The organism is Plebeiibacterium marinum (assembly GCF_026013615.1).
GTDB lineage: Bacteria > Bacteroidota > Bacteroidia > Bacteroidales > Marinilabiliaceae > Saccharicrinis > Saccharicrinis marinus_A.
This window is the reverse complement of the sequence record NZ_JAPDPI010000032.1, coordinates 1-57,671: the sequence shown is the minus strand read 5'-3', so window position 1 is coordinate 57,671 and position 57,671 is coordinate 1. Positions and strand designations below refer to the sequence as shown.

Genomic DNA, 57,671 nt, shown 5'->3' with positions numbered 1-57,671 from the left:
AAAGATATTACCGATATTGATTTTTATAGCTTTTTACGCAAACAATATAGGTGCACAAAATTTTGTTGAAAAAACAATTGATAAAGCAGATTCTATTGTCTTAAGTCAAAGGCACCAAAGAGCAAATAAAAAGTTTGAAAACATGGCCTATATGCAGGCTATTGAAAAATACGAAAAGCTTTTAGCCAAAGAGGTTGGGGGAGATACTTTAAAAAGTAAACTGGCAACAGCCTACCTAAAGGTGGGAAATACCCAAATGGCAGAACCTTTGTTTAAAGAGGTTGTGATGGGGGATTATGCCACACCAGGTGATTTTTATTGTTATTCACAAACTCTTAAATACAATAAAAAATACCGGGAGGCTGATGTATGGATGGACAAATTCCATCAGGTTAAAAGTGAAGACTCGCGTTCTGAGATTCAATATAAATCAGCTCCCAAAATATTTGCCATTGTTGAAAAGGAAAGATATGAAGTGGAAGAAGTAAATTTCAACTCTTCAAAATCAGATTTTGGTGCAGTTGTTATGGGTGATGATATTGTTTTTACAACTGCCCGCAATGATGAAAAGATTATTCGCAGGGAATATGCCTGGGACGAAACTCCTTATCTGGATCTTTTTAGAATTAAGAAGGATGCCGGTGTTTTAGCTTCGGCAAAACTATTATCCGGCAAATTGTCTTCAGCTTATCACGATGGTCCGGCTTGTTTTAATAACGATGGTTCAGAAGTGTTTTTTACACGTAATAATTACAACAAGTTTGTGCCAAAAACTGAAACAAAAGTAATAGAGCATATTGGTGTAATAAATAAAGCAGTGCCTAAAAAGAGTAAGTCTGGCGTAAATAACCTGATGATTATGTATGCCACAAAAAGCATAGGTGGAGAATGGAATTACCCAGAAGCACTTCCTTTTAACAGCTACGAATATTCATGTGGCCATCCTTGCTTATCTCCTGATAATAATACCTTGTATTTTGTGTCCGATATGCCGGGAGGTTATGGAGGTTCAGATATATATAAAGTAACCCGTACAGAAGAAGGATGGGGAGAGCCTGAAAATTTAGGTGCGGAAATAAATACCGAAGGAGAGGAAATGTTCCCATTTATCCATGAAAATGGACAGCTGTATTTCTGTTCAAACGGACAGTTAACCTTGGGTGGCTTAGATGTTTTTGTAGCTGCTGTTAAAGGCGGAAAGTATAAAGTTAAAAACATGGGTGCTCCCCTTAATTCCTCAAAGGATGATTTTAGCTTCTTTTTGGAGAAGGATGGTGTTCATGGTTATTTTGCTTCAAACAGGGAAGGCGGAACCGGCGACGATGATATTTATAAGTTTAAAATACTGGATGAGATTACTTTTAGCAAACCCTTAAAAGGAAAACTTATTGACCGGAACACCGGTAATATCATAAAAAATACGCCGGTTGAATTAATGGATGCCAAGGGTGCTGTTGTTGCCAAACTAACAACCAATGCTGAAGGTATGATTCAAACAGAATTAGAAGAAGTAACTTCGTTAACGGCCGTAGTTAATAAAGAAGATTATTTCCCTTATAAGGAAGAGTTTGAAATCAATGAGGAGACTTCTGAAATTTTAATGAAGCTGACTCCGGAACCTTTTTGGGGAATATATGGAAATGTATTTCTATTGCCTGAAATGACTCCAATACCTGAGGTTATCTTGCGTGCTGAAACTGGCAATGGAGACCTGCTTACCGTAAAGAGCGGAAATAATGGCACATTCCGGACAAAACTTGATGAGGATACTGATTATGATTTAGTGTTTACCAAAAAAGGTTTCTTTACAAAGCGTGTTAAATATACAACAGTAGGAAAAGATACCGGATACATAAATGTAAACGAGTTTTTAGAATTGGAGCTTGAAAAAGCAGAGGTTGGTAAAAGTATCGAAATCATGATCCTTTACGATTTGGACAAGTGGGATATTCGTGAGGATGCTGCCGTTGAACTGGATGACATGATACAGTTCCTTGAAGATAATCCTGAAATAAAAATTGAGCTGGGATCCCACACCGATTCCAGAGGATCGGCTCGTTACAATCAGGTTTTATCTCAAAAAAGAGCAGAATCTGCTGTAAAATACATGGTTGATCGCGGTATTTCTGCAGATAGAATTACGGCTAAAGGTTACGGTGAAACCAAGCTTAAAAACCAGTGTGCCGATGGAGTACGATGTTCAGAGGAAGATCATCAGGCAAACCGTCGTAGTGAGGTTACTATTACTGATATGTAATATAGCTATATAATACAAACCATAAGAAAGGTCTGGGATATAATTATAAGGATAGGATCTGTTTAAGCGAGATGCAAATCAGATCCTTTCCTTACACCAAACAATAATAATCAAACTATTATTTTAGATTATAAAATGCCCAAAACATGTATGGCAAAAAAAAATCATCATCGGTAAATGCCGAAACAGCGTCTTATTAAAAAAATATCCCATCGGCATATGCCAAAACCCATCTTTTTCGAAAAATGGCTCATCGGCACTTACCGAAAGCCAACTTTCTAAGAAAATAGCCTTTCGGCGTATGCCGAAAGGCAAATTGTTGAAATAGTGGTTTCGGCGCGTACCGATGAGATTTAAAAAATAAGACCTATATCAAAATATAATTGATACAGGCCTTGGCTAATCTGAAAGTACTTAAATTTAATTACCTATTTTTCATACACAGTTCCGTCCTCATTAAATAAGCACTTGGTAAGTTTACCTTCAGCATCTTTTAAAACAACCTGGTAAACTGCTACATCATCTTTTGTTTTTGCTACAGCTGCACTGTCAACTGTATTTCCCTCATACTTTTTTGTAATTACATCTACAATAGCTTCCGGCAGTTGATCTATATCAATACTGCTGAACTGTAAGTCTTCTTCAGCATTAATGGCTGTTTGGTTTAAGTTAGAATTTGCATTTAGGTATAAAGCAGGGGTGCTTACCAATGCAACAAATAGCGTAAAAATTAAAATGTTCTTTTTCATCAGTGTTGATTTTTTTTGATTGTTAATAATACACTTTGTATTATATAATTATGATGCCAGGAAAACACATACGTACAGATAACGTTTGCAATTAGCAACATACCAAGCTATTAAACAACTTTCAACTTGATACGAAAAAGAATTACTGATTAACCAATGTGGATATGATTCTACAAAATGTAGGTAGTAATGTGGAATATACAGGGCAAAAAATAAAAAGGCTATCCTTATCTGATACCAAAAGATCAGAACAGATAGCCTTGAATACGTTTTGTTACTGATTAGATCTATACTTCTATATTACGTGTTTTAAATTCTTTTATAATTAAAAACATGCTTATTGCAGAAATAATAATGCCCCCTCCTACTACAAAGAGCACATTAGTGGCACTTCCATATACATCAACCAGCGACTGCCCTATCTCTTCTTCTGCATTAAAAAACAGCCCCATTAAAAATGCCGTGCTGTTATTAATAAAGTGTATAATAATGCAGAGCAATAAGTTATGGGTTTTATAATATATATACCCTGCAAAACTACCAATAACCATAGCAGCAATAAACTGCCAGGGATTTAAGTGCAAAAACGCAAATAAAAAGCTAGAAAACAATATGGCCTTTTGAGGTGTTTTGGTCTTTAACAACCCATCCAGAATAACTCCCCTAAAAATCAGTTCTTCAAGAACCGGGGCTGCAATGGCAATAGTCATAAAAGCAAATATTCCTTTTTCACCCATCATTTCGGCAAAGGCCTTTATAAAAAAATCAGGCATTGGTATAAGACTGGTAACAGGATCTGTAACCCCTACCCCTACAGCAAGAGTGAAGACCGAGATTAAAACAATCAGTTTTACAGAGTCTCCCTTAATGGGATAGCTATCCAATCCCGTATCTCTTTTACGGATATAGTGAGCAAAGGCAAACGCACCACCTATGGTTAGTATGTAATAAAAAAGCATGGCAAGCTCCTTTCCCATTGGGTTGATCACCCCCATGTATACAGGAGCCAATACAATTTGTGCAAGGATGGCTATGCCCACTATCCCCCAGCTTTGAGATATACCGGGATAATGATTTTTGTTTAATTCTTCCATTGTTTCTATAAAATTTGGACTAAAGATAGAAAAAGGGTTGAAAAAATGAGAATATGTAGTGTGATCCAGCAAGGAAAATACGCTTAGAATTTAAAGAGGTTTTCAGGTCGAGTAACCGACATCAACAACGTAGCTTGGGACCCACTTTTCTTTGATTTTGAAAAGACAGAATTGCAGCGAAGCGGAAATCATGAACTCCTTTAAAATAAGCTTTAGTGAACTAAAGCTGTTTGACCGCAGGGAGTTCTTTCTGTCTCAAAATAAAGAAAATAGTGGGTAAGTGAGTGTTGCAGTCGGCGGACTTTTTTGTTTACTTTTTTTGACTGTAGAATTATTGCCATAAGAGAGAGCAAAGCCAAGTTTACTTGAGCTATGCCGAACGATGCAATAATCTTGAAAGAAAAAAAAGTAAAAGCCTTTGCGGCTTGAGCAAATGAAAATTACTCCGAAAAAAAGAGGTTTTCTCTTAAAAGCAATTGCTCTGCCTATCGTTATATACAATTATTATGTATTTGGTTTTCAGAAAAAAAGATTCTTTTTTATCTTCGCCAACTAATTTAAACGTAACAAACATTGAGAACCAAATTTATTCTATTACCTGCCATGCTCCTGATATCCATGATTTCAAAAGGGCAAGTGGTTGATAACATAAACAAAGAATTTAAGCATCCCTATTTAACAACGCGCATCCACGGAGGATTAGTGGCTCCCCATCATTCATCCATGTTATATTTCGTTGAAGAGTTTGTTGGGGGAATCGAAGTAAATTATGGAAGAAGCCTGTTTTCAAAGGATTCGTGGGAAAGTTATTTTAATTATCCTGAAATTGGGGTAGGCTTATATTACGGAAGTTTTGGCAATAAAGATATTTATGGATCCGGCATCGCTGTTTTTCCTTATATAAACCATGTAATGAAACGTACGCCTCGCTTTACCTTGCAGAACAAGGTGGCGTTAGGACTGGGATATGCCACCAAACCGTATGACCGAAAAAGTAACCCATACAATTCTGTAGTGAGCACACACTTTAATGCCTATATCGGTTTAGCATTTGTCGCAGATTATCGAATCCAGGAAAGGTTTTCGTTAAACTTCACAACTTCGTTAACACACTTTTCAAATGGGGCAACAAAAAAACCCAATCACGGAATCAATACATTAACCTCCAGCATTGGAGCCAAATATCATTTCAACCCCAACCCTACACCACAGTATCATAAAATAAAAGCTCCCAAAAGCAACCAGCAGGAAATGATGATTATTGGCAGTCTCGGAAGGAGTCAGAGCGCCAATTACAACAATAATAAATACTGGAATGCAGGAATTAACATTAACTACCTGTGGCATCTGACAGAAAAAAAAGCAATAGGGATTGGATATGACCAAATCTATTCAGAGAGCATTCCTTTTACCTGGATCGATTTTAACCAGGATCAGTCACAAACAACATTTAGTACTTCAGATTATTTAGTGAGCAGTGTATTTGCCTCATACAATGTATTTTTGGGCAAAACCATCATATTTTTAAACCTGGGGGCCTATATACATACCGGTATAAAACCAAGCCAGCCAATCTATCCCCGCCTGGGAATACGCCAGATGCTAACCAATAACCTGTTGGCAAGTTTCGGGGTTAAAGCCAGTTTCTTTTCGTCTGAATTTTTAGAATTTGGATTAGGTTATCGTTTTAATACTAAAAACTAACATTATGAGAAAAAGTAACATCGCCATTATTTTCATATCTATCATATTATTTGTGTCGTGTGACTACATTGAAATATTAACAGCCAAAGGCAACATAGAACAAAAACAGATCAATACAGGTTCGATAAAGCAAGTTGTTGTTGATGCATCCTGTAAGCTGATATTAACAAATGAGCAGGATGAAACCATAAATATTGAAGGGGTTGATTATTTAGTGGAGGGGTTTTCATTTACAAACAACGATGGGGTGTTAAAAATTGATCATGAGCACCACCTGTTACAAAAAAGCAAGCTGGTTCAAGTGAGGATTCCTGCGCAATTACTAAATAGGATCACAGTAAATACCCCTGCCCAGGTATTAAGCGAGGAAACTATTCATTTACAAAACCTGTCATTGGTTTTTAACGGCAGGGCACAATATTCTGAAGCCTGGCTCAAAATAGATTGCAACAAACTGCATTTGGCAGCTTATGGTTACGACAATATGGGTACATTTGAGTTTTCGGGCAAAGCAGCTGAAGCCTCTTTTGTGCTGGAGGGCACCATCCTTGTAGAGGCATTAAAACTTGAGTGCAACAAAGTAAATGTTACCCATAAATCAATTGACGACTGTATGGTGAACGTTAAAGACAGGTTAGATGTAAAAAGCTATTCTGCAGGAAACACGTACTACTATGGAAGCCCGGAAATATTGTTTGAGCATTTCGACTTACCTGATATGGAAAGTTCAGGAGGGGTAATAAAACTTGAAGAATAGTATTGTTTTATAAAATAATATCCGGCAACACAAACCATACAATCCCAAGGACAGCAAGGGGTTGCCACAAACCACAACTTACGTTTCAGCACAAACAATAAAAATAATCCTATTTTTGTTTGGTAAAAGAAAAATAAGGTCATATATTTGCAACCGCAAAAAAGAAAACTAATACAGTTTAAGATATATTGCGGGATGGAGCAGTTGGTAGCTCGTTGGGCTCATAACCCAAAGGTCGTCAGTTCGAGTCTGGCTCCCGCTACTACACCGAAAGAAAAGTCTTTCGGTTTTTTCTGAAACAAGTTTGTGCAAATGCGCAGTTAAAAATATACTGCGGGGTGGAGCAGTTGGTAGCTCGTTGGGCTCATAACCCAAAGGTCGTCAGTTCGAGTCTGGCCCCCGCTACAAAGAGAAAGGTTGGTAATTGAGATTATCAACCTTTTTTAGTTGATGTAAATAATAACACCAACCTTAAGCAAAAAATAAAAATGAGAAGAAAAAAACAATTCATGGCAAAAAATTTTTTATTTGCCATTACAATTTCGGCTTTATTAAGTAGTTTTTCTGCCGGAAATAGTCAAATAATCAAAGACGAAAAAAAGATTACCACTGAAATTAAACCGGGTAAGAAAAAAGCCACATTAATTTTATCTGATGGGAGAAGAATTGAGCTTGAGGCAAACCGCGACACCATCTTGCAATCTAACGTTTCAGGGATAAACATTAAAATTGACTCAACCGGAATCAACTATATAGAATGTACCCAAAAGCCCGAGAATAAAAAAACATTATCCCCTTCCTCTCCCTTATCGAAAAAGAAGAGGGTGAACCTCAATTAATATAAAACTATGGGCGATATTTGGCACGCAGTCCGAAAATAAATTTCCTAAGTATTTGATCCTTACAAACCCTATAATGGTTATGACCCGGCTTACGGAAAAAGGCACTCAGCTCATGTTTACTAATCTTAAAATCAATCAGGGATAATATTTCAATCAAATCTTCATCTTTAAGCTGAAGGGCAATCTTTAGCTTTCGCATGATCTGGTTATTGTTTAACCTTTTCTCATTTACAGCCGGAGATCCATCCTGAGCCCCCCTGTTTAAAACAATCAACCCATTTAAAAACGCCGATAAATTTTCATCCACAATGGTTTTATACGATTCATGATCCTCTTTCTTCAACCAGTCGCTTATCTGGGCTCTGGTAACCGCCTTATTCCCCAATGAAAACAACTTCATCATTTTATTGTCGTCAAAATCGAATATATACCTTAGGTTCCTGAATACATCGTTGTTATTCATAATTGATCAGTTTTTAAATCTCAAAATATAAGTATCAGACTATTTTTGGCATTTAGCTATTGAAGCAGTCCTCCTGTTGAAACCACATAATATACCAGCGGAATCAAGACCAAAACACCCACAAGCAAAGGCACCCATACATTCCTGTTTCTGAACTTCATATTGACAGGCACCTGTTTATTCCAGATAAAGAACTCCAATACATTCATCCCAATCAGGCTAACAATAAGGGTAAGCCCTGTTACCTGAATATTGAATTTGTAGAAAATAGTCCCCTGAACAATTGAATAAGCCAAACCCGCTAAAACAGTTTGCCTTGCCATTTTTTCTTTATGCAGTCGCGACAGGTTCATGGCCATTAAAATTGAACCGGCAAACACTGAGAAAAGCACTCCGAATATCCTGATAAACCTGGGGTGGTAAATTACTGGAATATTATTTTCATTTACATCAGGCTCCGCATCCTCAACGTCAACTATACCTTTCTGTTCCAGAAAAAACACCTCCATCTCATATATTACATCACTCAAGTCTTCCCGAGTCTCCCCCCTCTTAAGCAATTCCCTTGCCGCTGCCAAAACAGCTCCTTCCTGAAACCTGTCTTTCTCATCAACATATTTATAAAGTTCGGCAACGGTTTTACTCAACATCTTATCTGAGTATTCATATTCCAGTATCATAAATCCAAAATTTTCACAAGAATACAACTATTTTTCTGGACTAAAAAGCAAGTACATAACAATTGCACCCCACTCTCATTGTTAACATCCACGAACCATTAATTAATCCATACATTACTATTCCAACACTCCAAGTTCTTTCATTGTCAATACCAATTCCTCAGCTATTGGCTCTTCAAACATACTGTGCCCGGCACCTTCAACAATTGTTAATTTTGAACCAGGCATACTTTTATGCAATTTATATGCTATCAGGGGAGGACAAATCATATCGTAACGCCCATGAACAATGAAAATCGGAACATCTGGTATATTACCAATATTCTTTAACAACTGACCTTCTTCAAGAAAACAACCATTTGCATAATAATAAAATGAGACCAGTTGCATGGTATAAATCTGCCGGAAGTTAGCTTCAGAATCATTGTAAGTATCAATTACATTCTCATTGACATATATTCCTGAGGCCATAGCACCAATCTTATTAAATTGTTTCATATACAAACTCCTCTGCTCTTCATCTTCATATTGAAACAGTTTAAAAATATCTGAGTCATTCAACCCATAAGTGGAATCAGGAAATGATTCAATAAATTGCTGCACCAACTCAGGAAAATGATTCGAGAGCGTTGAGTAAAAATATTGCTCTTCTGCCCGTGTTACCAGAAAAATACCACGCAATACCATTGCTTTGATATTCTCGGGATAATTCTCTGCATATGCCAGGCTAAGTGTGGATCCCCATGACCCTCCAAATAAAATTATTTTATCAAGACCTAGCTTTACCCTTAACCTTTCTATATCCTCAACCAGAGCCTGCGTATTGTTGTCTTTCAACTCTGCATTGGGCATAGATTTTCCACAACCGCGCTGATCGTGCAAAACAATCAAATACTTTTGCGGATTAAAAAACTGTCGCATTTTTGGGGAACATGCCCCACCTGGCCCTCCATGAATAACAAACACAGGTATTCCATCCGGGTTGCCACTCAACTCATAATATATTTCATGCATGTCAGATACTTTAATGTATCCCGTTTGAAAAGGTTCAATTTCCGGCCAAAGCAATGTTTCATTAATTACATTATCTCTTTTTGAACATTCAAAAACTAAAGAAACGGATATAATGGCCAACAAAACTCTTATATAAAAACGCTTTGGGTTACTACAATAATTATTTCGTTTCAGTTTCATTTCCATAAGTATTAAGATTGAATTAAACATTTATGTAATTTCCACATTTTTAATAAGAATATCCAGTTGCCTGTTTTTAGCAATAAAATACTTATGGCTTTTTAAACGCGATATTGTTATATTTAACTAAAACAGAAAATAATGGAGAACCTGGAACGTTTTACTACACTAATTTACGGCTTACTATCTGCAATGGCCATACTGCCTCCCTTATTTAAAACAAAACCTTTTACATATTATCTCACACAAAAAAAATACCCGTCACCTATTACATCAGGACAACAGTTTTTACGGATCAACAACATCATGTCCTTTATATGGGGCGGATTGTTCTTGCTGGCCATAGGGTTACAATCATTAACCTATCACAGTAACGAAATAACCAATGCCATTTTTTCAGCGGCTGTACCTATACTTCTTTTTATCATAGTCGGGATACCGTTAACCAAACACCTGCCATCACGGTTAACCCAAATTATTGGAGGTTCAAGCATTAGGTTTAACTCGCTCCAGGAGATGTTTACCTGTATGCCTTATGGATTAAATAAAAAAGCTGCCGGAAACACCAATGCTGTCATTCAGTTTTTCTTAACCGGAAAAGAGCCCATCACAGGTTATCTTACAATAAAAAATAAAACCTGTACATACACCCATGGAGAATATGCAAACCCAACATCTACCATAAAAAGCGATTCGGAGTTATGGTTGAAAATATCGAACCAGGAAACTGACAGGTCTAAAGAGTTTTTAAACAATAATTTTGAAATAGAAGGTAACGCAGGCATTTTATTAAAACTCCACGACATGTTTTCTCCTCCCCAAAAAACAGAACCGGACGAATGGGTGTTTCTCGACTATGAATACAAAAGCATGACAAACAAAAAGATTGAGAATATTGTTGTTTTTGATGGCGGAGCAAGGAGTTCGGGCTATAGCAAAACATCTTTTATGGTAAGCAACTTTTTAAAAGGAGCCCAAAGTGCCGGAGCAAAAACAGAGTACTTTAAACTGAACCAATACAAAATAGAAAAATGTGTTGGTTGCTACCATTGCTGGACCAAAAGCCCTGGCAAATGCATATTTAATGATGACATGACCTTGCTTAGAGAAAAATACAGAAATGCCGATTTGTTGATATTTGCCTCTCCCCTATACGTCTACAGTGTTACTGGAATCATGAAATCGTTTATGGATAGGTTATTACCGGAACTGATGCCATATATGAAGAAAGCACACAATGGGCTAACCTTTCACCCCCGACGTTTCACCAATAACAAAAAGCAGGGTTTTGTTATTTTTAGTGCTGCTGGTTTTCCTGAAACAGCCCAAAATTTTGAGGGATTAACCAGTCTGTTTCGATGCATGGATTCACATCATGAAAACTCTTGCCTGATGGGCGAATTTTTACTTCCTGCCGCAGAACTAATAACACACTCCGTTTATGCCGAAAGAAAAAACACAGTAGCTGAGATATGCTATCAGGCAGGAATTCAGATTATAAAAGAAGGATATATTAATAAAAAAAGTATGCTTGAAATACAAAAACCAATGGTATCAAAAGAAACTTTCCATCACCAGGCAAATGTTTTTTGGGAGATTATGGAAAATAAACAAACCTACTTTAACGGGACTCCTAAATTATAAGTTTAAGATCATAACTAAAACATCAGTAAACTCAGCAATCTGCACAGCGATACGAGACAATACACGAGCTCGAAGCTTATATCTTGCTTTTTTAAAAACTGGCGCTCCATCGTAAAATGGGATTCCGCATTTTTTAATGTTGTAATACGTTTTCTCCATTGACAATTAAATTACAAAAACAGGGTGTTTCAAAAGAGTTTCAGTCACAAGATCACTTTAGTATTACCCCAGAGACAATAAGATACAAATATTCACCGTCTCTATATTTTATTTGCAACTCTTTGCCTCTGTGGTAAAACTATTCTATAAATAATGCTCCAGCTTGCCTAAGCCTACATTTAAATAATTACATTATCCTTCAGCAGCGGCCAACTCTTTTAGTGTTTTCTCCAGTTTCGATTCTGCATTCTCCACTACACGCCACGGCCTGTCGGCATTAAAATCCACCAATTGCCCTTGTTTATCAAATATCATATAGCAAGGCACCCAGGCTATCTCCATAAATTTCAGCATCCTGGATGTTCCCCACTGGTAGTTAACCATCCTGTATTGGTTTTCTGTAGTAAAGGTTTTTTCAAATATATTCTGCCAAAGCTCTTTACCAGGCCTGTCCTGAGATATATAAACAAATTCAATTGGCAGGTCTGATAGTTTTTCTTTCAGCTTTTTTGAATTTGGCATGGCAGCAATACATGGGCCACAGCCTAAACTCCAGATGTCAAGATAAACCACTTTCCCTTTGTATTTCTCCATCATTTCACCAAATGTCAATGCCACTTCACCAGTATCTTTCAATTGGGTTAACGAGAACTCAGTATGTAATGGCTGTCCTATTAAGGCTCGTTTTTCTCTATACTTATTCAGGCCTGCATCAAACGCTTCCTGTGCCAACAAATCCTTTTCTATCTCGTTGAATTTTTTAATGGCAACCGAATCGTACCTGTCTTGAGAAAATCCAGAGATGATATAACTGGTTAAAACATACTCCCTTGTTTTTCCCGACAAAGAATCAAACAATATGGTATAAATAGCATTATCCCAATTTTTTGTTGAATCAATCTTAGCTAATTCCCTGGCCTTTGAATAAATACCATTTCTTAGATTGCTCACATAGTCTGTACATATCACTTTTGAGTCATCCACATAAGTAGAAAAATAATTTGCCAACTCATATTCTTTAGGCAGTTCCAGCGAATCCTTGTTCAGCTTGTTTTTATAGGCATACCTCCTGGGGTATCCTTGAATCAGGTTATTATAAATTACCTGTGTTTCTATTTTATAAAGCTCAACAAACTGCGCATCAAGCTCTACCGTATCCGTATAGCCCTCCAGATATGCAAGCCTTCTTTGTTTAAAATCTGTCATCTCCTTTACAAAATCCTTGGGATGGAGTTTGCCATTATTCGATTCTCTATAATAGGATCGATCCCAGAGTCCTGCCCTTTCGTTTTTGTATAAAAAGTTGTTTTTGGCAGCCCCCTTTCCCTGGTAGCTGATGGTGTCTCCATCAACCTTTATAAAAAGGTCATCTCCGGGAAGCAAGCAAATATCATGATAAAACCTTCCTACAGTTATTCGTCCTGAAGTAATTCGCTGTATAGGAATGGTTATGGCAAAATTAGAATTACTGTCAATATCGGCAGCATAATATTCGCCCTTCCTGGTAATCGGGTTATCCACCAGCCAGTCAAACTTCACCTGTTTGGCATCGCCTGATAAAACTTTTCCTTTTATGGTTACGGTATGGGTTTCTTGTTTGGGAGTACAAGAAGCAACAAACAAAAGGGTTAGCAACATTAAAGCTAAAATGTGATTTTTCATTTGGTAATTTTTAATAGGTTAATATATTGATTAATGGTTATCGGTATTTACATTTCTGTCGGCAATCATCTATTATTATTACCGGTTGGCATAGATTTAGATCTTACAAATACTTTCTAATAACAAACACATTTTTATTTTACCAATACCCTTTTACTAACACCACCTTTAGCTGTTACAACCTTAATCAAATAAAGGCCTTTGCTGAGCATTGACAAATCAACTGAGCATTGATTTAATGAGTCGTAACTAATTTTTGATTTTAATAATTGCCCGGCTGTATTATAGACACTAACTGAATTAACCAGGGTATTTTCCACTTTTATAAAAACAACATCACTAACTGGATTAGGAAATATTTTTACACTACCACTTAAGTTCTCCTCTATAGTTGAAGCTTCAATATCTTCAACTATAATTGATGTTTTAGGATCCCCTATTAATACACTGATCCATGACAAATGCATAACTGCCTTATAATAACTTTCTGCCAAATTATATTGATTATCAGACCCCAAATAACTTTTGAAAAATTCTTTATTTAAGAAAGACGTTTGAATATATGGAATATAGACATACCCTATTCCTGCACCAACCCCTTCGTTAATTAAATCAGCAACCAAGAAAACGTTATTATCATTACTGCCCTTTTCAAATGTACAAGCTGAAAACATTCCTAATATCTCAGCAACAGATCCATCGCTCCAAGCATTATTAACTACTTTATTATAGTTTACAAGGTTTGCGCAACTATATAACAAAACGTTTTCTTGTTCCTGCAAAACATCAATATCTTTATCATATATTACCGGCCAACCATTATCCTCAAAGCAAGAAACTGTAGAATTCATTTTCATTTCAGCTGCTTCAAGATTATCTCCTTCATCTACATCATTAATATCAAAAACAGACAAAACACTAACCATGTCAACTTTAATATCAGGACCGCTTCTATCTATCAAACCTATAACATCTTCTTTGGTATAACCATCAAGTCTGCTAACCAAAAAAATATCAAACTCCTCCCTGGAAAAATTACAGTCCTTTAAAAAATATGGATTTTTCACAAAACTGGATTTTCCAATTTCATCTCTGGAACTACTACTTAAAAACGCACATAACTCTGATTCAAAAGCAGCACTGCTCAAGTAACTGGAAAAATCTTCTTCGTTAAGTTCCCCTACTTTAACTTTTAATGGAACACCTTTGGTTGTTACTAAATAATTAATTGAATTTGATAAACTTTTTGACAGCAAACAGGTTTCTATTTGACCTGCTATATCATTGAATGTTGCCAAATTGATCTCTTCATCAGTGGTCGAAGAAATATGAATCATGTTTTCATCAGGAATTTTTCTCTGTTCCTGAAAATATGCCCCAATTTCTAATGACACATTACTATTGTCATTTACTATTACAGCAACATCATTATAATTTACACCATTTTGGGCCAATCCCACAAGCGATAATAACATTAGTCCAGTCAGCAAAATTGTTATTCTCATTAGTTGTTGTAGAGTTTATATTACACGGAGTTTTAAAACGATATATACCATCTTCGAACTATCCCTTAATTCAACTGTTTTTCAATCAGCTCAATTAGTTCCTTCCCATTGCTTGGTCGGGGGGCTTTATTTCTCACAACCACCCCTTCTTTGTTGATCAGGGCATAATGGGGGATGCCTGTTATATTAAAAACCTGTCCCAGTTCGGCAAACTGTTTGTCGTTTAAGTGAAAATGCTCTCCCTCAATCTTTTTTTCTGCAATTGTACTTTTCCATGCACTCTCCTCACAACGGTTAGCGAGATAAATAAACACCACGTCTTCGCCTTCAAAGTGTTTTTTAATGTTTTTTGCATGAGGCATTTCACCCATACATGGACTACACCAAGGAGCCCAGAAATCTATATACAATACTTTACCCGGAAATTTTTCTTTCAGACTATTCAAGTAATTGTTTTCCGTAGCCAATTGGTTGATTTTTGAACCTGCTGCATACTGAGGATTTTCAAACAGGTCTTTCTCAATTTTAAATTTACTTTGCACCCGCTGCTTTAAGTATTCATCTTCAATTAACTCAGGGTAGTAAATGTTTTTAATCTTGTCGTAATACTTTGCTCCAAGCAACCTGTAATAAAACTTTGATATAAGTACATCTTTAATAAAGCCCGTTTCTACTGAGGGGTAATAACGCAAAAAGAATCCCATGCTCTTTTCAAAATCTGTATTATACAAGGCACGATAAACCTTTTGGCTATCCTGTGGAACGCACTGGTCTACGTACATGGTATATTCATGCAAAAAACTCAAATAGCTATTACTGCTCAGGCATTCCTTATTATCCTTGTCCCAGCCACTAAAAAAATCAAAATATTCACGAGGTATTGAACCCATAAACTCATCCATATCTTTTTGATTGTGCATTGGGTGCAACCACCTATACCGCATCAACTCATCCCATTTATCATACTCTAGTTTATGGTTTACCCAATTCCGAAACTGCGGACAAGTATTATTGGTTTTATTAAATTCTTCAACAATCCCTATCCGCTCTTTTGTTAACGCCTCAACGTAACTCCGGTATTCCAGCGGCGAAGCATTTTTAACCATTTCATCATGTTCATCCATATTATTAATGGAGTCGATAAAAAATGCCGTGTAAGCTGCCACATCATTATTCATTTTTTTTGAGGTGCCGGAAACTTTATAAAAACTGTATTCTTCGGCAAAGGAATTTGATGTTTTGCTCCAGCAATCGGCATTAATTTCAAAGTGCAAACTATCGCCCGGTGATATATGGTAAGTTAAAAGTCCGCTGTACTTTAAATAAAATGCGGTAGGGTAATCCAGATCAACTACAAACTTAAACTGCCCGTTCGGGTTTATTTTTTCAGAAAGTTTTATCTGTCCGGCAAGAATATCATCATAAAAAATCTCAATAATATTGTGATCCGACACTTTATCATAGTTAGAAACACAACCAGCTACAATGGCTTTTTTTGTTTGAGGGTTTTGGTTAGGGGTACAGGCTAAAAAAGCAAGTGCCGAGATAACATAAAGGATTATTCGTTTCATAGGATTAAGTTGTATTTAGTGTGTAACTCCGATAGCAAGGATTAAAAATTAGTTCTCATAACAAAGCGAGAACTAATGTAGTAAATTGACACATTATTTCAAACATATGATTTGGTTATTCTATTATTAGTTTCCTTTTGAATTCACTTGCTTCCTTTGATCGAACTCACTGTCATTAATAAGAAATGAATTGTCCGTTTTTATTGATTTAGTTATAATTTTTCATTTTCATCATATTTGCTACTTGTCAATTTATGAATGCTATCATGTGTTTTTTATTATTCATCAATGGTGAAAATCAGATTTCCATTTTCCGCATATTTTAGTGGCATGTCATAAAACATATTTATTGTTGTGGCCAATTATTTATCAATTTCTATTTTCTTTCCAAACTCAAGGTTCTTCAAACTCAGGCTAATAAAATAATATTCTTTGTCCTTATTGTTAAATTTTCTATCTCCGTTATGGTCTTTTTGCATTTTAATTAGAGCAAAATCTTTCTCGTTATAAATCTCAATGCTAACTGCGTTTTCATTATTTGGTGTTATAGGTTTTAAATTCTTACCAAACTTATCTGAGACATATAAAATTGAGGGATCTTCATTGTCAATTCTCCCGCTCTGATTAAAGTCAATGGTTTTTACAAAATAGAAGATCCATTCAGAACTAATATTTTTTTTATCAGCACTCATGTTATAGTAATATGAAGAATTACTTCTAAATCCTTGTATGAATGTATCTTTATCAAAGAGTTTGTGCGTAGAGTCATTCTCAAAGTTGTAAAAGATAATATTTGCATAGAAATTATTCCACAGTGCAATTTTACTTGATGAAAGTAAATCTGAATTATATCTAGTTGGAATCATAACTGTGGCTGTACTGTCAATTCCGATAGGTTCGACAAAATATCTTGGTAATTTTTTCGATCTCTGACCAAATGAATTTTGGATTGAACTTAATATAATAATTGCGCAAATAAGATGTTTCATGTTTTATAGGATTTAATTGCCCCAACGGACGGATTGGGCATATGAACCGTGCGGGGATTGAAATAGTACGACCTTTCTTTCATCGCACTTAGCCCAATGTTTTTACAGGGACTAAATTTAACAATAAATAGTTTCTTTAAAAACATTGGGCGGACTTATTGAAATAACCGCAACCTAGCGAATCACTGCGCCCCGCATGGTTTATGATGCCGTGTGTGTGGGGGGGCGTAACTATTATATATTATTTGTCCCTTTTTAAAATAGTAGATACTTATTGGTAAGAAAATCAAGGCTACTATATAGTTTGGCCAACCAGCTCCATTTTTACTTATAATCTTGAAATATGGCACAAAAAGCACTGATAAAGTAAAAACAACTAATGGATGCAAAATCATTGAAGAAAGCACGGATTTCGTTTTAATTCGAACATAAATTAAAACCGTACCAAGTTCAATGCAAAGAATCCAAAATAATAAATATTGATACCACTCTTTAAAAGGCATAAAAGGGAAATGCCATATTGCCCATATAGAATTTAATAGTATAATCATTTCAAGCCAAGATAGGGTCTTTAATTTTGAAAACAAGTATCCTCTCCATGCAAATTCCTCCGCAAATCCTGCGTGAATTAGAAGCAACATTAAATACAAAATCGACCCTGCCATTGGAGAAAACTGATAGTTAAAAAGAAAGAACAATTGATTACTTCTTTGAAATTCTGTATATCCAAGAATATATTGAATCAAAGTTGCGAGTAAAACAGAAAATATCATAACAATTATCGTGGCAAAGAAACTCCTCTTGTTTTGAATATTTTTTAAAGAAATCAAATTGAAAGAATCCTTTTTAATTACGAATATGAAAACTATTGATGCTAAAGTTGGTCCAAATAACCATAAATGATAAATCGGGTCAATATAACTTCCGAAATTAACTGAAGACCTAAATTTGAATATTAAAAAACTCAATCCAATTGAAAGAAGAAGCAAAAGAAATCCAGTTGTATAAATTTTTAAACGATTCATAAATCTATTTTTTTGGAATAAAAGCTTAAGTTATTTTATAGAGATTTTTTTATTATTTGAAGTTGTTAAAATCATCCTACCATGATATAAATTCTCGCGTTATTATGCCCGCCAACATTTCGCTAAACCCATTCACTTTACATATATTATATGCAAGGTTTAAAACCTCTGTAACTAATTGATTTAACGAACTTATATATATTTTGTATATATTGGGTTATAATTATTTTTGCATTTTGGCTTTATCGGTAAATAGTCATAATTGTTTGATTTCTTTTGTTATTTGCCAATCAAATATACTAATTTGTTCGTCTATTCAATAACGGCTGTCTTTAATTATTGATTGGTGATGATTAATTTCTAATGGTTTTTGATTCGTGTCGTTGAAGTCCTTCATTGGGTGTATCAGGTTTATTTTCTCTCAATGTAGCGTTTGATTAGGGCTGTCAGTTTTATTATCCTTCCAATGTAACGCTTCATTGTGTGCATCTGCATTTTTTATTGTGAATGTAGCGCTTTATTGGCTCTGTCAGTTTTTGATTTGTGTCATTGAAGGCTTTCATTTGGTCTGTCGGTTTTTATTTTCTCTCAATGTAGCGTTTGATTGGGGCTGTCAGTTTTATTATCCTTCCAATGTAACGCTTCATTGAGAACGTCAGTATTTTTTATTGTCAATGTAGCGCTTTATTGGCTCTGTCAGTTTTTGATTCGTGTCATTGAAGGCTTTCATTTGGTCTGTCGGTTTTTATTTTCTCTCAATGTAGCGTTTGATTGGGGCTATCAGTTTTATTTTTCTCCCAATGCAACGCTTCATTGGGTGCATCTGCATTTTTTTATTGTGAATGTAGTGCTTTATTGGCTCTGTCAGTTTTTGATTTGTGTCATTGAAGGCTTTCATTTGGTCTGTCGGTTTTTATTTTCTCTCAATATAGCGTTTGATTGGGGCTGTCAGTTATGTTTTTCTCCCAATGTAACGCTTCATTGGGTGCATCAGCATTTTTTATTGTGAATGTAGTGCTTTATTGGCTCTGTCAGTTTTTGATTCATGTCATTGAAGGCCTTCATTTGGGCTATCAGTTTTTATTTTCTCTCAATGTAGCGTTTGATTGGGGTTGTCAGTATTAATACTTTTTAACATTTGACTTTTTAATAAAAACAGCATGTCGCCACAAATCAACAGTTAACAGCACCTTACATCTCTTTCTATTTCTGATAACTACTAATAAAAACCAACAACTTATCATTTTGTCATTTAGTTTATCATTTGGCCTAAATCCATATGATTTTTACAATAACCTACAAACCTATATTTTTTTAATATTGACTAATTCAATATTGGTTATGATGATCAGGATTTTTTAATTGATAAACTTATGCATTTTTTAGACGAATGTGTTTTCTATTAAAAATCGCGATTTTTTGTAATCTCAAAATACATAGTACATTGCGGCCACAATAATTTTTTAAATCTTTTTTAACATGAACTTAAAACCAATTTATCACCACCTTTTAACCAGTGGTGAATTTTATGCTATGGTTAACGGAATTAAAACAGCTATTAAATCTTCAAATCTCTCTGAAGACAAAAAAAACCAACTTATCGCTAAAATCGATAACCATTTAAATGAGTTTGAAATAGCTATTAAAAGACAACAAAGCAGTCCGTTAACCATTGAAGTAAACCAGGCAGAGCAAACCCGCGACTTTCGATTTTTAGGTTTCAGAAACCTTATTGATTCTCAGTGTTACCATTGGCAGGAAGAAATTGCAGCATCGGCAAAGGTTATTTACAACATTATTAAACGGCATGGATGGTCGATGCATAACGAGGGTGATGCAAAACAAACTAGCCTAACTAAGTCGTTACTTGCCGAAATAAATCTTGAAATAAATCTTCCACACATTGAAACTACAGCATGTGGAGAGCATATTAACCAGGTAAGTATTGCACAAAAAGCTTTTGAGGAGATTTCTATAAAAAGGGATAACCTTGAGGGCAAGGAAAAGCCTTTGGTGATGAGCTCCAGAAAGGATTTGCACAAGGACTTTTGTTCTGTTATAAATGCATTGGAATATGAAGCTGAATTCAACCCCAATGAAAGTATAAAGGAATTAATTGACGGTATCAATCAAACAATCACAAACATTACTTCCACAGCCAAAGCTCGCAAAACAAGAAAAGAAAATGGTTCAATTGAGCTTGAACCTGAAGTAATAAATAATGAAGAATAATTTTAGGGGTGACTATGTTACTCACAGGGTGACTATTGGCATCATGCTAATAGTCACCCCGTGAGTATAAGTCACCCCTGTGAGTAACAAACGCAACCCTTACGTTTTTCACCAGTCATACACATCGAGTTTTTTACTAAAAAATAATAATTATGAAGAGAAGAATTTTATTGGTGTTTGGTGTGTTATTGGCCTTATCAAGTTGTATGGATGACTCAGATGATTATCCTACTATGGAAGAAACTATTGAGAGAGATGATAAAACTATTCAGGACTTTTTTACCACCAATAATATTGAAAACGCTATTGCTGATGAAAGTGGTGTGTACATTGATATTATTGAAGAAGGAGAAGGAGAAAGTCCTGAAGAAGGAGGTGTTGTGAGGGTATATTATAAGTATTATTCATTACCAAGCAATAAACTAGTAGCAGAAGTTGAAGATTTAACCAAATGGGAGTTGGAGAAAACACTTCAAGGCCTAAATATCGGTATCCCATATATGAAAGAAGGAGGAGTAGCCGATATCTATATCCCATGCAGATATGCCTTTTATGGCTCTACAAGTCCGCAGGCTAATTCTGTTTTAAGATTTAGAGTTACTTTAAACGATTACGCTGAAACAATTGAGGAAATGGATGATAAAATCATTCAAGAGTATTTTGTTGCGAATGAAATTACCAATGCCATTAAAGATGAGGAATCGGGCGTTTATATTCAGCATATTGCTGAAGGATCTGGAGAGGATTTTCCGGAAACAGATTCTAATATAACAGTAAAATATGAACTTTACACCATTCCTAATGATGAAGAAATTGAAAAAACGGATGAAGCAGTAACTTTTAATTTAGGTGGTCTTATCAAAGGATGGCAAGTTGGTATACCTTTAATGAAAAAAGGAGGAGAGGCCTATTTATATATCCCAAGCAGTCAGGCTTACAGAGGAACCTCAAATAAAATAGCCAATGAAGTTTTAAAATTTAAAATCGATTTGCTGGATTTTTAGCGTTATGGTCTAATACTCACAGGGTGACTATTAGCAAAATGCCAATAGTCACCCGGTGAGTATACAGACCCCTTCCCTGCGCTTTGCGCAGTACTTCCCCTTATCAAGGGGAAGATTGATTCTCAGGATGTAGTTTTACTCTTTTGCGCTCTTAGCGAGGCCACTTAGCGGCTTAGCAAGAAACAACTTGAAGTTATTAACCTAAACAAAACTAAGGAACCGATCTTTTTTGCATGATGCATATTAAGATCGGTTCCTAAATTCCTAATAGTCACCCTGTGAGTAATAAAAGCGCCCTAACCTCTACTTCAGCACAAAAGCTCCGGTTAATCCTTCTGCCGAACTGGTTCCTACCATAACATCAAACTCACCTGGTTCAACCATAAAGGTTCCTTCGCCATTGTAAAAACCAAGCTCTTTTTCGGTAAGCAAAAAGGTAACGGTTCTGGATTCTTTTCCTTTTAGCACAATCTTTTCAAAGCCTTTTAACTCTTTAACCGGACGCACAACCGCAGCAACCCTATCGCGGATATATAGCTGAACTACTTCCTCGCCTTCTACATTGCTCACATTGCTTACCTTAACCGACACCTTGATATTCTTTTGGTCAGCATCATCAATAACCAAATCACTGTATTCAAAATCGGAATAACTCAAGCCAAAACCAAAGGGGTACAACGGCGTATTTTCCTCATCGGTATAATGCGACCAGAACACATTATCCCCGGAATTTCCCGGGCGACCGGTATTAAAGTGGTTGTAATAGATAGGACATTGTCCCACACTGCGGGGAAAGCTCATTGGCAACTTACCGGATGGATTATACTGGCCAAACAACACATCGGCAATGGCATTACCCGATTGGGTACCCAGGTGCCAGGTTTCCATAATAGCAGGAACATGCTCAGCAGCCCATGGCAATGCCAGCGGACGGCCATTCATCAGCACCAAAACAATATTTTTATTAACCTTATAAACCTCTTCCAACAACTCCTGCTGCAATCCGGGCAATCCTATCCGTGTACGGCTTCGCCCTTCTCCTGAATGAAAACCATGCTCGCCCAATACCATTACTACCACCTCCGACTTTTTGGCCAACTTAACTGCTTCCTTAAAACCGCGTTTATCGGTGGTATTAATATCCAGTTCTGTTACAAAGCTAACCGGGTTGGTTACCAAATCCACTCCTTTGGCATAAGCAAAGTTCGAAGTATATTTTTTTAAACCTTCAATTACCGACACGGCCGTTTCATCGTCGGCACTAACCCTCCAGCTTCCCAGCGGACTGGTTTTATCATCGGCCAAATCTCCGATAACGGCAATTTTCTTTTGTGATTTTTTTAGTGGCAATACTTTTCCGTCGTTCTTTAACAAAACAATCGACTTGCGGGCCATATCCAATACTGCTTGCTGGTGGTCATTATGGCACACCAGTTCTTTTTCCCTAGCCTCATCGCAATATTTATATGGATCATCAAAAAGTCCCAGTTCATACTTCACCCGAAGAATCCGGCCTACAGCCTCATCAATAACCGACTCATTAACCTTACCTTCTTTAACCAGGTCGACCAAATATTCAACATAAGCATACGATTCCATATCCATATCCGAACCTGCATTGGCAGCATGCATGGCCGCCTCTTTTAGATCCCTGGCAAAACCATGGCTCACCATTTCGGCACCACTGGCCCAGTCTGAAATTACAAAACCCTTAAAGCCCCACATTCCTTTTAATACTTCGCGTTGCATAAAACTATTACCGGTAGACGGAATTCCGTTTACAATATTAAAAGCATTCATCACGGTTTTTACATCAGCCTCCACAACAGCCTTAAACGGCGGAAACACAATATTAAACAGCGTAGAAGTGCCCACATCAACGGTATTGTATTCCTTTCCGGCCTCAACAAAACCATAAGCTGCAAAGTGTTTGGCACAAGCTGCTATAGTATTATTTGCAGTAAGGTCATCACCCTGAAAACCTTTAACACGGGCCACGCCAATTTTGGCACCCAGGTAAGGATCTTCACCGGCACCCTCCATCACGCGTCCCCAACGGGCATCGCGGTAAATATCAACCATTGGGGCAAAAGTCCAGTTTACACCCATGGCCGAAGCTTCAACAGCAGCAACCCTGGCCGACTTTTCAATAGCTTTTAAATCCCAGCTGGCCGATTCACCCAAAGGGATTGGCGACAAAGTTTTTTGTCCGTGAATCACATCCAACCCAAATATCAGTGGAATTCCCAAACGGGTTTCCTCAACGGCAATTTTTTGCAGAGCCCTTACCTGTTCAACCCCTTTAATATTTAAAAAAGAGCCCACCATCCCGTTTTTCAGATGCTCATATTTTTTTTGCGCGTTCCCATCAGAAGGGGCCGGTCCTGTAGCATCGTAAAAACCATTGTACTGAACCATCTGTCCCACTTTTTCTTCTATGGTCATTTGGGTAAGCAATGCTTCCACTTTTTTATCAATAGCATCCTTATTCATATTTGAAGTACCCGGATTACAAGCGTTAAACACAAGAATAGATAGAATGGCGAAAAGCAACAATTTTGTTTTTTTCATTTTGAATAAAATTAGTTTTTAGATCAGAGGCAAGAGCTCCTTGCTCCAATTTATAATTTGCGATATTATTTGTGTATTTTTTTCCTTCTGCAATATCGTTTTTATGTTTTTAACCACGAAATTTTTGTACTTAATAACCTGAGTTCGATTAAAATTTTATGTCGAACTCAGGTTAATATAAAACCATTATAGCTATTTATCCATCTGGTACACCCTAACATACTCCACTTCCATCGACTGTGGAAAAATGGAATCATCCACACCATGCTTGCCACCCCAGTTTCCGCCAACAGCCACATTCAATAATAAATGAAAAGGGTGGTTGAAAGGCCATTCTTCGGTATTGTCCGATTTCTTTTTAAACGAAAACACTTTGTTATCATCCACAAAAAAATCGCATTTTGATTTTGTCCACTCCACAGCATAAGTGTAAAAAGCATCTTCCGCCTCAGGCAAATATACCGGCTGGGATTTCTGGGTCTGGTACATCCCATTATAGGCGCCCGTATGCACCGTAAAACAAACTGTATCCGGCTCATACCCCACATGCTCCATGATATCTATCTCACCACTATGGGGCCACTCCCCATACTTGTTTTCTGTTGGCAACATCCATATGGCAGGCCAAATCCCGGTACCTTTACTTACTTTGGCACGCACTTCCACTCTGCCATAAAGCCAGTCGCCCTTATGTTTTGTTGTTAACCTTGCAGAAGTATATTTAGCAGGAAAACCCTCTTCCTGAAGTGAAGTAATAATCAGTTTCCCATCATTTACCCAGGCATTTTCTTTTCTTTCTGAGGTATAATATTGCAGTTCATTGTTACCCCAACCCCAGGAATTGCCTACAGTATCATAATTCCACTTTAACCCATCGGGCAAACCAGTGTAGTCAAACTCATCACTCCACACCAATTTGTATTTATTTTTTTGATTACCACAACCACAGCCAGCAATAACCAGTATTGAAAAAATTAACAGCAACCACCTCATCATCTAAATTTTTAATAATAAAAATATTTTTTTGCAAGCACTATGTAACAATTATTACTGATACACTCTCACATAATCAATTTCCATGGCAGATTCTACAAAAGCAGGATCGATATCGCCACCCAAAGTACCGCCCATGGCAACATTTAAAATAATAAACTGATCTGCATCAAAAGGCCAGGTGTCACTATTCTTTGTTTCAGGCTTATAGGTATAGTAGATTTCGTCATCTATTAAAAATGAAATCTGATTTTCTGACCAGTTAACCGAATACACATGAAATTCAGAAGAGGCATCGTTTACCGTAGTGCTTTCCATATTTACAGTAGCCCCACTACTGGATGGCGTATGCAAGGCACACTGAACATGACCGGGCGTATTTCCTATTCCTTCCATAATATCAATCTCGCCACAATTGGGCCATCCCACTGTTGAAAAGTTTGCGCCCAACATCCAGATAGCAGGCCAGGTTCCACCCCCTTCAGGAAGTTTTGCCCTAACATCTACCCGCCCATAGGTAAATTCGCGTAAACCTTGCGTTTTTAAACGGGCAGAAGTATAGCTGCTACCATCTTTCTTTGCCGTAATCTTCAGTATCCCATCCGAAACACTGGCATTATCCAGGCTGTTAGTATAATTCTGAACCTCATTATTCCCCCAACCCGTTGCACCTAAATCATAAGTCCAGGTGGTTGCATCAGGAGCCCCATCCGTATCAAATTCATCAGCCCAAAGCAGGTTAGTATATTCCACATCCAACTCTTCATTCCCACTTTCGTCACCCGGTTTTGTACTGGTGAATGTATGATACCAGGCGTAGGTGCCATCTTCTTCAATCCTGACTTTAAGAATATTGTCTGTAACTTCAATGATTTCATAGGTACTTGCTCCCACGTACCAGCACATAAATCCACCATCTTTAATGGTAAAGCTGGTTCCCCTGTACTGGCCATCTTCTGTGGCAATAGAATTGGCCGGAGCAAAGGTTACATTTTTAACGCCATACATGGTTGTTGCCACATCGTCGCCGTAACAATTGTCACCTTCAACCCCAATCTTACCGGCATAGGTTCCCGGTATATAAGCATTCCCTGCCGATTGCTCAAAGGTTATGCCACCTGCGGCATCTTTTGTAAACACAAACTCGGCATCGTACATACATGTTTTTTCATAAGCTGCCGCATTAAACCAATAAGCCCAGGTATGGTAACCCTCCGAATCATACGAATTAGGGCCTAATCCAACATGGCCTGCCTGATCGGCTGCCCAATACCAGGTTTTTGAGCTTCCTCCGGTCAGGAACTCCAGTGCTTCCTCATCGCTAAAGCTACTATAAACTTCAACCTGAACAGATGCGCTTGAAGAAATGCCCCCGGTACCCACGGCTACTGCTGTAACCGTATAGGTGTTCACTCCATTTTTAGAAAACTGGTGGGTAATTTTACCATCGGCCGACACACCCGTATTGGTACCATCTCCAAAAATGTAGTTAAAAGTGATTTCATCGTTGGCAGTTGCCGTAAAATTCACCAATCCACTGCCGTCACCATAAGGATTCTCATCATCCACCCCAACCACTTCAAACGTAACACTTACATTCGAAGGGGTTTTTAACTCTCCTAAGCTGTATTCTTCTTCACAACCTGTAAAAACCAATGCCAGGCATGTGAATAAAATTATCGGTATATATTTTAATGTCTTCATTATTTATTCCTTTTAGTTTTTTACAAGCTTGAATCTCCACCAGGCTTCGCCTCCAATAAAAATATCAACGGTCATTACCGTGTTACCCTCCGAAAGTGTTACATCATAGGTTACGGATTGAGCAGCGTCATCAGGACTTGCCAGTTCACTGCCATTAACCGCTTTAGGTATTCCCAGGTAAGCACCAAGACCATTCAGGGTAATCGTTCCGGCATCTTCATCGTAAGTATATGTGGCCTGGTTAGAGCCATCATGAGGAGCAACCGGGGCACCACAAGCATCTGATCCGCCTTGCCATCCTTCAACCCAGGTATCTCCACCCAACACATTGCTAAACGAGCCATCTGCACCAAAAACATAAGTATCATCAAAAAAACAGGCCCTTTCTGCAACACCCGCATCATCAATAGCCCACCATGAGGTATCGCCCATTCCGGGACCTACTCCTATAGCCCCGGCCTCAGACGCAACGCTCCACGATCCGGCCAAAGGCGAAGAAGAAACCTCCCCTACTTTAACAAGTTTAAACCTCCACCAGGCTTCGCCACCAATAAAGATATCAACGGTCATTACCGTGTTACCTTCAGAAAGCTCTACATCATAGGTTATGGATTGAGCAGCGTCATCAGGACTTGCCAGTTCACTGCCATTAACCGCTTTAGGAATTCCCAGATAAGCACCAAGACCACTGATCGTAACTGTTCCGGCACCTGTATCGTGGGTATATGTTGCCTGGTTTGAACCATTGTGAGGAGCAACGGGAGCACCACAAGCATCCGATCCGCCTTGCCAACCTTCAACCCAGGTTTCTCCACCCAACACATTACTAAAGGAACCATCAGCCCCAAAAATATAAGTGTCATCAAAGAAACAGGCCCTTTCTGCAACACCCGCATCATCAATAGTCCACCACGAAGTATCGCCCAATCCGGGGCCAACTCCTATTGAGCCTGCCTCAGACGCAACACTCCAAATACCTTCAATCCCGGTTCCTGCTGCCGACTCCGTTACTAACTTAATATCATCGAAATAGTAGTTTGAGTCCTCTCCCATATTCCCAAAATCAAAGAACAGCACCACTTTCTGGTATTCATTGTTTGTATCAATCCCTGAGAAATCAAAACTCAATTCTTCCCATTCGTTGGCTACTGTTGTGGTGGCGTCTACCTCATGGTTAATATCACCATTATCCAGATTCTCTACCTTTAGTTTAACTATTGCCCCTGTTTTTGGAGACCATACTTTCACCTTAAATGTTTTGTCAGCAAAATTGATTGGACTTCCAAGTGTCATTACAGATCCGCCCCATGTTTCGGCACTTGCAGGCTTAGCCGAATGACCCACTTTATCACTGGTATTATTTCCACTGGCATCCGGGTTATCAACCACCGATGATGTTACCCCACCAAAATCAGCAAAGGCATAATTAACAGTAAACGATTCAAAGTTAACCGGTAAAGTGATGGGATCCGAAGCCGCTGGAACATTAACCGTTTCGGTATACTCAGTAGTTGCGGCACCCGCACTTTTGGCAATTACCTTCAAGTCATAATCTCCCGGTTCTTCATAAGTATGCGTAACCGCTTCTTCCGGCATAGCCATTGTGGGTTCCTCATCAACTGCATCGCCCCAATAAATTTCAAATACAGTGGCATAGTCAGCTTTTGCTGTTACTGAAACAATACGTGGGTTTACATTATCATTTGCAATAGTAACCTCAACATTTTCGGGTGCTTTGAAGGTAACATTCAGCTCCTGGGTAAAATCAGTTTCCAATCCTGTTATTCCCACAGCTGTAATCGAAACATTATAAACCCCCTCCGAAAAGATATGCTCTATGGCTTCACCTACTTTGTATTCTTCCGTATCTGCGCCGTCGCCAAAATCAATTACATAGCTTTGAGCTCCTTCTGCATTTGGAGTAATGCTTACCAGTCCTGTATTATCCTGAGTAACATCAAAGATCGCCGATATATTTGAAGGCGCCTTCATATAATCAAGGTTATACATTTTATCTTCGTCTGTTTCACAAGCAAAAAACAGGGATGCGATAAAAATAAATGCTGTTAACTTATATAATATCTTCATTTTGATTCTTTTTAATAGTTAGGATTTTGCACCCAGTTTCCATTTGAAAATTGAATTTCCTGAAGCGGGATAGGGAACACTTCGTTTTTACCAGCAGTAAAGCCATCAATTTCATCGGCAGCCCTGCCCGTTCTCACCAAGTCGAAGAAATGATGTCCTTCGCCCATCAGTTCAACCCTTCGCTCATGATATATGGCATCTGTTAAAGCAGCACCAGTGTAAGTTATATCATGGTTTGTATCCCCAAATGCCCTTCTTCTCACTTGCGATAAGTACTCCTGGGCTTTTGAATCATCAATGCCGCCCCGGTTATAAGCCTCTGCTGCCATCAACAGAACATCGGCATACCTAATAGCACGATAGTTATTTGGATTGGTAAGGTTCAGGTCTCCCTGTGCTTCCGAACTTCTTTTACGGGGAAGATATTTTCTATTGAAATAACCCGTATGTTCATATCCTTCACTGTATGCGGCTCCGGTTTCTTCGGCCCAGGCTACAATATCAAGAATAGCAACATCCTTACGTAAATCGCCAGGTTCAAATTCATCCACGGCCTCTTCTGTAGGAACATTAAAACTAAAACCCGACGAAAACAATGGTCCATCATACCCCCTTACGCCGCTAAAACCTACCGCTACATTTCCTTCACTACATTGCAGGCAGTCAAAACTGGCCCCTTCCACATCGGTATATTGAACTTCAAATACCGACTCAACACCATTTTCTCCATCAAACTCAAAAATTTCATTGTAGTCTTCTATTAATGAATAGTTACCATCTGCAATCAGGCTCTCCAATACCGCGGCAGCTTCTGTAAACTTTTCCTGGTATAGATACGCTTTTCCAAGCAAGGCCTGAGCTGCTCCTTTAGTTACCCTGCCTACTTCCTCTTGTGTAACGGGCAATACTTTAATAGCTAAATCCAGGTCTGTTTCTATCTGCTCATATACACCAGCAACAGAAGAGCGGGGTACCGAAGTTTCATCTCCCAGGATAAAACGCTGGTCAACCTTTAAGGGCACTTCTCCAAACCATTTTACTAACTCAAAATAATAATACGCCCTTAAAAAACGGATTTCTCCAATCATGCTTTCCTTACCTTCAAAATCGGTTTTATCCTTGAACTCCATAAAATAGTTGGTACGCTGTACCCCCGCAAACATCCAATCCCAAACATTTTTAAGATTATCGTTTACCTGGGTGTGGATCATGTCGTCAATTTGTTGCCACCCGATTACATCCGTAGCACTCTCACCTCCGCAAAGCGTATTGTCTGAAGCAATTTCCCCCAGGATAGCATTTACATACGTACTTTGTAACACATCATAACTGGAAATTAATGCTTCGTAATAATCATTTTCAGAATTAAAATAATTTTCTGAATCGATAGAATATTCAGGAGACTGTTCCACAAAGTCATCAGAACATGAATTCATCAAAAACAGTGAGATTAAAACCCCTAGTATTCCTTTTATATATCTTGTATTCTTCATTGTAAAAATCTTTTAAAAGTTTAGGTTCAATCCAAATGTATATGTTCTGGCAGCAGGATAGAATCCATAATCTATTCCTCCTCCTATAGGCGTTCCGCTGGTTGCGGCAGGGTCATACCCCGTGTATTCGGTGAAAGTATACAGATTGCTCACCGCAGCATAAAACCGTAAACTGTTGATTTTTAATTTTTCAGTTATGCTTTTGGGCAAGCTATAACCTAATTGTATGTTCTGTATTCTAAGATAGGATGCATCTTCTACATAATAATCAGAAAAAACATTGTTAGCTGTTGCTGCTGTTGTTAACCTTGGAACGGTATTGCTTGTCCCCGTACCTGTCCATCTGTTTAAACTGGTACTCAATCGGTTTACGTTAGCATTAGTCCTTTCATAATTACGAACCATTTCATTGCCTAACGAAGCAAAAGCATAAGCAGTAAAGTCAAACCCTTTATAATCTAATGATAAGTTCAACCCCATGGTCACATCCGGAATAGGATCGCCAATATTTGTTCTGTCCTCATCATTGATTTCACCATCTTTGTTCACATCAACATATCTAATATCTCCTGGCGAGGCCTCTGCACCCAGGTCAATTTGTGATGGATGAGCCTCAACCTCTGCCTGACTCTGGAAAAGGCCGTCTGTTTTATAACCATAGAAATATCCAATTGGCAGGCCTACTTCCATGCGAGAGGGTGCCGGCTGTCCTACCCCAAATGCACCTCCTTCAATAAAACCGGTGCCATTATTCACCTTGGTAACTTCATTATGCAGGGTTGTGATGTTGTAATTGGCTTTAATAACCATATCCGGAGTGATATTTGTTCTGTAACCAATTGCAAACTCAAAACCTTTGTTCTGCACCTCTCCTGCATTAATTGTTGGCCCGCTTGCCCCTGGAGCTCCAACTCCCAGGATACCCGAAACCGGAACATCCTGAATCAGCAAATCATTGGTAGTTTTAACAAAATAATCTGCAACTAAATCCAGTTTGTTTCCCAACATTTTAATATCAAAACCAACATCAAACTGCTCTGACTCTTCCCATTTTACGCCAGGGTTAACTGATCCGCCAACCGCCCGGCCATTTACTAAACTGCCATTCAGAACATAGGTTGCTTCGCCATCCAGGCTTGAGATATACTGGTAACTATCAATCTTATCGGAACCTAGAATACCATAACTCACCCTCAGCTTAATAAAGTCGAAGGCCTCAACGTCTTTTAAAAAGCTTTCATCTGAAATTACCCAACCCGCAGTAGCCGAAGGGAAATATCCAACACTTTCGTCAGGACCAAATTTGGTTGATGCATCACGGCGCATCATGGCAGATAACAAATACCTTCCTTTAAAATCATATTGCATCCTGGCAAAATACGACAGCCTTCGTTGGTCATAAGTCCATGAGCCAGCCGTTTTTGTATCACTAACACCAGAAGCCAAACCAATATCCGCATACTCCCACGAATTATTCGGAATATCATACCCTGTTCCATCCAGGTGATCTCCCCATTCTTTAAAAATGGTGGTTCCAAGTGTGCCGGTAAAATGATGTGCCTCACCAAATGTATTATCATAAGTAATAAATGCATCAAAAGTGTAATCGTTATAATTATTCTGTTCCTGATAAACAGAACTTCTGGTAACATCAAACACTTTTCCTCCGTAATCTATCTCTTTCGAAAATTCTTTGGATTTATCATTGGTGGTATTAAAGCCAATCCGTGCAGTTGCCTTTAAATGTTGGTTATATGCATAATCGAAAGAAAAACTACCATTCCATTTACTTAGGTTGTAATCGTTATAAGTATTTTCTATTTGAGCCAATGGGTTAATTATTTCATTTCCCAGACTGGTAGGTGCTAAATAATATTCGCCCTCTCCATTAAACACCGGCATGGTAGACGGCATATTTAAGGCATTAAACAACACCGAACCCAAACCATTTTCATTGATTGTTTTTCGGGTTGCGGAAGTATAAAAAAGCGAGGTGCGCAATTTCAGTTTATCTGATAAATCGGCAGTCAAATTTAATTTAGCAGTATTTCTTTTATAGCCCGATTTATCATCCCCAACAATTCCCTTTTGGTCCAGACCGGAAGCACTCATTGAGTAGGTCATTTTTTCAGAGCCTCCGGAAATATTAATGTCCGTATTGTATACAGGCGCCCTGTCAAACAATTCGTTTTGCCAGTTTGTGCCTGTTCCCAAAGTCGCAATGTTTGCAAACGGCAAACTTTCGCCATTGGCAGCATAGGCTTCGTTAAGCAAAACTGCATATTCTGTAGCATTTAAAACCGGCAGCTTACGCGAAGTTTCCTGGATACCCACAGAACTATTTACGGTAACTCTTGTAGGACTATTTTTTTTACCTGATTTTGTAGTGACCAAAATAATACCATTAGCCCCAATGGTACCATATATTGCAGCCTGGGCATCCTTTAACACACTTATACTCTCAATATCAGTAGGGTTAATTAACGACAAATCACCTTGATAGCCATCAATAATAACCACAGGAGCAGCATCTCCATTTGTTGAAATACCCCGGATCCTAATATCTAAATCAGCGCCAGGGGCTCCTGAACCAGATGTTACATTTACACCAGATACGGTACCTTGCAAAGCCTGTTCTGCCTTAACCGGTTTAAGTGCTTCAATTGTTTTAGAGCCCACCATTGAAACAGCACCTGTCAGGTCCCTTTTTTTCTGTACCCCGTACCCAACAACAACCACCTCATCAAGGTCTGATATTTCTGACTGTAAAACTATATTAATAACATCTTCATCACCAACAGTGATTTTTTGCGATTGCATACCAATAAAAGAGAAAAGGATAACATCCCCTTTATTAGCAGCTAAAGAATAATCACCATCAATAGTGGTAATTGTTCCGATTGTGGTACCCTCTATTACCACACTCACTCCCGGCATTGGCATGCCATCTTCTGCGGATGTAACTTTTCCTGTAATTGTAACTTCTTGTGCCCAGATTATGGTGCTACACAAAAACAGGAGAAATGTTCCAAATAAATGTTTCATACGTTTAAATTTAATTTTTCATTTTCCACTTAAACTTTCCAGTTAGCGGAAGAGCTTTTTATAATCATCTTTCAGTTGTGCACAGTTTGAAAGATAAATTACTAATCAACTCCGTGCTTATGGGATTTAGAATTAACTAAGCACAAATTTGCAATCAAATGTTAATGTATTATAATTTTGCACATCATAAAATACTCATTTTATCACAAAAAAAACCTCATTAAAACCTCATATTACATTTTATATATCACTCTATTTCTAACATTTACATATTCTAAAAGTTCATTTTAACAACATACCAACAACTCATTATACCTATCCCAATTAATTATCAATATTTTTACATTTATTCACATTTAACCCATCGTATATACTTTGTGCTGCACATTACTAATGTGAATCACTGTAAACAAAAATCAAAAAGAGGATAGCGAAGTATAAAATGTTAAACGCAGGTTACTATAGCTGTTCTATATAATCGAGAAGGTTGTCGCCTTGAACCATGCCAAGCTTCTGACGCAACTTTGATCTGTTGTTTTCAACTGCCCGCGTAGTAATATTCATTAATGAGGCAATATCTTTACTGGCCATACCCATTTTTACATAGGCACACAGCTTTTGTTCCCGGGAAGTTAATTCAGGGTGCTTTTCTTTAAGCCTTTGGAAAAAAGCCTCGTGCACCTGACCAAAATGGGTTTCAAAAACCTCCCAGTTATTCTCATTGGCAATATCCCTGTCAATTTTTTTAATTAAACTCCGCACCTTTCTTTCCCACTCATTTTTATCGCCAACTTTAACAATTCGCTTTAGCTGGTCCTTTATCTCTGATAAGAAATCATTTTTTTGTATTATATGCACCGTTGAATTGGCAAGCTCCTTTTCCTTAAAAACCATTTCACTGCGGAGTTTTTCATTTCTTAAGCGAATCATTTCTTTTTCCGATACCAGGGCGGCATTTTTCAACTGCTCTTCTTTTATCCTGAACCGCTCCTGTTGCTTTGCCTTTTCTTTCTGTCGGCTCAATTCTATCCTTTTTGAAAAGAAATAATACACCAAAGCCAACAGCACAACAAACAGTATGGCAAATCCTGTTTTTGCGGAGGTACTCCTATGCCATGGAGGCAACACTACAAACTTAAACTGAATTGGTAAAGACTCAATACCATAACTATTTTTGGCCTTTACTTCAAAAACATATTCTCCTTCATGTAAATTGGCATAATTAACCTTATTAACTCTTGTCCATGTGCTATGGTAACTATCATACCCTTTTAAGTTTGTTGTATATTCAATATTAAGATCCTCAAAAAAGGTTGCTGCATAACTAATTTCAAAAGCATTTTTCTTAAAAGGGAACTCAGGTATAGCCTGCTGCGACAATACATTACCATGTAAAAAATAACTGACTGAATCCTTAGATTCCTGAAAGGATCTTATATGCACATTAAAAGGCGTTTTATAATTCTTAAAGGCATCTGACGAATAATGAGCAAAACCATCCTCTATACCAAAAAACACATTATCAGCATCTTCAATATACAATGACTCAAAAGCATTAACCAATTTTTGATGCAAAGGAAGAAACGGATATTCAATCTTTCTATATGAACCATCTTCCAAATACCGAAGAACGTATGTGGTACCACTGGAGAAGCACCATAAATTCCGGTAATCATCCTGAATAATTGAATTGGGGAAATCTATTTTTTCAAAAATTGTTTCATACTTTTTATTTCTTACAAAACTGCTTTCTTCTAAATCATAAGAATACACCCCATCTTCACTGGTAAAAATGCACTCCCCATTTATTTTTGACAATACCAACGAGCTCTTATTATCCGCAACCTCTTCATTTTTAAATCGCATAACATCTTTAACCTCGGTAATACCCTCATTAATATGCATTTTATAGATTCCCCTATAACCATGTGAAACCCATAGGTTTCCAAAACTATCAAATTCAAGAAACCTGGAAGATTCATCAAACCCTTTTACTTTATTTCTATAGTGCCACTTTCCGTCTTTTTTTTCAAGAACTATCAATCCGGAATAGGTTCCCAACATCAATAAGTCCTCATGCCCAGGAACTCTTTTAAAAACCCAAACCCCGCTTATCTCTTCCGAAGAGAGCAATTCTCCTTTATTACCCTTAACCTGAAAAACCCCGTTTGTATGTCCACACAACAACGTATTTTCATCATGATACACACTCCACACCTGTCCCTCAGTTCCAGCTATCCTTTCAAAATCATCCCTATCCTTTAAAGGGTTACGAAATCCTTCCTCACTGATTTTATACAAGGCCTGGTTGGTTCCAAAATAATAATCCCCCCCAAACTTATCCATTGTATATCCCGTTCCCAGATTGTAATAACCTTGTAAAAAGGAAATACTTGAATTAAAATTTATTTTTACAATCCCATTATCCAGTCCTCCCCAAATATTACCTTCCCTATCAACAAATATACTCAGCAAAGTATTGTTGTTTAAACCCCTGTCTTTATCAATCTGCATAAACACATCACCCCGCCGGTCAATCATCACAAGACCTCCCTGAATGGTACCAATGGCAAAAAGCTCCTCACTGTACTTTTGTCCCCGATATATATTCACCTCTTTCAGCAACTTATTAGATGATACCTCCCAGGGGTAAATGTTTTGCATATCCCATATGTAAAACCCATCATTAATCGTTCCTATCAGCAGTTCAGACTCAGATAGAGACATGATAGTAGAAACCTGCTTACCCGAAAGTACTTTTCCATTGGCAACATGATAACACTTATCCCCCCTGATTTCCATTAAACCATCCTTCTCATCCTGCACCAACAGCAAACCATTTACAACAAATGATGAGATAAAACGCGATGAAGATGGGATTATGGACTGCAGCTTATCATTTTCATAAATACACAATCCCTTCAGCGAAAGAAATACAACCTTGTTATTCCAGCTATGGATAGACCAAAAATCTTCAAGCTCCCTTATCCTAGGGTCCTGAACCAAGGACTTATACACCAGATTACAATTTTCATCAGGGGAGTAATATCCTATTTCATTATAAGCTCCTGTATAAATTTTGTCACCTACAGCCTGTACACAACGCATAACCACACCCCCGAAATCTGAATATTTTTTCCAGTTAGTACCATCGTATTCAAGCATTCCTGTGTTATTGGCAAAATACATCATCTCTGTGGCTCCCTGGGTGATATCCCAATTTTGGGTTGCTGCATGATATACACGGCGATTATAATATTCAATCTCGGGGATACCAATCTTGCTGTTTTGAGAAGTTGCAAGACTCCCATTCAGGATGATTAACCAAAACAGTAAAAATCTAAATGCTTTTATCATTTTCCTCGGTTTACTATCTATAAAACTAACTATTATAATTTTTTACTAAATATTTCATTCAGTAAAACTTCCGAAAAGCCTATCAATACAAGATCTCAGTTAAATTAACAAAATATCGCAACATGGGAAACAAATATAACTATTGGCTCTTTTAAATAATTTTATTAATTTCGATTCGCTCAAAAAAAATCAACCATATAACATTAACTTATAATACATTACAAAACCCACTCGAACATTACAAACCTAAAAAACATGACACCTCAAAGATCACAACCCAAACTCCTATTATTCATATTATTCTTAACTTTATCATATACGGGCAAGGCCCATACTAATCAAAGTATTGATTCTGCGACTTTAATTGACAATAATTATACAATATCGGAGGTGGCCGATAAAATCAGCAACTACAACATAAAAGCTTCCCTCTATATTTCAATGGGTAAAACCTACAATAAAACCGGTGCATTTGCAAAGGCTATTAACAGCTTCTACTACGCACTAAAAATCACTGAACTACAAGAAGATTCATCAAAACTAATTCCAATTTACAACCTGTTTGCCTACTCATTAAACCACTTGAACAGGTACAACGAGGCCATAGTTTATTCAAACAAAGCAGAACATTTGCTGAGCAAATATCCCGATCCTGAAGAACAGATAGTTTTACAAATTAACCTGGCTGATTATCATTGCAGTATAAATGAAATGGGTTTAGCACTTAGCCACCTCAAGAATGCCCTGAAAACAGCTAACGTTAGTAATAACACCAACCTAAAGGCTGAACTATTGGAGAGCATAGGTGAGTTGTATTTTCAAACAGATAATTTAGTAACTGCGGCACAATATTTTCGAAAAGCTTTATGTCTTTTAGAAAAACAGGAAGAAATCAATCCATATAAAACTACCAACTTGTTTTTCAACATAGGAAACTATTACTCCAAATTAAACAACAAAGACTCGGCTTTATATTACTACAACAAAGCGCTTTTTATTTCAGAGAAAAACCACTTTAAAGACCGTACATCAAATACCCTGTACGAACTTAGCAAGCTATATATCAGCAATAGGGACACCGCCAAAGCGTATGATTTTCTTATGCAACACATCAATGCACAAAAAATACTCTTTCACTCAACCATGTCCCAACAAATAAGCCAGTTACACGTTCAGTTTAACTCAAAAAACAAAGACAATGAAATACTTATCCAAAAAGCTACAATTAAAACACAACGCCTGATTCGTTTGTTGCTAATAACTTTTTTGCTATCAATAATCTTAATCAGCACCATTATTGCAGTTAATTATTATAGACTCAAGCTTTTGAATACCACTCTAAAAAATCAGAACAAAGAAATTGTATTGCAAAATAAGTTTATTCAAGAAAAATCATCAAAACTACAAATTGCCAACAAACAGCTCCTTTCCAGTCAGCAAAGAATCAAAAAGCAAAAACTCAAACTGGAAGAAACCAGTCAGAAATATTTAAAAGCAAACTCTTCAAAAGACAGATTTTTTGACATCATTGCACATGACCTCCGAAGCCCATTTCAATCTATATTAGGTTTTTCCACCTTATTATACGAAGGGTATAACGATTTAGAAGACGAGAAAAGGAAAAACTACATCAAACTCATTGAGACGTCTTCACAAAGAGTTTGCACATTGATAGAGAACTTACTATCGTGGTCGCGAAGCCAAAACGACAGGATAAGCCTGGTTAAAACCAGGTTCTGCCTGAAGGAACTTATAGATGAAAAAATTGACCTTTACAAATTAGCCTCTTTAAAAAAGAAAATAAACATTATCTCAACAGTCCAAAAAGCCACAACTATATATGGGGACAAGGACATGATTAAACTGGCCATCAGAAATATCATCAACAACGCCATCAAATTTTCGCACACCGGAAGCCGGATTGATATATACTCGGAATCAAAAAGTCAAAACACCACATTGTTTATTAAAGATTATGGCATTGGTATGGACGCCACAACCATTAAAAATTTATTCAGTCTTGAAAACTCAATCAGAACATGTGGTACAAATGGAGAAAAAGGGACTGGCTTAGGGCTGATAATAAGTAAGGAGTACATAGAAAAAAACGAAGGTACAATAACAGTTGAGAGCACCATAGGCCAGGGATCTACGTTTATCATTACCTTGCCCACAAAAGAAAACGCTATTGTTTTAAATTAAGCCTTCAGATTAATTTAGAACCACAGCTTTTCTATACCAGCACACCAGTCATCAACTTTAAAATATTACAACAAAATGGCAAGGATAAACTTTATCAGTTTATCCTTTCTTTTAATGCATAATAATCATCAATCGAAACAATATCTCCTTCACTTTTCAATTGATAGAGTTCTTTCATTGGCTTTGTAGCCTTTACCTTATTAGATGAATTAAAGCAATACCTCTCAAACGATTCCAGGGCTTTTCTCCTTACCTCTTCTTTTTCTTGCCCATTACTTTCCATTGATGCATTTACGTAGAAAACGGAATATAACCTTAACAAATCCTCCCTTTCTTCCAGCAACTCTTTAATCTGATCATCTAATTCAACCATATGGTTTGTGGACGCATTTGCCCAGCGAAGAACAAAATCAATGGCCACCTCCCTATTCTCGTCTTTCTTATTATCAGGGGTTTGCATTAAATAGCAACAACAATCAAACACCTGATCTATATATTCATTATGTATTTCCTTGTCTGTAAATTTCACTTCACTCAAAGAAGCATAATTTTGTGACATCCCAATTTTTGCAATTCCAACGAATGCAAGTAATAATAAAAAAATTTGTTTCATAACACTGTATTTAATAGACTACCTGTGTATTACAACAGCATAGTGCAGTTGAACAATGTTACGTAACAAACTATATACGTATACTTTGCTTTGACAAGAATATAAAAACCTTTGACGAACCGACCAAACTTGCTGATTAATTCAAAAATCACAATAGGGTAATATTCAACACATTACCCATTTTATTGAATTTAGACATCCAGAATTTTATGAATTTCAGCAATCTTTTCAATCTCCCAATAATGGTGTATCTGATCAACATTGTCTACATGTTCATGAATCCATGTAGTATGAAAAGGCACATGTACTGCGTATGCTCCAATACCCAAAACCGGCATAACATCAGACTTTAAAGAATTGCCGACCATTAAAAAATCTTTAGGATCCACATCAAGATGCCCGAGCAGTTTCCTGTAATTATCTTCATTCTTTTCACTTACAATTTCAATATGATGAAAATACTTTTCAAGTCCTGATTTCTGTAGTTTCCTTTGCTGATCCAAAAGATCACCTTTGGTAACAACAATAAGCCTGTACCCTGCATTTACAAGTGAAATAAGAACTTCCTCCACCCCATCTAACAGAACAACCGGTTTACAAAGCAACTCTTTACCCAAGTCAATAAGTTTATTTACTACAGATTGAGGCAATTCTCCATCAGACACTTTTAAACCAGTTTCAATAAGGGAAAGTATAAAGCCTTTAATACCATAGCCATAATACTCAATATTGCCAATCTCGGTATCTAATAATGACCGAACCAACTCCTCCTCACTTCCATACTCTTTTAGCAACTCACAAAAACAGCGCTCTGCTTCCCTGAAATAAGGTTCGTTCTCCCACAATGTATCATCAGCATCAAAGCCAATCCATTTAAACTTCTTTTCCATCAAACAAAACTAGTAATTAGCTCAAAAAAAATAAGCCACGGTCATAAAAACCATGGCTCATCATCTAAAAAATTCGTTAAATATTTACCCCTGAACTGTTTCCACAGCTTTAACTTCGGGCAACATTTTTTTCACAACCTGTTCAACTCCAAATTTCATTGTTTGATAACTCATTGGACAACCATTACAAGCCCCCATTAATTTCACCCTAACAATAAAATCATCCGTAACCTCAACCAATGAAATATCACCGCCATCAGCCTTTAAATAAGGTCTGACTGCTTCTAAAGCTTCCTCAACTTTTTCGTATTTCAGTTTATCCATAATTAACGAGTTTTTATCTCAACCACCTTTGTTGGTGGCAGGTCTGAATTTCTCTTATCTATGATTTCAACAATTTTGCCGGCAACTTCCATAAAAGCTTTACCTGTCAGTGTATTCTCATTAGTTGCAGATGGTGCCCCGGAATCTCCTCCTTCACGTATACTCTGTACAATAGGGATCTGCCCCAACAAACTAACACCCAATTCTTCTGCCAACTTCTTACCACCATCTTTCCCAAAAATATAATACTTGTTATCCGGCAACTCTGCAGGAGTGAACCAAGCCATATTTTCAACCAATCCTAAAATCGGCACATTAATATTTTTACTATTAAACATGCTGACCCCCTTAATAGCATCTGCAAGAGCTACATCCTGAGGCGTAGTAACAATTACAGCTCCGGTAATGGCCAATGTTTGCACCATTGTCAGATGAATATCACTGGTTCCCGGAGGAAGGTCTATTAACAAGTAATCCAGCTCACCCCAATTTCCCTCGGTAATTAACTGCTTAATGGCATTCGTTGCCATTGCCCCCCTCCAGATAGTGGCATCTTTGGGGTCTACGAAATAGCCTATGGAAAGCATCTTGATACCATATTTTTCAACTGGTATGATTTTATCCTTTCCGTCTACTTTTTCCAAAACCGGCCGGGCATCTTCAGTCTTAAACATCTTTGGTATAGAAGGGCCAAAAATATCGGCATCTAGCAAACCAACCCTATAACCTTCTTTAGCCAAAGCCACCGCTAAGTTTGAAGTAACAGTTGATTTACCCACCCCTCCTTTTCCGGATGCTACCGCAATAATATTTTTTACATCTTTTAAGGGCTGTTCCGGAGCTACACTGGGTTTGTTTTTAACCTTTACATAGATGTTACCCTTAATGTCGGCATCTTCTCCTACATAGGTCAAAACAGCCTGCACACATGCTTTTTTAATGGATGGAATCATAGGATCATTTGCCCTGTCAAACAACAAGCTAAAACTAATCCTCTTACCATCAATCCTGATATCATCCTCAACCATTTCCAATGAAACAATATCTTTCCCTTTTCCCGGATGACGCACATGCTTTAACGCATCTAAAACCAACTGCGGATAAAAACTCATATCTTAATTATTTTAATTCTATACTAAACCCTTAACATTGTATGTTAAAATTATTCAACCCACGCCTTATCTTTATTTGAATTGAATTTAAATAATTGCAAATATATAACATATCTTTCACTCATGAGCATATTCTCAATATGTTTTTTTGTGCAATTATATAAAGCTTTACGAAAACACGAGATCTTTGCTCCCGATTATTAATCCAACTCAGGATTCAGCAACTCAGGATCCCAAAAAACATCTTTAAAGTCAACAACCCGATCATCTTTCACCTTTACCCCTTCACTAAGAAGCATCTCTGCCATAGTATTATTTCCTGGAAAAGCTGCCTTGCCGGTAAGCAAACCATTTCTGTTAACCACCCGATGCGCAGGAATGTAATCAATATTCATTTTACAATTGTTCAGCGCCCAACCAACCATCCTGCTCGACCTGGCAGCACCAAGGTATCTGGCAATGGCGCCATATGATGTAACCCTTCCGTAAGGAATTTGTTTTACGACCAGGTAAACTTGTTGAAAAAAATCCTGATCCATATCAAATTACTTTCCCATTTTTCTGTTTTCCGGCATTTTTGAACCCCGGTTATAACTCCGGTAATCATCGTATTCTATCTCAATTTCAGGCTCCACCAATTCTTTACTCTTGGGTACTACAAACTTTATATACTTAATCGGGATACCTTGCTCATAAAACTGTCCTTCGTAAAAAGTTTTTATGCTAAGTATCTTATCTACAAGATCACTGTTGTACAAATCAGAAGTATTGATCTCGCAAGGGAGATTGTTTTCTTTTACCACAGCATCGGTATATGTATATAAAAAGTTACTATCTGTTTTTAAATGTATAATCCCTTCCGGATTTAGTATCTCTTTATAAAACTCAAGAAAGCGGGTTGAGGTTAAACGTTTTCTTGTTTTTTTCATTTGCGGATCAGGAAAAGTGATCCATATTTCATCTACCTCATCTACATCAAAAAACGATGTAATCAATTCAATCTTAGCTCTAATAAAAGCTACATTGTTTAACTCCTTTTTTAAGGCCTGAGTAGCCCCTGTGTAAATCCTGGCTCCTTTTATATCCATCCCAATAAAATTTTTATCAGGATATAACTCTCCGAGTCCTACAGTATACTCTCCCTTTCCACAGCCTAGTTCAAGCACTAAAGGATTATCATTTTTAAAAAATTCCCTTTTCCACTTCCCTTTCATATGAAAATCTTCCCTGTCAGGCTCATCAAATTTTACCTGGAAAACATGCGGATAGGTCTCTAATTTTGCAAACTTGTATAACTTATTCTTTCCCACCTTAATTCAATATAAAAATCACAGCTCATACCTTTTTTTTTCTGAAGGCACAAAGCTGGAGACTCAACTATTTTGTTTCTATAATTTGTACCCCAATCGATTTTACCCCAGTCAGCACAGTATCCCGCATACCCTGAACCAAATAATATTTATATAGCCCCTCTTCTGGAAAACGGACATTTAATTTATAGGGATGCAAACTTTTATATGTATCCCTGGTCTTATCTCCAAACCACTTGCCTTCATGATTAGCGAGTATACATTCCAATGTGTCGCGCTGAACATTTCCTGAAGGAGACACCGCATCTACAAACAGCCATAGATTACTATAACTGTATTGATCAACGTTTGATACTTGTATCAACAAATGGCATGACTCATCTAACTTGGTAATGTTACTATTAAAAACAGCTACAGTATCTTTATGCCAACCTGTTTCCGGAATAGCGACTTCATGATCATACCATTTTGCAGGACCGCATGAACATACCAACACAACAGAAAGCACTAACAACAAAAGTCTCATGCTACTTTTTGTTTTTTGGGTTTTGATTCTGGTTTCTGTTATTGGGCTTTCTTCTTCGCTTGTTCCGGTTTCTATTACCACTTTTCTTTGGCTCATCAAAACGCGAAATACTATCTTCGCCTACCACATTTTGGTAATCGAGCTGCTTGGTCCTGCTTACCTGAGCAACATTCCTGTCATCAACCAACCCGGAAACCTTCTTACCCCTCTTATTCAAACGAATAATTTCTTTTACCCTGTCCACTGGGACCTCGGTAATATTAGCTGGTATATTTTTATCGCTGGAGTAACTCATTACCCCTTTAAAAATATCTGTTTTAAAGTGATAAAAAGTACCATCCTGCGTTTCCAAAGCAATTTCTGTCGATGGAAAATCCTTTTGCGCGTCAATATAGGCATCCAACTCAAAGTTCAAACAACATTTTAGTTTTCCACACTGCCCGGCAAGTTTTTGAGGATTCAATGAAATTTCCTGATAGCGAGCTGCATTAGTAGTTACTGATACAAAGTTTGTTATCCAAGAGCTGCAACACAATTCCCTTCCGCAAGGACCAATCCCACCAATCCTACCGGCTTCCTGACGTGCCCCAATCTGACGCATTTCAATACGCACTTTAAAACGATCTGCGAGCACTTTGATCAACTGCCTGAAATCTACCCTTTCATCAGCTATATAATAGAATATTGCCTTAGTCCGGTCTCCCTGATACTCCACATCCCCAATCTTCATATTCAGATTCAGGTCTGCAGATATTTGCCTGCTCTCAATCATGGTTTGATGCTCAAGACCTTTTGCCTCTTCCCATTTTTCATAATCAACAGGCTTTGCATGACGGTAAACCCTTTTAAATTCGTAATCTGAAATATTAAAACGGTTCTTTTTCATTTGCATAACTGCAATTTCGCCTGTACATGAAACGGTTCCTATATCATGCCCCGGAGAAGCCTCCACTGCAACAACATCACCTTTTTTTAACCTTAAACCGTTTGTATTTTTATAGTAGCTTTTGCGGGTGTTTTTAAACTGTATTTCAACAACATCAGATACATTACAACTCTCAGGCACATCTGCCAACCAGTCATAAACATCTAATTTTCCACATCTGTCAACACAAGTACTGCACTTTGATTGTACTTCTTCCATGTATAAAATTTTAAAGGCGTAATGCCTGAGTATATATTATTTAGCAGCTATCCGAAAAAACTAATCTGAATCATCAGTATTATTCTAATCAAGCTGCTTACTTGTTCTTGCATTAATTTTCAGATACAAGTTTCTTCTTCCTGCTTAAAAATTAACTTGTTAAAAATAGTCAAGCTATTCAAACTTTCCAAACTAACTTTCAACTCCTGTTTTAATGGAGATAATCAATTTCAGGGCCAGGTCAAATAAAACAACTTTACTATTCCCATTTTGCCCAATATGCGAATCAGCAAGGGCAAAATCTTCTGCTATCATCAAAGCATTTTTATCGTTAATAAACGGCGAAAACTTTTTTGACCATTCATGCTGTTCCGAAGTCAGGTAAACAATATCAGGTTGCTTAAAGTTCATAATATAATTCTCCCGAATCATTTTAATCGCGTAGTTTAAAAAATTTCGCTGCTTTTCACGTGGCTGCTTACTCATATCCTCTACCCAAGCAAGCATATCTTTAACTTTTCTGGCATAGCTATGACGCATCATCTGCTTAAAACTTTCGAAAAAGAACTGATTATCCTCACTCATCTGAACCTGTTCAATCCCTTCTATTATACTGCCATTAGCCACCTTGGCTGCTCCTAAAGCTACTTCTTCCTGAACTCCATATTTATCTGCCAGGAAATGCGCTATTTCATTCTCTGCCAAAGCAGGAATTTTTAATTGTTGCGTACGTGACAAAATAGTGGAAATCATTTGATCCGGAGTATTGGAAACCAAAATAAAAACAGTATTTGGGTAAGGCTCTTCAAGTATTTTCAACAACTTATTAGCTGTTGCCTCATTCATTTTTTCCGGCATCCATACAATCATCACCTTAAACTTCCCTTCAAAAGTTTTAAGGCTTAGTTTACGGATAATCTCAGAACTCTCTGCTGTAAAAATCGCCCCTTGCTTATTCTCACCTTCTTTTCTGATTTTATTCAACCAGGATGTTAATGTGAAATAGGGATTTTCATTTACCAATTCCCTCCACTCGGAAATATAGGTGTCACTAACCGGATTTTTTTCTGATGTAGTTTTAATTACAGGAAAAACAAAGTGAAGATCGGGATGAACCAACTTGTTATATTTAATACACGAAGAACATACGCCACAAGAATCTCCCCCGGTTGGAGCAAGACAATTTATATATTGAGCAAACGCTATAGCTACAGCTAATTTTCCATTTCCTTCCGGCCCGGTAAATAGTAGTGAATGGCTTACCCTATTTTCGTGCACCATCCTAACCAGTCTGTTTTTTATATCTTGCTGACCTACAACCTGTTTAAACAACATGTATTTTCTGCATTAATTTACAATTTGCCAAAGATAACAAAATCACGGATAGTATTAAAAAGGTGACAATGATAACATCACTACCAGATGTTAGAAGAAATAGTTTAACCTGGTTTACCTAAATAAAAAAAGCATCTGTATAACGTTCATACAGATGCTTTCCAATCTTTAACCAAACCTAACCCTAAACTATGAGTTAATACAAAGATAATGATAATTTATAAAAATCCAATTATATTTTGATTTTTTTGAAGAAATATTTTAAAAAAAGTATTGCAATACGTAAAAACCTCCCAAATCATTTTATACTTAATACCACAAGCACTACTTTTGGATGATTTTTGAAAATTGATGATTACAAACAATGGGAACTTTTCTTTTTGAGGATATTATATTTGGCCCGGTAAAGAGCCGAAGGCTGGGCGTATCATTGGGCATAAACCTTTTACCCGTAAATAAAAAAATATGTACTTTCGACTGCATATATTGTGAATGTGGGTTCAACAACGAACATGCAGACATTAAAACACAGATGCCCTCAAAGACAGAAGTACTAACAAGACTGAAGGAAGTACTTGTTGAAATGAAACATAAAGAAAGCCCGTTGGATGTTATTACTTTTGCTGGAAACGGAGAGCCTACAATACATAAAGAATTTGAGGAAATAATAGATGGAACTATTGAATTAAGGAATCACTATTACCCTAAGGCTAGAATTGCAGTACTTTCAAACTCAACCTTAATTAATAAACCCAATGTATTTAGGGCACTGAATAAAATTGATGACAACATTCTGAAACTGGATTCTGGTTTAACCGATAGCATTGTTATGCTTGACCAACCGGTAGCACCATTCTCCCTTAACGACACAGTCAAAAACCTTAAGAAGTTTAAAGGAAATTTAATCATCCAGACGATGTTTGTTAAGGGAACTTACAAAGGAAATCCTATTGACAATACCACTGAAGAGGACATTACATCATGGGTAAAATTAATTAAAGAAATTGCCCCAAAACAGGTAATGATTTATACTATTGAACGAGACACCCCCATTGATGAGCTTGAAAAAGTTTCTCTGGCAAAATTAAAAGAAATAGCACTACGAATTGAAAATATAGGCATTACAACACAAGTGTCGGGATAAAACATTGAATGACCAATTAACATATCTGGTTTGTCCACTAAATTGGGGACTAGGCCATGCTTCACGCATGGTTCCCTTAATTAACACATTCTTAAATCAGGGTCACAAAGTTATTATTGCTGCCGATGGAAATGCTCTTACTTACACAGCAAAAGAATTTCCAAACCTGACACATATAAGACTTAAAGATGTAAACATTAAGTTTTCATCCAACAAAAACTCATTTAAACTGATTAAGCTAATACCTGCCATTATAATAAATGCTGTAGGAGAGCATTTCAGGCTAAAAAAAATCCTCGGCTCCCACCATATTGATATTATAGTATCTGACAACAGGTATGGACTTTGGAACAAAAAAACAAAATCAGTCTTTATCACCCATCAACTCATGATTAAACTCCCCGGGAAGTTTTCTTTATTTGAGTATGCCATACATAAAATCATCAATTCCATTGTCAACAAATACGATGAATGCTGGATTCCTGATTATCCCGATCCTGACAATAACTTAAGTGGCGATTTAAGCCATAAATACCCACAGCCCCAAAACTCAACTTTTATCTTCCCTCTCACCCGATTTTCAGAAATTAAAAAATTAATTGACACACCCAAATTTGATATTGTTGCCATACTATCAGGACCAGAACCTGCTCGATCCGAATTTGAAAGCACATTAATCTCGGCTCTTAAAAAAAGCACTCAAAAAACGCTTATCATCCAGGGAAAGATGGATTTTCAGTCGAAAGAGCAATTCAAAAATATTACGATTGTACCCGGTACAACTTCCCAACAAATTAAAAGCTATCTGGTTAATGCCCGTTTAATTATTTGCAGACCCGGCTATTCCACAATTATGGATCTGGACGCGATTAACAGACAAGCTCTGCTTATTCCTACACCAGGGCAAACGGAACAAGAATATTTATCGCAACACCATTCAACAAAGCACTTTCGCCTTAACCAAGACCAGATTTCTTTGTCTAAAATTGAACAGGTTATCGCTAAATCAAACCTATAATAATTGCGTTTCAAATTTAAAATCTACCCATACATTTCATTGTAACATTTTATCCATTCATTTCGTTATAATGGTAATTCGTCAATTTTTACAAACTATTTTGTTTGTACAAAGTACACAAGTAAAAAAAAGGGGACGCTTACAACAAAAGATCAGAGAGCAACCGTTGGGCGACGTGGAATTAAAAAAAGGAGAGATGATTTATTTTATTATTGCATTGGTTTCAGGATTGACACTTACGCTAGGCGTAGCGCATAAGCCAATTTTAAGATTAATTGCTGAAAAAAGAGCTATCCCAAAAATTGAGAAAATTCTTTTTGGCACACCAAACTTCAACAAAAGTGTGGTTCTTGAAACAATACATGAAGTTACCAGCAAAAGACTAAGTGACAACCTGGTGCTTGATTACTTTTACAAAATAAAAGGATTACAGGTTCTTGATATTAATAAGCCCATTAACTTTTGGCTTAAAATATATCTCACTTCCCCTACAAAGGTGAGGTTAAACTATTTTGAACAAGTGAAATTTTATGAAACCTTTTTAAATTATCCCAAGTTTAATACAAATCATAAAACCAATACACCACATGATCATACAAGCGAATCATATAGATTTGGCTCCAAAACAAGAACACAGCTAAACGAAAAGCTTATTGCACAAAAATTAGCCTAGAACATCTTAATAATAAATTCAGCCCCATGCGTAATTTTATCGTATGGGGCTTTTTAATATTGCCACATCTATGGCACCAAAGTGTGCAATTAATTTTTTTTGAGTTAAATTCGCCCTAACATAAAACCTCCACTTTTACTCAAATAAACAACATAAAATGCAGAACTTAAAAGCGCTCTCTTCTTTTCAACAACTCATATTATTATTTTTCCTCATCATATTATCATGGCTTATAACAAATATCATTGGATCACTAATTGGTATTATAATTTGGGACTATAAAACAATATCAGATTTCAACATAGCGTTAAAACATCCTGGATATTTAAAATATATTCAAACGATACAAAGTATAGGATTATTCATCCTTCCCCCAATAATTTTCACCAAACTATGTGGTTACAATACTCATCAATGGTTAAAAGTCATTTCGCCCAAACTCACTTTTTTTATATTATCAATAATTGCAGTGCTGGTTGCCCAACCATTTATAAGTTTTTCCGGAGTATTTAATGCTCAATTACACTTGCCTGATCCTATGGCAACCATTGAAAATTGGATGAGAGAAAAAGAAAATCAAGCATTACTGATAACCACAACCTTCTTAACTACCACACACTGGACCCAGATTATTTTAAACATTATCATTATTGCCATCATTCCTGCCGTAGGTGAAGAATTGCTATTCAGGGGAAGCATACAGAAACTACTTATTTCAATCACCCAAAACCATCACATTTCCATATTAATAACTGCTTTTTTGTTCAGCGCATTACACATGCAGTTTTTTGGATTTTTACCCCGTTTTTTTTTAGGTGCCATATTTGGTTATCTGTTTATATACGGAGGAAATTTATGGTTGCCGATAATTGCCCACTTCATAAATAATGCAAGTGCTTATATTTATTATATCTATGCAATAAAAAACGGATCGGATAATACAACACCCCTTGTTGCAAACAATGATTATCCTAACATAATTTTAGTCGGTTTTAGTATTGTTGGTATTTTGATGATTATCCTTTATTTTAAGAAACAAAATAAAGTTATTGCTCCATAGGCTTTTCATCTTTACGGTACATATAAATTACCCCATAATCAGAACAAGCACTTCGTTTGTCATCGCCTGGCAAATCACTATATGTTTCTTCAATTCCATTCCACACCTTCAAAATCAAATTATCCACTACATTCCGCATTTCAATGACCTTGTCGTGCATTTTTTGGGTGGTATTCTGAAGGTTCTTGTGGTTATTATAATATTCAATAAATTTTTCATACTTAACCCTGACCATTGCAATGGAAGGATTATATATACGGGTTCCCCCTTTCATCATCCGGGCCTCTTCGCCCTGGATAACTTTTTTCCCCCAATGCATCAACTGCTGCTCTGTACCTAACTCCGGCACAGCTTTATCATCAATGTCCAAGCCAAAATCTTCCCTAACCTCCGGCTTTATCTCTTTCCTGATTATTCCAAAGTTTAATACTTGAATAAAATGAGATACATAAATACGCGACTCTTTAAATTGATCGGATAACAACTTACCATATTTAGCTTGTCGTTCTTTACTAAAATTATATTGAGAAACTGCCTGTTCAAACTGAGGAAATACCGATTGGATATCGTGATATAACTGTTGGGGATATGCTAGATCATATGGGTATTTCAACCTCCCCTGATCCAAGGCTGATTTTAAAGCACGCAACCGAGCCTGATCTGTATTAGGTAGTCGTCTGTAGGGCATTAATATAAATTTAAGTATGAAGCATTCGCACCTAAATTAGAAAAAAATATAAATATCTACAAACCAATAGCATAACAATCATATATGATTATAAAACAATTCAAAAGTATCATTCAAAAACAAACTTTCTATCACGTTGAATTTCTGCTTATTACAAAATTACAAGTGTAAATAGATTCATGTAAAATTTTTAGTCCTTTTGACATAATCATACTAACACATCATTATGAACTGATTTTTTATACTAAATACACTTCCTTAATATTTTTAGATGAGTAAAAACACATATTATCTTTTAATATTAGTGTAGAAACAGAAATATTAAAAACCATAATTAAATTAAAATGATGAATGTGAAAAAGATGTGTGTTGTAATATTGGCTATTCTTCTTACTTCAGCCATAAACATAAGGGCTCAAATTCCTCGTTCTGAGCACCCCAGGCCTCAATTTGAGCGCAACGAATGGGCGAATTTAAATGGAGAGTGGACTTATACTTTTGACTTTAGTGAATCCGGACTGGAAAGAGGGCTATTTAATTCTGAAGGTTTTGACGCAAAAATCGTGGTCCCATTTTGCCCTGAAAGCAAATTATCGGGCGTTGGATACAAGGATTTTATTAACAATATCTGGTATCATAGGAAAATTGAAATTCCCGAAGGTTGGGATGGGAAAAATATCAAATTAAATTTTGGTGCTGTTTATTACACTGCAGAAGTTTATATAGATGGGAAATTTGTTTTACGCCACTTTGGAGGGTCAACTTCTTTCTCCGCTGATATCACATCTTTTGTAGAAGCAGGTAAAAAACATAACCTGGTTGTATATGCACATAGCGATCTAAGAAGCGCAAACCAGGGTGCCGGGAAACAAAACCTGCAGTGCAAATCATATGGATGCAACTATACCCGGACTACAGGAATTTGGCAAACAGTATGGCTCGAAGCTATTGATCAGAAAGGATTACAATCTGCCCAGGTGATTACCGATATTGACCAATCAAAAATTATTATACACCCGCGCTTTTATAGTGAATCGGGAAATAATTTAAACATTACCATACTTGAAAAAGGACGGAAAATTGGCAAAACTACAGTAAAAGCAAACAACTCATCAATTGCAATAATTCCGGTAAAAAAAGCAAAGCTATGGAGCCCGGAAAACCCTTTTCTTTATGATGTTGTATATGAAGTAACTGATGAAAAAGGCCAGGTTTTAGATAAAGTTCAATCGTACTTAGGAATGCGAAAAGTACATATTGAAGGCAATAAAATTTACTTAAACAACAAGCCTTTTTATCATAGATTAGTCCTTGACCAGGGATTTTATCCTGAAGGCATTTGGACTGCTCCGTCTGATGAGGATTTAATCGAGGATATTAAATTATCAATGGCAGCTGGATTTAATGGTGCTCGCCTGCATCAAAAAGTTTTTGAAGAAAGATTTTATTACCATGCTGACCGACTTGGGTACATAACCTGGGGAGAAGCAGCCAGCTGGGGTATGGATTGTAATTCTGAGATTACGGCCAGGAATTTTTTAAGTGAATGGGAAGATATTGTAGTCCGCGACCGCAACCACCCAAGTTTACTGGTATGGACACCTATGAACGAGGCCTGGTGGCCAGATCAGGTTCAATACCCTAGGTTTGTGACTGATTTATACGAGATGGCAAAAAATCTCGATCCCACCCGTCCGGTAAACACAGTTAGTGGAGGCGTTCATATTGTTACTGATATATATACGGTTCATGACTATGAACAAGATGGTAAACGATTAAAAAATATCCTATACAACGAAAAAGGAGAGTTTAAACAAACTCCAAACCATATCAACCATGGAAAAAACATGAACATAGGCTTTAATGGCTTAGCACATAGTCTTCAATTTGATTTTCCAAAATATACAGGTGGCCAACCTTATTTAATTGATGAATTTGGTGGAATTAAATGGACTGTTGATCAACAGAAAAACAAAGGAGGTTCATGGGGTTATGGCAATGCACCCAAAACCCTGGATGAGTTATACACCAGGCTAGAGTCTCAGGTTGATGCCATATTATCGTTAAAAGATCAGGTTTGGGGCTATTGCTATACCCAACTCACTGACGTAGAACAGGAGCAAAACGGTATATATTTTTATGATCGGACTACTAAATTTGATATGAATAAAATAAAAGCCATTTTCAGTAAAACTCCTGAAACCAAATAAACAACCAATTTTAAACCTGATTCCAAAGGCTGTCTGGATTTTACCCGGCAGCCTTTACTTTTTTTGTAATCTTATTTCCTTTAGCATAAATTAATAAAACTACGGAGGCTATAAATGAAAAAAGCGGCTACTCCCTAAAAGTAACCGCTTTTTTATATTGTCTTTAAGAATAATTAGTCAGCTAACTTTGCCTTTAAAAATTCTCTATTTAAGCGAGCGATATTAGAAATTGAAACTCCCTTAGGACATTCAACCTCACAAGCACCAGTATTGGTACAGTTACCAAAACCCAGCTCATCCATTTTCGCTACCATGTTTTTAGCTCTGCGTGCAGCCTCCACTTTACCTTGTGGCAACAATGCTAAGTGACTTACTTTTGCAGAAACGAATAACATAGCCGATCCATTTTTACAAGTAGCAACACATGCACCACAACCAATACATGAAGCCGCATCCATAGCCTCATCAGCATCTGGTTTTGGAATTGGAATAGCGTTAGCATCAGGCACTCCACCAGTACTTACTGAAGTATAACCTCCAGCTGCAATAATCTGATCAAAAGCGCTACGGTTTACAATTAAATCCTTGATAACTGGGAAACCTGCCGAACGCCAAGGCTCAATAGTAATGGTTTCACCATTTTTGAACTTACGCATGTGTAACTGACAAGTAGTTACATCATCATCTGGTCCATGAGGACGACCATTGATGTACAACGAACACATACCGCAAATACCTTCGCGACAATCGTGATCGAAAGCTACAGGCTCTTTGCCTTCTCCAATCAATTGCTCGTTTAGCACGTCCATCATTTCAAGGAACGAGCTATCAGTTGATATATTTTCTAAACTATATGTTTCAAAACGACCCTTGTCTTTTGCACCATTCTGGCGCCAAACTTTAAGCGTCAAATTTATTGTATTTTCCATTTTTCTCTGTTTAACTAATGAACATTAATTCGATCTGCCGGATTATTTATAGTTACGTTGAGCAACTTTAACAACCTCAAATGTTAGATCTTCTTTATGCATTACAGGTGCTTTATCTTCACCCTGGTACTCCCAACAAGCAGCGTAAGCAAATTTGTCATCCTGACGTTGTGCTTCACCTTCTTCTGTTTGGAACTCTTCACGGAAGTGACCACCACATGACTCTTCACGATTTAAAGCATCGCGTGCCATCAAATCACCTGTAGTAATAAAGTCAGCTAAACGAGATGCTTTTTCAAGCTCAACGTTCATACCTTCACTTGATCCTGGAATCTTAACATTAGTCCAGAACTCCTTCTTAATAGCAGCAATTTTTTCGATCGCTTCTTCAAGACCTTTCTTGTTACGAGCCATACCAACGAAATCCCACATTACTAAACCAAGCTCTTTGTGTAAGCTGTCTACAGAACGATTTCCTTTAATAGACATTAGTTTTTCGAATTTAGCTTTAGCTGCTTTTTCAGCCTCAACAAATTCTTTTTCGTCACCAGTCATACGAGGTGTACGAATATCATCAGCTAAATAATTTTGGATTGTATAAGGAAGTACAAAATAACCATCAGCCAATCCTTGCATCAATGCAGAAGCTCCTAAACGGTTAGCACCGTGATCAGAGAAGTTAGCTTCACCAGCAGCGAATAAACCAGGAACAGTAGTCTGTAATTCGTAATCAACCCAAATACCACCCATTGTATAGTGAATAGCCGGATAGATCATCATAGGTGTTTCGTATGGATTGTCGTCAACGATCTTCTCATACATTTGGAATAAGTTTCCATAACGGGCACGAATTGTATTTTCACCTAAACGCTCAATCGATGTTTTAAAGTCAAGGTATACAGCTAAACCAGTTGTTCCAACACCAAAACCTGCATCACAACGCTCCTTAGCAGCACGTGAAGCAACGTCACGAGGTACTAAGTTACCGAAAGCAGGGTATCTTCTTTCTAAGTAGTAATCTCTGTTATCCTCAGCAATATCAGTTGGCTTTAATTTTCCGGCACGGATAGCCTCAGCATCTTCTTTCTTTTTAGGTACCCAGATACGTCCATCGTTACGTAACGACTCCGACATCAAGGTTAATTTACTTTGGAACTCACCATGAACAGGAATACAAGTTGGGTGAATCTGAGCAAAACATGGGTTAGCAAAAGCAGCTCCCTTTTCGTAAGCTTTAATAGCTGCTGAACCGTTAGAACCCATAGCGTTTGTTGAAAGGAAGAAAGTGTTTCCGTAACCACCTGTAGCCATTACAACAGCATGACCAAAGTGACGGGAGAATTCTCCAGTTACCAAATCACGGGCAATCACACCTCGTGCTTTTCCATCAACGATAACATAATCAACAATCTCGGTACGGGTATGCATTTCAACAGTACCTGCATTTACCTGACGCATTAAAGCCTGGTAAGCACCAATTAATAACTGCTGACCTGTTTGTCCCTTAGCATAGAAAGTACGACTTACCTGTGCACCACCAAAAGAACGGTTATCTAACAAACCACCATATTCACGAGCAAAAGGCACACCTTGTGCCACACACTGGTCGATGATATCGTTACTTACAGAAGCCAAACGATAAACATTAGCCTCACGGGCACGGTAGTCACCACCTTTTACAGTATCATAAAACAAACGGTGTACAGAGTCACCATCGTTTGGATAGTTTTTTGCAGCGTTGATACCTCCCTGTGCAGCAATAGAGTGTGCACGACGAGGAGAATCCTGGATTGTAAAGTTTTTTACCTTAAAACCCATTTCACCAAGAGAAGCAGCAGCTGAAGCACCCGCTAATCCTGTACCAATCACAATAACATCAAGGTTTCTTTTATTTGCAGGGTTAACCAGTTTCTGACCTGCTTTGTAATTTTCCCATTTCTGAGCCAACGGCCCTTCAGGTATCTTTGAATCTAACTTCATTTCTTAATAAATTAAAGGATTAAGATAAAAACATTGTAATCGCAATCACACAAAATCCAAGGCTTACAACCCAGGCGAAAACAGTTCCGATTACAGTCCAACGCTTACGCCAAATACTATTGCTAGCACCTAACGTTTGGAATGCAGACCAAAATCCATGAGTAAGGTGAATCGCCAAACCTAAAGAACCAATAATGTAAAGAGCTACTTTTAATGGATTCTGTAGCGTTTCCTTCACTAAACCATAAGTGTCGTGCATTGTAACACCACCAATAGTAATTTCCTGAGCACCGTGCGTAATCTGAAGAGGCACCCAATAGTCAACTAAGTGAACAGCTAAAAAAGCAAATACTGTGATACCCAAAACAAACATGTTTTTAGATGCCCACATTACTTCTTTGGTTTTGTTACCAGAAGCATACTTGCTATTTCCACGTGCTTTGTTGTTTTGTGCTGTCAAAATCGCTCCATAAGCAATATGCACAATAAAACCTAATGCCAATACGGGCTGAAGACCAAACTTAATCACCGGCAATGCCATAAAATTAGCTGCCACATTAAAGGCTTCCCCGTTATCCGGCACCAATAACAATAAATTAATGGAAAGATGGACTATCAAAAAGATAATCAAGAAAAGTCCTGACAAACTCATCAAGAGCTTTCTTCCAATCGATGAACAAAAAAGATTACTCATAAAGTTAAAATATTAAATCTCTAATTATATTTTTTCAAAAATTTGAGTTGCAAAGGTAGTGTGTTAGCTGTGTAATTCAATGAGAATAAAGAAAAAAATCTTTATTTAAAATCCGTCTAAGAATCACCAACTACCAATCTGTTTCACTGATATTTACAAAACCATTTTACATGCCACTTTCATATCTTAAAACACACTTCTGTCAATTATAAAAATAAAGCTGATTGTTTTAAAACATGTTTTAACATTTAATAACTATTTTACAAAGGCCAAAATTAGTTAGAAAAATACACTCCGAAAGTAGAATGCATTTTTTATGGTGTCCTATATTCCTTTTTAATTAGAGCAAAGTTTTATACTTTTGTTTGAGTTTATGTTTTTTAAACTACAGTTTTAGTTAAACGGCGTTGAAATTCACAGTTATGACAGAAGAAATAGATATTTTAATGGAAATGGCCACAGAGAGAATGGATAAAACCATTACTCACCTGGAACATGAATTAATCAAAATCAGGGCAGGAAAGGCCAGCCCGGGAATGTTAGAAGGCGTTATGGTTGATTATTATGGATCCATGACCCCTCTTCAACAAGTAGCTAACGTTAACACTCCCGATCCAAGAACAATTGCTATACAACCTTGGGAAAAGACCATGATTGAACCGATAGAGAAAGCAATTATGGCTGCAAACCTCGGATTTAATCCTGAGAATAACGGAGAGATTGTTCGAATCAACGTTCCCCCGTTAACAGAAGAACGTCGTAAGGACTTAGTAAAACAAGCTAAGAAGGAAGCTGAAGATGCCCGCATTAGTATCAGAACCATCCGAAGAGAATGCAACGATGAACTAAAAAAGATGAAAAAAGACGGACTGGGTGAAGATCTTGAAAAAGATGCCGAAGCAGAAGTTCAAAAATTAACCGATCAATACTCAAAGGTAATTGACGAGCACCTTTCCAAAAAGGAAAAAGATATTCTTACTATCTAAGAACATATTAAATAACCACAAAAAAGAGGAAGTAACAGCTTCCTCTTTTTT

General features: G+C 37.1%; 44 protein-coding genes and 2 tRNA genes (1 of these 46 running past the window's edge). 16 read left to right on the top strand and 30 right to left on the bottom strand.

Annotation, left to right across the window (positions count from 1 at the left end; translation table 11 throughout):
* Positions 1-2,257, top strand: the 3' portion of a protein-coding gene (locus tag OM074_RS14895; RefSeq protein WP_301200832.1) for an OmpA family protein. It extends 17 nt beyond the left edge of the window; 2,257 of the gene's 2,274 nt are visible here — the last part of the coding sequence; its start codon lies off the left edge, out of view; it ends in the stop codon at positions 2,255-2,257.
* A gap of 428 nt (positions 2,258-2,685) precedes the next feature.
* Here OM074_RS14895 and OM074_RS14890 read toward each other — a convergent pair whose 3' ends face one another.
* Positions 2,686-3,006 (bottom strand): hypothetical protein, encoded by a 321-nt coding sequence (locus OM074_RS14890; RefSeq protein WP_301200830.1) that lies wholly within the window; start codon positions 3,004-3,006, stop codon positions 2,686-2,688.
* Between the two features lie 287 nt (positions 3,007-3,293).
* Entirely contained in the window at positions 3,294-4,100 is an 807-nt protein-coding gene (locus tag OM074_RS14885) for a CPBP family intramembrane glutamic endopeptidase (RefSeq protein ID WP_301200828.1), read from the bottom strand.
* A gap of 573 nt (positions 4,101-4,673) precedes the next feature.
* Here OM074_RS14885 and OM074_RS14880 point away from each other — a divergent pair.
* From OM074_RS14880 to OM074_RS14860, 5 genes are all read left to right on the top strand, one after another.
* Positions 4,674-5,804 carry an acyloxyacyl hydrolase gene (locus OM074_RS14880; RefSeq protein WP_301200826.1) on the top strand — a complete coding sequence of 377 codons (1,131 nt, stop codon included), beginning with the start codon at positions 4,674-4,676 and terminating at the stop codon, positions 5,802-5,804.
* A 4-nt stretch (positions 5,805-5,808) separates the two neighbouring features.
* Positions 5,809-6,561 carry a GIN domain-containing protein gene (locus tag OM074_RS14875; RefSeq protein WP_301200824.1) on the top strand — a complete coding sequence of 251 codons (753 nt, stop codon included), beginning with the start codon at positions 5,809-5,811 and terminating at the stop codon, positions 6,559-6,561.
* A 189-nt stretch (positions 6,562-6,750) separates the two neighbouring features.
* Positions 6,751-6,823: transfer RNA gene (locus tag OM074_RS14870), tRNA-Met, on the top strand.
* Positions 6,824-6,893: 70 nt separating this feature from the next.
* Positions 6,894-6,966: transfer RNA gene (locus OM074_RS14865), tRNA-Met, on the top strand.
* 104 nt (positions 6,967-7,070) lie between these two features.
* On the top strand, positions 7,071-7,400 hold the full coding sequence (locus OM074_RS14860; protein WP_301200822.1) for a hypothetical protein: 330 nt from the start codon (positions 7,071-7,073) through the stop codon (positions 7,398-7,400).
* 7 nt (positions 7,401-7,407) lie between these two features.
* Here the strand turns inward: OM074_RS14860 and OM074_RS14855 are convergent, their stop codons facing one another.
* From OM074_RS14855 to pip, 3 genes are all read right to left on the bottom strand, one after another.
* Positions 7,408-7,866: a YehS family protein gene (locus tag OM074_RS14855; RefSeq protein WP_301200820.1), complete on the bottom strand. Its 459-nt coding sequence runs from the start codon at positions 7,864-7,866 to the stop codon at positions 7,408-7,410.
* A 56-nt stretch (positions 7,867-7,922) separates the two neighbouring features.
* A complete protein-coding gene (locus OM074_RS14850; protein ID WP_301200818.1) occupies positions 7,923-8,546 on the bottom strand; it encodes a hypothetical protein in 624 nt (207 codons plus the stop codon).
* Positions 8,547-8,663: 117 nt separating this feature from the next.
* Positions 8,664-9,740: a prolyl aminopeptidase gene (pip, locus tag OM074_RS14845; RefSeq protein WP_301200816.1), complete on the bottom strand. Its 1,077-nt coding sequence runs from the start codon at positions 9,738-9,740 to the stop codon at positions 8,664-8,666.
* 141 nt (positions 9,741-9,881) lie between these two features.
* Here pip and OM074_RS14840 point away from each other — a divergent pair, with 141 nt between their 5' ends.
* Positions 9,882-11,384: an NAD(P)H-dependent oxidoreductase gene (locus OM074_RS14840; protein WP_301200814.1), complete on the top strand. Its 1,503-nt coding sequence runs from the start codon at positions 9,882-9,884 to the stop codon at positions 11,382-11,384.
* A 351-nt stretch (positions 11,385-11,735) separates the two neighbouring features.
* Here OM074_RS14840 and OM074_RS14835 read toward each other — a convergent pair whose 3' ends face one another.
* The 5 genes from OM074_RS14835 to OM074_RS14815 form a co-directional block, all read right to left on the bottom strand.
* Positions 11,736-13,205 (bottom strand): TlpA family protein disulfide reductase, encoded by a 1,470-nt coding sequence (locus OM074_RS14835; protein WP_301200812.1) that lies wholly within the window; start codon positions 13,203-13,205, stop codon positions 11,736-11,738.
* A gap of 134 nt (positions 13,206-13,339) precedes the next feature.
* Complete coding sequence (locus tag OM074_RS14830) at positions 13,340-14,710, bottom strand: TIGR03790 family protein (protein WP_301200811.1); 1,371 nt, start codon at positions 14,708-14,710, stop codon at positions 13,340-13,342.
* A 65-nt stretch (positions 14,711-14,775) separates the two neighbouring features.
* On the bottom strand, positions 14,776-16,281 hold the full coding sequence (locus tag OM074_RS14825; RefSeq protein WP_301200809.1) for a thioredoxin-like domain-containing protein: 1,506 nt from the start codon (positions 16,279-16,281) through the stop codon (positions 14,776-14,778).
* A 362-nt stretch (positions 16,282-16,643) separates the two neighbouring features.
* Positions 16,644-17,270, bottom strand: a complete 627-nt coding sequence (locus OM074_RS14820) for a hypothetical protein (RefSeq protein WP_301200807.1) — start codon at positions 17,268-17,270, stop codon at positions 16,644-16,646.
* Positions 17,271-17,452: 182 nt separating this feature from the next.
* Positions 17,453-18,295: a CPBP family intramembrane glutamic endopeptidase gene (locus OM074_RS14815; protein WP_301200805.1), complete on the bottom strand. Its 843-nt coding sequence runs from the start codon at positions 18,293-18,295 to the stop codon at positions 17,453-17,455.
* 1,479 nt (positions 18,296-19,774) lie between these two features.
* Between OM074_RS14815 and OM074_RS14810 the strand changes: the two genes are divergently transcribed.
* Together OM074_RS14810 and OM074_RS14805 are read left to right on the top strand one after the other, a co-directional pair.
* A complete protein-coding gene (locus OM074_RS14810; protein ID WP_301200803.1) occupies positions 19,775-20,527 on the top strand; it encodes a DUF6261 family protein in 753 nt (250 codons plus the stop codon).
* 152 nt (positions 20,528-20,679) lie between these two features.
* A complete protein-coding gene (locus OM074_RS14805; RefSeq protein WP_301200801.1) occupies positions 20,680-21,531 on the top strand; it encodes an FKBP-type peptidyl-prolyl cis-trans isomerase in 852 nt (283 codons plus the stop codon).
* Positions 21,532-21,834: 303 nt separating this feature from the next.
* On the opposite strand, the gene bglX is transcribed toward OM074_RS14805, so the two are convergent.
* From bglX to OM074_RS14770, 7 genes are all read right to left on the bottom strand, one after another.
* On the bottom strand, positions 21,835-24,102 hold the full coding sequence (gene bglX, locus OM074_RS14800) for a beta-glucosidase BglX (protein ID WP_301200799.1): 2,268 nt from the start codon (positions 24,100-24,102) through the stop codon (positions 21,835-21,837).
* Positions 24,103-24,294: 192 nt separating this feature from the next.
* Complete coding sequence (locus OM074_RS14795) at positions 24,295-25,098, bottom strand: glycoside hydrolase family 16 protein (RefSeq protein WP_301200797.1); 804 nt, start codon at positions 25,096-25,098, stop codon at positions 24,295-24,297.
* Positions 25,099-25,149: 51 nt separating this feature from the next.
* Positions 25,150-26,799 carry a family 16 glycosylhydrolase gene (locus OM074_RS14790; protein ID WP_301200795.1) on the bottom strand — a complete coding sequence of 550 codons (1,650 nt, stop codon included), beginning with the start codon at positions 26,797-26,799 and terminating at the stop codon, positions 25,150-25,152.
* Positions 26,800-26,811: 12 nt separating this feature from the next.
* Positions 26,812-28,887: a hypothetical protein gene (locus OM074_RS14785; protein ID WP_301200793.1), complete on the bottom strand. Its 2,076-nt coding sequence runs from the start codon at positions 28,885-28,887 to the stop codon at positions 26,812-26,814.
* An 11-nt stretch (positions 28,888-28,898) separates the two neighbouring features.
* Positions 28,899-30,380, bottom strand: a complete 1,482-nt coding sequence (locus tag OM074_RS14780) for a RagB/SusD family nutrient uptake outer membrane protein (RefSeq protein ID WP_301200791.1) — start codon at positions 30,378-30,380, stop codon at positions 28,899-28,901.
* 12 nt (positions 30,381-30,392) lie between these two features.
* The gene (locus tag OM074_RS14775) at positions 30,393-33,425 is read right to left on the bottom strand and encodes a SusC/RagA family TonB-linked outer membrane protein (protein WP_301200789.1); all 3,033 of its coding nucleotides are present in this window, start codon (positions 33,423-33,425) and stop codon (positions 30,393-30,395) included.
* Between the two features lie 459 nt (positions 33,426-33,884).
* On the bottom strand, positions 33,885-36,782 hold the full coding sequence (locus OM074_RS14770) for a triple tyrosine motif-containing protein (protein ID WP_301200787.1): 2,898 nt from the start codon (positions 36,780-36,782) through the stop codon (positions 33,885-33,887).
* A 255-nt stretch (positions 36,783-37,037) separates the two neighbouring features.
* On the opposite strand from OM074_RS14770, the gene OM074_RS14765 reads away from it, so the two are divergent.
* A complete protein-coding gene (locus OM074_RS14765; RefSeq protein ID WP_301200785.1) occupies positions 37,038-38,984 on the top strand; it encodes a tetratricopeptide repeat-containing sensor histidine kinase in 1,947 nt (648 codons plus the stop codon).
* A 94-nt stretch (positions 38,985-39,078) separates the two neighbouring features.
* Here the strand turns inward: OM074_RS14765 and OM074_RS14760 are convergent, their stop codons facing one another.
* From OM074_RS14760 to OM074_RS14720, 9 genes are all read right to left on the bottom strand, one after another.
* The gene (locus OM074_RS14760; RefSeq protein WP_301200783.1) at positions 39,079-39,597 is read right to left on the bottom strand and encodes a hypothetical protein; all 519 of its coding nucleotides are present in this window, start codon (positions 39,595-39,597) and stop codon (positions 39,079-39,081) included.
* A gap of 191 nt (positions 39,598-39,788) precedes the next feature.
* On the bottom strand, positions 39,789-40,487 hold the full coding sequence (locus OM074_RS14755; RefSeq protein WP_301200781.1) for an HAD family hydrolase: 699 nt from the start codon (positions 40,485-40,487) through the stop codon (positions 39,789-39,791).
* A gap of 84 nt (positions 40,488-40,571) precedes the next feature.
* Positions 40,572-40,811, bottom strand: coding sequence for a NifU family protein (locus OM074_RS14750; protein WP_301200779.1), 240 nt, complete (start codon positions 40,809-40,811; stop codon positions 40,572-40,574).
* 2 nt (positions 40,812-40,813) lie between these two features.
* Positions 40,814-41,923 carry an Mrp/NBP35 family ATP-binding protein gene (locus OM074_RS14745; RefSeq protein WP_301200777.1) on the bottom strand — a complete coding sequence of 370 codons (1,110 nt, stop codon included), beginning with the start codon at positions 41,921-41,923 and terminating at the stop codon, positions 40,814-40,816.
* Between the two features lie 200 nt (positions 41,924-42,123).
* Positions 42,124-42,462, bottom strand: coding sequence for an MGMT family protein (locus OM074_RS14740; RefSeq protein WP_301200776.1), 339 nt, complete (start codon positions 42,460-42,462; stop codon positions 42,124-42,126).
* 6 nt (positions 42,463-42,468) lie between these two features.
* A complete protein-coding gene (trmB, locus tag OM074_RS14735; RefSeq protein ID WP_301200774.1) occupies positions 42,469-43,233 on the bottom strand; it encodes a tRNA (guanosine(46)-N7)-methyltransferase TrmB in 765 nt (254 codons plus the stop codon).
* Positions 43,234-43,300: 67 nt separating this feature from the next.
* Positions 43,301-43,759: a gliding motility lipoprotein GldH gene (locus OM074_RS14730; RefSeq protein WP_301200773.1), complete on the bottom strand. Its 459-nt coding sequence runs from the start codon at positions 43,757-43,759 to the stop codon at positions 43,301-43,303.
* 1 nt (position 43,760) lies between these two features.
* Positions 43,761-44,903 carry a PSP1 domain-containing protein gene (locus tag OM074_RS14725; protein WP_301200771.1) on the bottom strand — a complete coding sequence of 381 codons (1,143 nt, stop codon included), beginning with the start codon at positions 44,901-44,903 and terminating at the stop codon, positions 43,761-43,763.
* A gap of 192 nt (positions 44,904-45,095) precedes the next feature.
* Positions 45,096-46,238, bottom strand: a complete 1,143-nt coding sequence (locus OM074_RS14720) for a DNA polymerase III subunit (RefSeq protein ID WP_301200769.1) — start codon at positions 46,236-46,238, stop codon at positions 45,096-45,098.
* 364 nt (positions 46,239-46,602) lie between these two features.
* Between OM074_RS14720 and OM074_RS14715 the strand changes: the two genes are divergently transcribed.
* The 4 genes from OM074_RS14715 (at position 46,603) to OM074_RS14700 (ending at position 50,133) form a co-directional block, all read left to right on the top strand.
* Positions 46,603-47,382 (top strand): radical SAM protein, encoded by a 780-nt coding sequence (locus tag OM074_RS14715; protein WP_301200767.1) that lies wholly within the window; start codon positions 46,603-46,605, stop codon positions 47,380-47,382.
* Between the two features lie 4 nt (positions 47,383-47,386).
* The gene (locus OM074_RS14710; RefSeq protein ID WP_301200765.1) at positions 47,387-48,400 is read left to right on the top strand and encodes a glycosyltransferase; all 1,014 of its coding nucleotides are present in this window, start codon (positions 47,387-47,389) and stop codon (positions 48,398-48,400) included.
* A 196-nt stretch (positions 48,401-48,596) separates the two neighbouring features.
* The gene (locus OM074_RS14705) at positions 48,597-49,073 is read left to right on the top strand and encodes a hypothetical protein (protein ID WP_301200763.1); all 477 of its coding nucleotides are present in this window, start codon (positions 48,597-48,599) and stop codon (positions 49,071-49,073) included.
* Between the two features lie 157 nt (positions 49,074-49,230).
* The gene (locus OM074_RS14700; RefSeq protein ID WP_301200761.1) at positions 49,231-50,133 is read left to right on the top strand and encodes a CPBP family intramembrane glutamic endopeptidase; all 903 of its coding nucleotides are present in this window, start codon (positions 49,231-49,233) and stop codon (positions 50,131-50,133) included.
* Here the strand turns inward: OM074_RS14700 and OM074_RS14695 are convergent.
* Positions 50,120-50,821, bottom strand: coding sequence for a hypothetical protein (locus tag OM074_RS14695; protein ID WP_301200759.1), 702 nt, complete (start codon positions 50,819-50,821; stop codon positions 50,120-50,122). The two genes, OM074_RS14700 and OM074_RS14695, sit on opposite strands and share 14 nt — an antisense overlap.
* 344 nt (positions 50,822-51,165) lie before the next feature.
* Between OM074_RS14695 and OM074_RS14690 the strand changes: the two genes are divergently transcribed.
* Positions 51,166-53,031, top strand: a complete 1,866-nt coding sequence (locus tag OM074_RS14690; protein ID WP_301200757.1) for a glycoside hydrolase family 2 protein — start codon at positions 51,166-51,168, stop codon at positions 53,029-53,031.
* 173 nt (positions 53,032-53,204) lie between these two features.
* Here OM074_RS14690 and OM074_RS14685 read toward each other — a convergent pair whose 3' ends face one another.
* From OM074_RS14685 to OM074_RS14675, 3 genes are read right to left on the bottom strand one after another with little or no spacing between them, the layout of a single operon-like run.
* Entirely contained in the window at positions 53,205-53,960 is a 756-nt protein-coding gene (locus OM074_RS14685) for a succinate dehydrogenase/fumarate reductase iron-sulfur subunit (RefSeq protein WP_301200755.1), read from the bottom strand.
* A gap of 42 nt (positions 53,961-54,002) precedes the next feature.
* Positions 54,003-55,940 (bottom strand): fumarate reductase/succinate dehydrogenase flavoprotein subunit, encoded by a 1,938-nt coding sequence (locus OM074_RS14680; protein ID WP_301200753.1) that lies wholly within the window; start codon positions 55,938-55,940, stop codon positions 54,003-54,005.
* 19 nt (positions 55,941-55,959) lie between these two features.
* Complete coding sequence (locus OM074_RS14675) at positions 55,960-56,634, bottom strand: succinate dehydrogenase cytochrome b subunit (RefSeq protein ID WP_301200751.1); 675 nt, start codon at positions 56,632-56,634, stop codon at positions 55,960-55,962.
* A 422-nt stretch (positions 56,635-57,056) separates the two neighbouring features.
* Between OM074_RS14675 and frr the strand changes: the two genes are divergently transcribed.
* The gene (gene frr, locus OM074_RS14670) at positions 57,057-57,620 is read left to right on the top strand and encodes a ribosome recycling factor (protein ID WP_301200749.1); all 564 of its coding nucleotides are present in this window, start codon (positions 57,057-57,059) and stop codon (positions 57,618-57,620) included.
* Positions 57,621-57,671: the final 51 nt, after the last annotated feature.

What these genes read in the sequence shown, in the direction of transcription:
- OM074_RS14890 (WP_301200830.1), bottom strand. Translation starts at nt 3,006, where the DNA reads ATGAAAAAGAACATTTTAATTTTTACGCTATTTGTTGCATTGGTAAGC.
- OM074_RS14885 (WP_301200828.1), bottom strand. Translation starts at nt 4,100, where the DNA reads ATGGAAGAATTAAACAAAAATCATTATCCCGGTATATCTCAAAGCTGG.
- OM074_RS14875 (WP_301200824.1), top strand. Translation starts at nt 5,809, where the DNA reads ATGAGAAAAAGTAACATCGCCATTATTTTCATATCTATCATATTATTT.
- OM074_RS14860 (WP_301200822.1), top strand. Translation starts at nt 7,071, where the DNA reads ATGGCAAAAAATTTTTTATTTGCCATTACAATTTCGGCTTTATTAAGT.
- OM074_RS14855 (WP_301200820.1), bottom strand. Translation starts at nt 7,866, where the DNA reads ATGAATAACAACGATGTATTCAGGAACCTAAGGTATATATTCGATTTT.
- OM074_RS14850 (WP_301200818.1), bottom strand. Translation starts at nt 8,546, where the DNA reads ATGATACTGGAATATGAATACTCAGATAAGATGTTGAGTAAAACCGTT.
- pip (WP_301200816.1), bottom strand. Translation starts at nt 9,740, where the DNA reads ATGAAACTGAAACGAAATAATTATTGTAGTAACCCAAAGCGTTTTTAT.
- OM074_RS14840 (WP_301200814.1), top strand. Translation starts at nt 9,882, where the DNA reads ATGGAGAACCTGGAACGTTTTACTACACTAATTTACGGCTTACTATCT.
- OM074_RS14835 (WP_301200812.1), bottom strand. Translation starts at nt 13,205, where the DNA reads ATGAAAAATCACATTTTAGCTTTAATGTTGCTAACCCTTTTGTTTGTT.
- OM074_RS14830 (WP_301200811.1), bottom strand. Translation starts at nt 14,710, where the DNA reads ATGAGAATAACAATTTTGCTGACTGGACTAATGTTATTATCGCTTGTG.
- OM074_RS14825 (WP_301200809.1), bottom strand. Translation starts at nt 16,281, where the DNA reads ATGAAACGAATAATCCTTTATGTTATCTCGGCACTTGCTTTTTTAGCC.
- OM074_RS14820 (WP_301200807.1), bottom strand. Translation starts at nt 17,270, where the DNA reads ATGAAACATCTTATTTGCGCAATTATTATATTAAGTTCAATCCAAAAT.
- OM074_RS14815 (WP_301200805.1), bottom strand. Translation starts at nt 18,295, where the DNA reads ATGAATCGTTTAAAAATTTATACAACTGGATTTCTTTTGCTTCTTCTT.
- OM074_RS14810 (WP_301200803.1), top strand. Translation starts at nt 19,775, where the DNA reads ATGAACTTAAAACCAATTTATCACCACCTTTTAACCAGTGGTGAATTT.
- OM074_RS14805 (WP_301200801.1), top strand. Translation starts at nt 20,680, where the DNA reads ATGAAGAGAAGAATTTTATTGGTGTTTGGTGTGTTATTGGCCTTATCA.
- bglX (WP_301200799.1), bottom strand. Translation starts at nt 24,102, where the DNA reads ATGAAAAAAACAAAATTGTTGCTTTTCGCCATTCTATCTATTCTTGTG.
- OM074_RS14795 (WP_301200797.1), bottom strand. Translation starts at nt 25,098, where the DNA reads ATGATGAGGTGGTTGCTGTTAATTTTTTCAATACTGGTTATTGCTGGC.
- OM074_RS14790 (WP_301200795.1), bottom strand. Translation starts at nt 26,799, where the DNA reads ATGAAGACATTAAAATATATACCGATAATTTTATTCACATGCCTGGCA.
- OM074_RS14785 (WP_301200793.1), bottom strand. Translation starts at nt 28,887, where the DNA reads ATGAAGATATTATATAAGTTAACAGCATTTATTTTTATCGCATCCCTG.
- OM074_RS14780 (WP_301200791.1), bottom strand. Translation starts at nt 30,380, where the DNA reads ATGAAGAATACAAGATATATAAAAGGAATACTAGGGGTTTTAATCTCA.
- OM074_RS14775 (WP_301200789.1), bottom strand. Translation starts at nt 33,425, where the DNA reads ATGAAACATTTATTTGGAACATTTCTCCTGTTTTTGTGTAGCACCATA.
- OM074_RS14770 (WP_301200787.1), bottom strand. Translation starts at nt 36,782, where the DNA reads ATGATAAAAGCATTTAGATTTTTACTGTTTTGGTTAATCATCCTGAAT.
- OM074_RS14765 (WP_301200785.1), top strand. Translation starts at nt 37,038, where the DNA reads ATGACACCTCAAAGATCACAACCCAAACTCCTATTATTCATATTATTC.
- OM074_RS14760 (WP_301200783.1), bottom strand. Translation starts at nt 39,597, where the DNA reads ATGAAACAAATTTTTTTATTATTACTTGCATTCGTTGGAATTGCAAAA.
- OM074_RS14755 (WP_301200781.1), bottom strand. Translation starts at nt 40,487, where the DNA reads ATGGAAAAGAAGTTTAAATGGATTGGCTTTGATGCTGATGATACATTG.
- OM074_RS14750 (WP_301200779.1), bottom strand. Translation starts at nt 40,811, where the DNA reads ATGGATAAACTGAAATACGAAAAAGTTGAGGAAGCTTTAGAAGCAGTC.
- OM074_RS14745 (WP_301200777.1), bottom strand. Translation starts at nt 41,923, where the DNA reads ATGAGTTTTTATCCGCAGTTGGTTTTAGATGCGTTAAAGCATGTGCGT.
- OM074_RS14740 (WP_301200776.1), bottom strand. Translation starts at nt 42,462, where the DNA reads ATGGATCAGGATTTTTTTCAACAAGTTTACCTGGTCGTAAAACAAATT.
- OM074_RS14730 (WP_301200773.1), bottom strand. Translation starts at nt 43,759, where the DNA reads ATGAGACTTTTGTTGTTAGTGCTTTCTGTTGTGTTGGTATGTTCATGC.
- OM074_RS14725 (WP_301200771.1), bottom strand. Translation starts at nt 44,903, where the DNA reads ATGGAAGAAGTACAATCAAAGTGCAGTACTTGTGTTGACAGATGTGGA.
- OM074_RS14720 (WP_301200769.1), bottom strand. Translation starts at nt 46,238, where the DNA reads ATGTTGTTTAAACAGGTTGTAGGTCAGCAAGATATAAAAAACAGACTG.
- OM074_RS14715 (WP_301200767.1), top strand. Translation starts at nt 46,603, where the DNA reads ATGGGAACTTTTCTTTTTGAGGATATTATATTTGGCCCGGTAAAGAGC.
- OM074_RS14705 (WP_301200763.1), top strand. Translation starts at nt 48,597, where the DNA reads ATGATTTATTTTATTATTGCATTGGTTTCAGGATTGACACTTACGCTA.
- OM074_RS14700 (WP_301200761.1), top strand. Translation starts at nt 49,231, where the DNA reads ATGCAGAACTTAAAAGCGCTCTCTTCTTTTCAACAACTCATATTATTA.
- OM074_RS14695 (WP_301200759.1), bottom strand. Translation starts at nt 50,821, where the DNA reads ATGCCCTACAGACGACTACCTAATACAGATCAGGCTCGGTTGCGTGCT.
- OM074_RS14690 (WP_301200757.1), top strand. Translation starts at nt 51,166, where the DNA reads ATGATGAATGTGAAAAAGATGTGTGTTGTAATATTGGCTATTCTTCTT.
- OM074_RS14685 (WP_301200755.1), bottom strand. Translation starts at nt 53,960, where the DNA reads ATGGAAAATACAATAAATTTGACGCTTAAAGTTTGGCGCCAGAATGGT.
- OM074_RS14680 (WP_301200753.1), bottom strand. Translation starts at nt 55,940, where the DNA reads ATGAAGTTAGATTCAAAGATACCTGAAGGGCCGTTGGCTCAGAAATGG.
- OM074_RS14675 (WP_301200751.1), bottom strand. Translation starts at nt 56,634, where the DNA reads ATGAGTAATCTTTTTTGTTCATCGATTGGAAGAAAGCTCTTGATGAGT.
- frr (WP_301200749.1), top strand. Translation starts at nt 57,057, where the DNA reads ATGACAGAAGAAATAGATATTTTAATGGAAATGGCCACAGAGAGAATG.